Raw genomic sequence first — 57,671 nt, forward strand, 5'->3', positions numbered from 1 at the left:
GGTTGGTTACGTAGGCTTGATGATGACGGTCATGATGAATTTCCATGGTCAATGCATCAATATGCGGTTCGAGAGCGTCGTTAGCGTAGGGTAAAGGATCGAGTGTAAAAGCCATTTTGTTTGTGGTTTTATGCGTTCTAAAAATAGTTTTAGTTGTTTTTCTAACAGAGGAATACGATTTTATGTTCTTAGTCGCTTAAAAAAAATCTTCAAAAGCGATTCTGATTCCTCGGCCAGTACACCCGCTGAAAGTCGGGTCTTTGGGTGTAAGATCGCGGGAGAAATCTGAGAAAAACCTCGTTTGGTATCCCGGGCTGCAAAAACAACGCGTCCTATCTGTGCCCAAAAAAGCGCGCCAGCACACATGACACAGGGTTCGAGCGTCACGTACAGCGTACAATTGTTGAGGTATTTGGCTCCCAGATAGTTGGATGCCGCTGTAAGTGCCAGAATTTCGGCATGAGCTGTCACATCCTGACCACGTTCAGTCTGATTGTATCCTTTTCCAATAATTTTATCCTGACAAACCACCACCGCACCTACGGGTATTTCGCCTTCTTCCATAGCTTGTTGAGCCAGTTGCAGGGCTTTTTGCATAAAATACACATCTGTATTCGGGCTCATGAGTAGGGGTTTTGTAGCAAAAAGCGGGAGAGCCTGAGGCCTCCCGCTTTGGAAGTAGTCGATAATTGATAGTGTTTAATCCTGTTTCAAAATTCTTTTTACGGCACGTTTCCCACCATTTTCCACACTCAGGAAATAAACTCCGGCGGGTTGATCCGTAAAATCAACTTCGGTACGGGTTGCCCGTACTATTTTTGAAAGGATCGAACGGCCATTCATGTCGGTTACCTGAATCGTGGACTCATCGCCTGTTCTTGTGGAATTTATTTCTACTACACAAATTGTCTGCACCGGACTTGGATACGCGTTTAGCCAGGTAGCAGTATAGATAGGCTCATTGCTCAAAATTGGATCCACCTGAATACGCGCCAACCCGCTTACCTTTCCGTCTCCGCATTGATTGGTTACCGAAGTCAGCGAATAGGTCGTTGTTACTGCGGGTTTCACAGGTATAACAAAGGGTGTTACGCTGGTAGTAATAAGTGAATCACGGCCTGAATCATTGAACCGGAACGTCCAGGGACTATCGCCGGTAAAGGCTACATTTACGGTGGTCGACTCGCCGATCAGGATCGTGTTGTTTCCGCTAAGCGTTGCGGTTGGCAAAGGCCGAACGGTTACGTTGACAGGGCTGATACTTCCCGGAATCAAAAACTGTGCACTTTGACCAACTACCCGCACAAAGTAATTTCCACCCAGTGTCGTATCGGGTACCGTTGCTACAACTTCATTGCCCGTTCTGACGCTGGGGATAGTTTTAAATCCAGAAGTTTCTTCGGTTAACGAAATTTGTACATTAAATCTATTGTCAGCTACAAAATCGCCTGACGCCTGGAACGGAATGGTAAACGATTTGCCTGCGCACAGGCTGGCAATTGTTGGGTTTCCGGTACTGATTGTAGGAATCCGTACGGTTACGATAGCGCTACCATTGGGAATACCTTTGCCGCAAACATTCTCCACCTCAGTTACCACGTAAGTTGTCGTTACCGAAGGACTTACCGTAATCCGAAGTGGATTTTGGGTTTCGCCTTTTCCGGTCAAGCCATTGGAAAGCACATAGTCCCAAGGGCCATCGCCGGTAAAGGTAACGGTAATCTGTGCGGATTGCCCAAGGCTAATTGAGTTGTCGCCGGTAATGGTTGCAGAAGGTAATGGTTTAATACGTACATCAATTTTCTCTTTTGGACTTTCGCAGCCATTGCCACCCGTTTGGGTAACGTAGAAAGCAAAATTCCCTACATTCGCAGTAAAGGGTGTAAATGGATTTGTTTGAAATTCAGAAGCAGCAGCTTCACGATACCACTTCAAACTGGCTCCCTGTGCCGAAAGCGGAGTTGCGGTGGTATTCTGGCAATATTCTACAGGAGTGACCACCGCCGGTTTGGGAGTAGTATTGATTCGAATCAGGATTTGGGTCCGATCGCCTTCGCAACCTTCCAGGCTTTGACTTACAAAAAAGGCCGTTTCGCCACCATCTGCCGTACTTGGCGTTGGAGCATTGCCTGAGGGAGAACCTCCTGAGGCATTGGTTCCGTACCAGTTCAGAATACCATTGGTTTCGGGAGTGGCCGTAAGTTGCCGGGATTGATCAAACTGGCAATACTCAATCAGTGAGCTCACGACCGGCAAAACGGGCAGACGCTTGACCCGCACTTTCATTTCAGCGCGACTTCCTTCACAGCTTTTGTCGGTTACCTGACTTACATAAAATGTGGTTTCTTTTGCTTCTTTCAGGTTTATGGAAGGAGCTGAGTTTTCGCCTGCGCCACCGGTAGAGGCAGTATACCATTTCAGATTAGTACCATTTGCTGAAAACGTAAAACTCTTGTCCTGTCTTTCCTGACAAAACTCCTGAAACGAAATCACTGAGGGTAAACCAGGAAGCGGATTGATGGTCACATTAATTCTCGCACGGGGTCCTTCACAAGCCAGGCTGCCAGTACCTACGGGATATGTAGTTGTTTGACTCACATAGTAGGCAGTTGTTGTGACAGACACAGTTGAAGGAGTTGGCGCGGTAGTAGTCACTCCGGTTGTACCTGTGGGGGTTGTATACCATTTCAGGGCAGTTCCTGTGGCTGATAGGGGACTTGCCGTTGCTTTTTCGCAGTATTCTACCAATGCAGTAACAGTGGGAGCCGTAGGATTAGCTTTTGTTTCAAAAGCAATGGAAGCTCTTGGACTTTCACAATTATTGACCGTTTGACTTACATAAAATGTTGCTGTACCAGCGGTGGCTGTGGAAGGTATCGGTGCGGTAGCATTGCTTGTTCCGCCCGTTGCTGCTGTATACCACTTTAAGGTGCCCGTTACCCCGCTTACCTGCCCAAGCAGGGATGTTGAAGTACCAAGCTGACAAATAGGCGCAGGGGCAGTTGTGACAGGAACTGCCGGGATGGCCTTTACCAAAACATCTACCCGGGCCCGGTCACTTTCACAGCCATTGAGTGTTTGTGTTACAAAGTAGGGAGTTGATCCAACGGCGGTGGTTGGAGGTATGGGAGCAGTTGCCGCCCCTACTCCACCCGCAGAGCTTGTATACCATTTTAGCGATGTGCCATTGGCCAACAAAGCTACGGCTGACTCGCCAAGGCAATACTCAACCAGAGCATTTACGGTCGGAGAATTGGTTCTGTAAACAGTAACGACAATAGACGCCTTTGGGCTTTCACAAGAGTTAGCTGTCTGACTTACCTGAAAAGTTGTAGAGCCTGCCGCAGCCGTGCTGGGGGTTGGTGCAGCGCCTAATGCTCCACCAGCTGCCGTATACCATTTTAAACCTGTCCCGGTAGCCGTAAGTGCCGTAGCGACTTCTCCAAAGCAATAAGTTACGGGAGAAGTAACAGCTGGTGCATTGGGTGTATCTCGGATGGTTACAGATAGCTGAGTTCGGGGACTTTCGCATCCGTTTACGGTTTGAGAAACATAGAAGAAACTAGTACCTACCGTGGCTGTACTGGGTGTGGGTGCGGTGCCTGAACCTGAACCACCGGAAGCGGCCGCATACCAGGTTAGATTGGCGCCTGTAGCTGTAAGCGGGCCGGTCGAGCTGCCTTCGCAAACACTTACCGGGCTAACGGTAGGTGCAGCTGGAATGGCTTTTACCGTAACCACTATTTGGGCTCTACCACTTTCGCAACCATCTATGGTTTGGCTTACGTAAAAATTAAATGTTCCTGGGGAGCCAGTTGAGGGGGTAGGTGCACCTGCCAAGGGAGATCCACCAGAGTTGCTGCTATACCACTTCAATGCCGTGCCGGTGGCGGTCAACGTTGGGGCTGACTCGCCAACGCAATACGAAAGCGCTGAGTTGACAGTTGGCAAAGGTGTTTGTGTTATTGTCACTGTAATTGTGGCTTTATCGCTTTCACAACCGCCTACGGTTTGTGTTACTTTATAGCTGGAATTAGCCGTATTTCCGGGAACAGGTGCAGAGCCAAGGGGTGTATCATTGGAAGTATACCACTTCAATGCACTTCCTGTAGCGGTGAGCGTTGAAATTGTTGCCCCAAAACAAGCGGTAACATTTGCCACAGCGGGGGGAGCTGGCTTAGCTTTTACCGTAACCGTAATTGTGCTCTTCGGGCTTTCACAGCCATTAATTGTTTGAGAAACGCTGTAACTGGAAGAAGTAGTATTACTGGGAGTAGGTGCACCTCCCAATAGTGTATTGGAAGAATCGTACCACTTCAAACTATTTCCCGTAGCGGTTAAAGCTGATACTCCACTACCGGCACAAATTTCGAGCGGAGTACTTACAATAGGTGCGGCCGGAATGGCAAAAACCTCAATGGAGATCGGAACGCGTGCACTTTCACATCCGCCGGTGGTTATTTGTGAAACGCTGAAATTCTGAGTACCAGTACTAGCGGTAGATATCGTGGGCGGGCCGGCAATTGCTCCTCCACCCGCATTGTACCATTGCAGCGTATTACCTCCCGAAGCCGTGGCGGTAAGAGGTGTAGCAGGAGCATCTTTACAGTAGGAAAAACTTGTAACAGGCACCACCGGAGCCGCGGGTGTTTGTTGAATAGAAAGTACCGTGCCACTCGTGGAACCAATCACCTGAGGGCTGCTTGATACTACGCGCACCCGGTAGGCATTACCATTCGCTACATCACTGGGAATTGTTACTATAATTGGACTTGCTGCACCCGAAGGTGCAAGCGTGCGCGGGGAGGCAAAACTCCCGGCTGCATTGGAAAGTTGAACGCTAAATGTATTGCCCGCTCCAAAGACCCCGGTAGTAGAAAAAGGGACAGAAAGGGAAGTTCCGCCGCAAATTTCGGAAACGGCTAAGGCGCTTGTGGTTATTGTTTGAGCCTTTGACTCACTTACCCATCCCAACACGATCAATCCAACTACCAGCCAGTGAGTAAAATATCTACGTTGCATACAGTCTATTTTATGGAGTTACAATTCTGAACTAAGCTTTTAATTTGGGGTTAAAGTTAGCTATAATTTTCAAAACTGAGACATCCATCCGTATTCCTTCCCTTAGGAATGAAGCAGCGACTGATAGATAATATCGTGTAATTTTCGTCGGGTACGATGAGTTGTAATTCCTTTATTCTCCGGGTCCGGATGCACGCGATTCGACAGGAAAACAAAAACCAGATCTTCGTCAGGATCAGCCCAGACAATTGCTCCCGTAAATCCGGTATGCCCAAAAGAATTGGCAGAGGCTTTATCAGAAACATAGGAACTAGTACCAGAAGTCAGTACTTTTTCCCATCCTAAGCCCCGGTGATGCGCTTCATCGTACAGGCGGGAAAATGTAGGTACAGTCGATGGCTGAAAGAATGTTTTTCCACCATATTTTCCTTTCCACAAATTCATTTGCATCAGCATAGCCAGATCGGTGGCGGTACCAAACAAACCTGCATGTCCCGATACCCCTCCCATTACAGCGGCCATTTGGTCATGAACCGTACCTTGAAGCAACTGTCCCCGAAACCGATAATCCTGTTCTGTGGGTGCAATTCGGCTGGAAGGAAAACGTCGCAGTGGATTATACCCCAGAGACGAAAGGCCCATAGGTTCATAAAATGTTTTCCACACAAAAATGTCCAACGGCTGGGCTGTCAGTCTTTCCACGATTTTCTGAAGCGTCAAAAAGCCTAAATCGCTATACACAAAGGTATTTTGCCCCGAACGATCACGACGGTTTGTGAGGGGCGATTCTACAATCCATTTCCAGACCGAATCGCGTAGCATTGGCCTGGCAAACAGCTTAGGGGCTACCTGCAGGTAGTAACTACTGTCAGCTTGTGAACTATAATATTCTGGTAAAAGCCCGCCACCTCCGGTCATCGTGCGTGACCATAGTTTAGGATAAAACGAAACCATTCCTGACCGATGCTGAAGCAACTCTCTGACTGTAATATGCTGTTTGTTAGTCCCTTTCAGTTCGGGCAAATAGAATGATGCTTTTTGTTCAAGATCAAGTTTCTTTTTATCATAAAGCCACATAACTGCCTGTAAAGTGGCCGAAACTTTCGTTACAGACGCCACGTCGTACAGGGTTTCGGTTGTAACCCGCTCGGTAGTTCGGTAGGTAAGGTTTCCGAAGCCCTTGGAATAAACTACTTTCCCTTTTCGGGCTACAACTACCTGACAGCCCGGAAAAACATGCTGATCAATAGCTTCTGCTACCACATGATCAATGTTTCGGAGCATGTTGGCATTCATCCCCACGCTTTCGGGTGTACCGTAGCTCATACGATCCACTACCGACGTTTCGACAAACGTTCCGGGATGATAGCCCGCTACCGACACGGGCAACATTCCTCGGGCCGGAAGCGCACCAAACATAATCTGAGACGCCACTTGCTGCGTAGTTTCATTATCTTCATTCGCACAAATCAGGGCATCCGTAGGAGGGAAAAACCGGATGCTGTATGGCGTACCAAACAGGCACAGCACCACTTTTTTCCCTTCCGCTTTGAGCCTCGCCACAAACGCAGCAGTTCCGTTGGAAATGCCATGCCGCCGCTTCGGCGAATTGCTAATGCCATGTACTCCAACCACAACCGTTTCGTACGGGGCCAGATGTTGCATCATTTCGGAAATTTCCTGCTCGCCATTTGGTTTATCCTCAAACACAAATTGCTTGACCGGCGCATAGCGGTTCATCATTTTCTGGAAAGGTGTTCCTACTCCCGCCCCAACCGTAACCGATGCAACATGTACTCCTTCCAGGCTCGCAAATGGCAACAGCGACTTTTCGTTTTTAATTACCGTTACCGAAGCTTCACTCAATTCACGACTCAATTCACGGCTTTCTTCACCATTAAGATCCTGATATAAGTTTGGTAAAACAATTGGCTGATAGGCGTTTAGGCCAGCCCAGTATTTGCCTCTCAATATTTTATGTACTTTTTTATCAATAAACTCTTCGGTAATAACCCCCTGTTCAACAGCCTCTTTAATCCGTTGAATTGTTTCGGCAATGCTTTCGGGATATAGCAAAATGTCGTTTCCGGCCAGTAAAGCTTTCAGGTTTACTTCCGAAGCCTTGCCGGTTTTTAACACACCCCGCATATTCATGGCATCAGTGAAAATGAGTCCTTTAAAGCCCATTTGATTTTGTAACAGTTGGGTCACCACTTTTTCAGAAAGTGAGGTTGCCAATTGAGGTGTATTGTCAAGAACAGGTACGTACAAATGCCCCGTCAAAACCCCCATGAGGCTATCGGCGATGAGTCTTTTGTAGGGATACAGGTCAATTTCCCGAAGTTGATCGGAAGAGTGGCTCACTACCGGTAAGGTATAATGCGAGTCTGCGTCGGTATCGCCATGTCCGGGAAAGTGTTTGGCGGTGGCAATCACCCGGTTGCGTTGCAGGCCTTTCATATAGGCCACCGCTTTTTGGGTTACATTGTCGCGATCTTCCCCAAAAGAACGGAACCCAATCACAGGATTATCCGGATTGCTGTTAATATCTGATACAGGCGCAAAGTTGATGTGAATGCCCATCCGCCGACAATGCTGCCCAATCAAATCGCCCATACGATAGACCAGCGTTTCATCACGAATAGCACCAAGCACCATTTGTTTTGGAAAAGAAATAGTGCTGTCGAGCCGCATGCCCAGTCCCCACTCACCATCTATTCCAATGAACAGCGGCACTTTGGCCAGTGCCTGATAGCGATTGGTAAGCACGGCCTGCCGATAAGGCCCGCCCTGAAAGAAGATTAGTCCACCTAGTTTGTAGTCGGTCACAAGGCGATCTACAATACGGTAATAAGACTCATCGCGATTGGAAAATGTGGCTACCATAAAAAATTGGCCAATCTTTTCGTCCAGCGTGAGCGTACGTAACGTACTGTCTGCCCAATCACTTTCGGGCAGTACTTCCAGCGGCAATTGCTTAACAACTGCCTTTGGGCGTTTTTTTACAACCTTTACGGGTTCCTCCGGTTGTTTGGTTGGGTAGTAAAACGGCAATGCCTCTTTACCCTTCCAGCCAATAGCAACCACAGATGTGACCACAATGAGGAGTACTATTCCAACTAAAACACGAACTATATATAAACGAGGGCCAAGATCAAACCAATTTTTCATACCTTCTGTTTGCGACTTAAAGAGTGGGCAATCACATTATAGGGGGGGCATCCCGGGAAAGTTTTTAATATACTAGTATAACGCAATATGATAAAGAAGTTAGCAATATTTACTTATTTTTTCTTGCAATTATCCTGTTTTTTGACGTCCGCACAGATAAAAAGTAACTCGTACCGCACGTTGCTCAAAACTTTATATAAAGACGACGTACCGTTAATCAGCTGTGCAGATGCTCATAAAACCCGGGCTGCCCTATTCTTAGACACCCGGGCAAAGGAAGAGTTTAATGTAAGCCATATTCCAAATGCCCGATGGGTTGGTTATGAGGACTTTACGCTGGATCGAGTAAAGGACATGGATAAAAATATGCCAGTGATTGTCTATTGTTCCGTTGGCGTCAGGAGCGAAAAAGTAGGCAGGCAATTAATGCAGGCCGGTTTTACGAATGTGCAAAATTTGTACGGAAGTCTCTTTGAATGGGTCAATCAGGACTATCCGATTGTCGATAGCACCGGGAAGCCAACGAAAAAGGTACATGCCTACTCCCGAAGTTGGGGTGTTTGGCTGCAAAAAGGAGATAAAGTGTATGAATAAACGCGGGAAAGTAAGAAAGACTTTCCCGCATGTTTCTAGAGTAATTCTGAAAAGTTATTGATAAACTCTTGGCTTATTAAATTCCAGCGAAGTTATTTTCCTTTACAAACTCCCCGTTTTTCCACCATCCACTGGCAGATTGATTCCGCTAATGCTTGCTGCGGCAGGGCTGCACAAAAAGGCAACCGCCGCCGCCACTTCACGGGCCTCGACAAACCGGCCGGTTGGCATTTCGGATTCCATTTCAGTCGAAAGCTGGTCAACTGTCTTCCCCTGAGCTTCGGCCCGCATAGTAAGCACGGCATCCAAACGGCCCGTGCGGGTGTAGCCCGGCAGCACGTTGTTTACGGTAATACTCTCTTTGCCCAATTCAAGCGAAAGTGTTTTGGCCCAATTGGCCACTGCCGCCCGAATGGTGTTAGACACGCCCAGGCCCACGATGGGTTGTTTCACAGACGTGCTGATAATGTTGACGATTCGCCCAAAACCCGCTTTTTTCATCGACGGCACCACTGCCTGAACCAGGGTTTGGTTGTTGATGAGGTGCATTTGAAACGTCTTCAAAAATTGTTCAGCAGCGGCATCTATTAGTGGCCCGCCCGCTGGCCCACCCGTATTGTTGACCAAAATGTGAATATCCGGCACAAGGCGAAGATAATCTTCCAGTGCTTTTTTGACTCCTTCTACTTCCTCAAAATCAGCTACAATGTATCGATGGATTTGCCCCAATGAAGTATCCAATGTATCCATTACATCTTTTAAAGAGTCTTCATTTCGGGCCATAAGCGTTACGTTTGCCCCTAAAAGCGCCAGCTCCTCTGCCGAAGCCCGGCCTATCCCCTGCGTACTGCCGCATACAAGGGCTGTTTTTCCGGTTAAATCAAGATTCATCTGATGATACGTTTGAATTAATTTTAGTTGAAACAAAAACACCGTTGCAGACCGGATGGTGCAACGGTGGTGATTTTTTATTGATAAAAAGAAAACTTACCAACCCGTTCGATAGTCCCGTTTCACAAACTGATTGGCGGGTTCAAAGTTGGTAATCTTCATTGCTTCTCCATTCCAAAGCAATTTTTGCCTTCCAGGAAATGAAAAACCCCCGGTAGACTTTGGCTCCCGATACAGGAAAGAACGTACGGCGAGATTCCCCATCAACACGGTTTCGGTGAGCGGGCCGGACTCCGCAAAAGCAGAACTAGTGTAGGTTCCTACGCCCTTTTTACAGGCTTTTACCCACTGCTGCTGATGTCCCTCTTCGCCACCTTCTACGAGTGGGCGGGCGGGCGGTGGCAGCTTCACATCCTTAAAGGACGATTCAGGCCACAGCCTGGGATTTGCCCCAAAAAGCTCAGCACTCAACATTCCTTTGGTTCCGATAAATAGCATGCCGCCATCTTCATTTCCAAAGACTGTTTCGTACGCACAGCCTTCGGGTAGCCGGGGCCGGATGCCGCCATCGTACCACGAAAGGCTCAACTCTTTTCCATTCGAATCTTTTGCAGGAAATTTGAGGTGAATGGCCGATGAAGGCGGGCACACATCATCAAAAAATGCTTCCTGAAAAAAATCTGCATAAACTGATCCAACACTACATTCCACCGAATTGGGATAGCCAAGGTTCAGGGCCCGAAAGGGAACGTCCATAAAATGGCAACCCATATCGCCCAATGCTCCCGTGCCAAAATCCCAGTAGCCCCGCCAGCGAAAAGGCATATAAGCTTCGTGATACGGGCGTTTGGGCGCAGTTCCCAGCCACAAGTCCCAGTCTACTCCGGCCGGAACGGGCTGCGACTCGCCCCGATCTTTAGGCGATTTGACACCCTGTGGCCATACCGGGCGGTTGGTCCAAACTTCTACCGTATGAACCTCACCGATCATCCCCGACCGCACCATCGCTTCGGTTTGGCGGGTGCCGTCTCCACTACTACCCTGATTGCCCATTTGGGTCACAACGCGATATTTTTCTGCAGCCTGTGTAAGCTGTCGTGCTTCCCAAATATCTTTGGTCAATGGTTTTTCGACGTACACATGTTTGCCCAATTCCATGGCCGCTATCGCAATTTTATAGTGCATATGATCGGGCGTAGTTATCAGGACAGCATCGATGTTTCGTGCTTCTTTTTCGAGCATCTGCCGATAGTCGCGGTAGTAAGGCGCTTTGGGAAACATGCCCCGGTACTTGACCGCCTGCCGGTCGTCCACATCACATAGAGCTGCTATGTTGTCTGTGCCGCCATTATACGCTTGCTGAATATTAAAATCTGCTTTACCTCCACATCCCACTGCCGCAATGTTTAGCTTATCGCTTGGCGGTACATAGCCTTTGCCAAGAACGTGCCTGGGCACAATAAATATACCTGCCGCCGCCGCTGCACCCGTTTTCAAAAACTGACGGCGATTGTCTGAATCCGTTAGTTCATTTTTTGTTGGCATACGATTTTTGAAAATTTAAAATGGTAAACATTGCAAGCATAGACAGCTGATTAACTACCAAATACCTGAGCAATTTTCATCGCAATGCCCATATCTCCTTTGATTTTTAGTTTCCCCGTCATGTAGGCCATCATTGGATTTATATCACCGTCCAGCATTTTTAACGCATTTTCGGAAGATATTTCCAGGGTACACTGCGCTTCTTGGTCTTCATTCGTTACTACATTCGGAACCTGGGTGGTATCTATAAAAATGACACCTTCGTCGGTTGCGAATTTCACCTTTGCCACCATGGAATTTTCGGTACCTACTACGGTGCGGATGCGGTCTGTCAGAATTTCTAAACTCATGAAAATTGGATTTTAGTTGTAATAAAGTTGTACGATTCGCAAGTATAAGAAATGCATTTCAATTTGCAGGAGAAAAATGCAGCCAAAGCATTATTCAGGAGAAAGGGACTAGCTGGTTTTTAAAGCAAAACCAGCTCCTGACTCTTTATGAAGGTATTTGCAAAACAACCGGAGGTCAATTTCAGTAATAAAATTAAATGCTTTTGGTGTTTTCATCTAAAACCGCAACTTTTGCCCGCTTTTACAAACTATCACTTATAATTATCCCATGTCAGATTCTTCAACCCCCGTGGAGCGCCCCAGATTTCTGTCATTTTTATGCATGCTCACGTTCATCAGTTGTGTGTCAGGTCTTTGGACACAGTCCGATCGTTTATGGAACCCGGGCGTAGTGGCGGATCAAACGCGCGAAATTTTTGAGCAGCTTCAGGAAAGCATGGAAGCACAGGCAACCCCTGAAAATGCCGAATTCATGGAAAATCTTTTTGATTCCATTCGGGAAGAGGCAACGTCCGATACCATTCGTCTGAGTGCCATCCTGATGTTAATCTACGAATCGCTTACACTTTTTGGTGCCTATATGATGTGGAATTTACAAAAACGGGGCTTTTATCTGTATTTGGCAGGAATCGCCGTGATTATCCTGGGACCTTTGCTGCTGATAGGCGGGTGGATGGGCACGATGACGATGCTGGGCGGCGCATTTTTTAGCGTCATTTTCAGCTTTATGTACCGGGCCAACCTCCGACATATGCACTAATAGTTCATTTCTTAAAAATAAGAATCTGCTAAAAAGAACTGCCGGACGGGCGTTTTGGCACTTCTTTTGATTTGAAGAAAGAACTACACTTGGATAGTATCCAGAAAAGATTTTATTTTGCGGGTCAAATTTGAAACTAGAAATGGCATTAATTAACAAAATCAGAGAAAAATCAGGGATTGCTGTTACGGTTATTGCCGTAAGCTTAATCTTCTTTATAGTAGGAGGCGACCTGCTGGGACCCAACTCCATGTTTGGAGGGGGAAACAATCAAACCCTCGGTGAGATTGCCGGTAAGGAAATTGACATTCAGAGCTTCCAGAATCGGCTCGACGTCATGCGGCAAAATTATGAAGCCCAAACCGGACGGGCTGCCGGAGAACAGGAAATCGTAGCCTTGCGGGAGCAAGCCTGGAATCAGCTGATCGTTGATATTGCTTACAAAGAACAATATGAAAAGCTTGGCCTGACCGTAACGGATGAAGAAATGGTGGATATGGTGCAGGGCAACCACATCAGTCCTTCTATTCAGCAGGCTTTTGCCAACCCTACTACCGGTGCATTTGATAAAAGCGCCGTAGTAAACTACCTGAAAAACCTGAAAACACTTCCGCTTCCTCAGCAACAGTCGTGGGCAGAGTTTGAGCAAAACCTGCGTTCGGATCGTCTGCGTCAGAAATACGAAAACCTGGTACGCACGTCTACCTACGTAACCAAAGCAGAAGCCGAAAAAGAATACATGGCCCAAAATACCCGGGCATCTTTGCGGTATTTGTATGTACCTTTTTACTCGGTACCTGACACTACCATTAAAGTTACCGACTCGCAGTTGGAATCATACCTAAGCGCGCATCGCGATGAGTACAAAGGCGTAAGCACCCGCACGGTGCAGTATGTTACGTTTCCCGTTTTGCCTGCTAAGGACGACAGCGCAGCGCTATATACTGAAATCAAAACGCTTGCCCGTGGTTTGGCCTCAGCAGAAAATGATTCTGCCTATGCTCGTATGAACTCTGACATTGCGATGCCAACTGATATGTCGTATGCAAGCATGTCAGATCAGCTCAAAGAAGCCGTGACTACCTTTGTTCCCGGTGGCGTGTATGGTCCTTATCGTGAAGGAAACACTTATTTTATCTACAAATACAACGGAACTAAAAAAGACTCTCTGTCGACAGTTAAAGCAAGCCACATTTTGATTCGTCCTGAAAACCCATCGGATTCAGCCAAAGAAGTGGCGCGTCAGCGGGCCGAAGGAATTTTGGGTCAGATTCGGGGTGGAGCAAGTTTTGAAGCAATGGCCGCTACCAACAGTGCAGATCCGGGTTCGGCTCAGCGTGGTGGTGATTTGGGCTATTTTCAAAACAACGGCTCCATGGTAAAGCCGTTTGAAGATGCTGTTTTCTCGATGAGTGGCACCGGGCTCATTGGCCGTTTGGTTGAAAGTCAGTTTGGTTTTCACATCATCAAAGTAACCGACGCAAAATCAAATACACTCTACCGGTTGGCTGGTATTGCCAAAACAATCGCTCCAAGTCAGGCTACCCGCGACGAGGCCTACCGCAAGGCTGATCAGTTTGCAGGTTCTGTAAAAACAAAGTCGCAATTTGACGAAGCTGTTAAGGCAGATAAATCACTTGTGGTAGCTACCGCTAACCGCCTTCCCGAGTCGTCTTCTAATGTAAACGCCATCCAAAATGCCCGTGAAATTGTCCGTTGGGCGTTCAATGATAAAACCGACATCAACGACGTTTCACAGGTATTCGAAACCGACGATCAGTACGTAGTAGCCGTGCTTACCGGAAAAACGGATGAAGACGAAGTGAAAATAGATGATTTTAGAGACGAATTGACGGCCAAGGTTCGTAACCAATTAAAAGCCGAACAGATTACCTCTAAGTTGGGTGCAGTGGGAGATCTGGAAGCAATGGCAAAAAAATACGGTGCAGGGGCACTGCTCGAAACCGCAAACGATATTTCTCTCGCCACCGGCCTGTTGAGCTCTGCCGGATTTGATCCGATTGCTCTTGGAAAAGGTTTTGGCTTGCAGAAAGGAAAAAAATCACCCGTATTTACCGGTGAAAATGGAGTATTTGTAATGGAACTTGTAGACCGTACCGAAGCTCCGCAAATCGCTGACTATACACCTTACAAAACTCAGCTACAACAAGGTATCGAAAGCCGCGCTAGTTTTCTGTTGAATGAAGCCGTACGCGATAACGCAAAAATTGTGGATCGTCGTGCTAAATTTTTCTAGTAGAAAATAGTTAAAGTATAGCTTTTCAGGAAAGGTCAGGTTCACAGCCTGACCTTTTTTTTATAAAAGAAACAGTAGAATAAAATAAAATTGTCATTTTTACACTTATTAATTAATTCAAGCAATTACCTTCAACTTTACAGAAAAAAAACATGAGCATTTTACTTGGTGATCGGGAATATTTTAAAGGCGTCGGAAAGATTGCCTATGAGGGGCCTGAATCAGATAACCCCTTGGCTTTTCGCTGGTATGACGAAAATCAGATCGTAGCGGGCAAGTCCATGAAAGAGCATTTGCGCTTTGCTGTTGCCTATTGGCATACGCTCTGCGGCACCGGACTTGACCCCTTTGGCGGCCCCACGCTTTTTTATCCCTGGAACGAAAAAAGTGATGCCGTAGCACGAGCCAAAGATAAAGCTGATGCGGCGTTTGAGTTCATTACAAAAATCGGTGCCCCGTACTACTGTTTCCATGATGTAGACGTAGTTGACTATGACGACGATGTGCGTACCAATGAAAAGCGGATGCAGGCCCTGACTGACTATCTGGCTCAAAAACAAAAAGACAGCAGCGTGAAGCTCCTGTGGGGTACGGCCAATTTGTTCAGTCATCATCGCTACATGAATGGCGCTTCGACCAATCCTGACTTTCAGGTATTGACCCACGCAGGTGCCCAAATCAAAATGGCGCTTGATGCAACAATTGCCCTTGGTGGCGAAAACTATGTATTTTGGGGAGGCCGCGAAGGCTACATGACGCTGCTCAATACAGACATGAAGCGCGAGCAGGAGCACTTTGCTCAAATGCTGAAATTGGCCGTTTCGTACGCTCGTAAAAATGGTTTTACGGGTAAGTTCTTTATTGAACCAAAGCCCTGCGAGCCAACCAAGCATCAGTACGACTATGACGCCGCCACGGTCGTTGGGTTCCTGCGTCAATTTGATTTGCAGGACGATTTTTCGCTGAATCTCGAAGTGAACCATGCTACATTGGCCGGACATACGTTTCAGCATGAGTTGCAGGTAGCGGCAGATGCCGGAATGCTCGGCTCTATCGACGCCAACCGGGGCGACTACCAAAACGGCTGGGATACCGATCAGTTCCCCAACGATTTGATGGAATGGACGCAGGCTATGCTGGTGATTTTAGACGCAGGCGGACTTGCCGGCGGCGGAATTAACTTTGATGCCAAGCGTCGTCGCAATTCTACTGACGTGGAGGATCTATTCTACGCGCACATTGGCGGCATGGACACCGTGGCCCGCGCCCTGCTTATTGCCGACAAAATCACTCAAAAAGGCGAATATCACAAAATCCGCAGCGACCGCTACGCAAGCTTCGACAGTGGCAAAGGAGCTTCCTTTGAAAAAGGAGAGCTTAGCCTGGAAGACCTGTTTAGCCTGGCAGCCGAAGCTGGCGAACCTGCCATGATTTCCGGCAAACAGGAATATCTGGAAAATCTGATTAACCGGTATATCTAAATACAACTTCCGGATACGATCTTCTGAATTATACACAAAGCTGCTTTCTCACGAAGGCAGCTTTGTGTATATTGAACCGTTCTTATCCTGAACAGGGAAATAAATTTTCGATCAACGGTGAATGCTTCGGCTGGATTTTACGATTTTACAACTCATTCTCTTTACCTTTCATACGCTTACAGGCAAGGAATTGAGGTCGTTTCCGGCGATTCGCTGCTGCGCAGAATTGTGCCGGATTTGCATCAGCCAACAACCTACATTGAGCTTTCTCCCGCTACCCAAAAGTTCGTTCTTCAACGCGATCTGTTTGGAATCGTGCCGCTGTACTACCTATATATTCCGAACAAGATTTTTGCTTTTTCTACCAATATCCCTTTGCTACGGCAATTTCCTGAGGTACATAAATACCTTCGCCCCAATCCACGCCGGATAGCAGAGTTTTTGACCTGGATGAGCGACAGCGCACCCTACACAAGCGCAACTTTCCTGGAACCGCTGTTGAGCGTACTACCCGGCCATCAGTTGCAATGTTTTGAGGGGAAATGTACTCAAAAAACCTGGGTAACTTTTGATTGCGAATCCTGGCGAAAGCTCCATACCACAGAGGATTTTGGTCAGGCTTTTCGGCGGCAGTTTCGGTCTTCTGTTCAACAGGCAGTTGGTTCGGCATCGGCACCGATTGCTCATCTGAGTGGTGGTTTGGATTCGTCATCCGTCGTTTGCATGGTGCGGGACGTACAGCCACAAACACCGCTGCATACGCTGTATGCCACTACCGAAACAGCCTTAACCGACGAAGCGCCCTATGCCCAAACCGTAGCTCAGCAGGTAGGCAGCACGCATCATGAAGTGTCGCCGTCAGAAAATGATCTGGAAGCTCTTGAAGAAATAACCCGGTTGCTTGGACAACCCGAAAACATGATTGTTTCTCCGGCTTTTCATCTGACCCTGAGCCGCTACGCACAAAACCTCGGAGGCGACGTGCTTCTATCTGGACATGACGGAGACAGCATCATCGGACACGGACTGGAATATCTGGAACAGCTAATGAAGGCGGAAAAATGGCAGGAATTGAAAACTCTCCTGAAACAGCGGGCGGCACTAACTTCACTTACATATCTCCATCCTGACTGGGATTCTTTTTCAATAACCAGAAAAGAAAAGTACTATCAACAATACTTTTGGATGTGGTACCTGCCTGGACTTTACAAGTCAAAATCACTGCCCGAGTTTGTTCGCTACTGCCTTCAACTAGTCCGGCATTTTGATATTTCCTCAGGATTTTTACTAAAAAGAGGATTTCAAAAACTCCGGAGAAAAGTTGATAGCTCTCAAAAAACACTTCTTCCGGTACTGCGTAAAGAATGGCAGTATACCCCCAAAACGCAAGGTACTCCTACCCTGTCCGAAACCCTGCGGGGCTCCTTGCCCGCTACCCTTCAATATGCCTTCGACGACGTGTTTTACCGGGAAGCAATCGTGATAAATGAAGAATACTATGCGCTCGGCACTCATGTTGGATGTAGCTATGCATTTCCTTTTTATGATCAAAAATTATTCGAAATTTGCCTGTCAGCACCTGTTGAACTGAAATACTATCATGGGCTCGGACGTGGAGTATTGCGGGAAGGAATGCGTGGCCTGCTACCTGATTCGGTGCGTGAACGAGTGGGGAAAGCTAATTTTGGCACGTATGGCCGCCTCGCCGCCCTGCGGCTTTACGAGCAGGCAGGTGACTACCTCAGCCCAAACAGCGGTGTATGGACGTATGTAGATCAGGCTCATTTTGAAAAAGCGGTGCATATCATCAGGCATCCGGAAAAGACCCCCGAACTGACCAATCGGGCGCAATTTTATGTGTACAAAACTATTTATCTTGCAGTATGGCTTCATCAACTTTCCGAATCCTGACAAAAAGCGGGATTTTCACTTTGCTGCTTTTAGCAGCCTGTACTACACCGGAAACCGTCGAAACCGTGCAGGAATCAGCGTACTTTCCAATGGAAGCAGGACGTTTTCGTCTATATGATGTGATTGAAGAACGATTTACACCCAACGAAACTCCGGTGCGGAGCCTATACCAGGAAAAAGAGCAGATCATACGCCTGGAACAATTAGCGGACGGCAGTATGCAGGCCGTGCTTTCACGGTCGAGACGACAAAACAGCAGCGAATCGTGGATAGATCAGGAAACAATAGTGCTGGAAAAATGGCCGGATCGGCTGGTGCTTACGGAGAAAAATCAGAAATTTATTCCCCTCGTTTTCCCAATTGATGCCTCAACTATCTGGAACGCCAACCGTTTGAATAGCAGGCAGGAAACTAAAAATCGCTATACTGACATTGGAATTTCCAATACTATAAATGGTCTGTTTTTTGAAAAAACCATTCGCGTTGTACAGCAGGATGACTCAACGGCTATTGACCGTACCCTGCGTGCAGCACGCTACGCCCTGAATGTTGGTTTGGTAGAAGAAGAACAAACCGTACTACAATATTGCCAACGCACCACAGATTGCATTGGGCAGGGAATTATCGAATCGGGAAGCCGCCGCATCCGCCGTTTGGTGGCAAGTGGACAAGACTAATCAGCGGGCAATCAGCAACTTGCCGGTTTTTACTTCTTCTCCTCCGTCCTGCCAATGACTAATCACTTTGTAAAAATAGTGCCCGGCTGAAATCCCCTTTCCCGGTGTCCAAAACCATTCATTAATTCCCGGCCGGGTTACAGGCAGCCGGTGTTGTTCGAGCAATGCTCCGGTGGCACTGTAAATCTGCCATTCCAGGCTTTGAATCCTTGATTTTTTTAGCGCCATTGCCTCAAATCGTACATAGTCCGAAGCCGGATTGGGACTTACAACTACCGTAAATGGTGCATCAGCTTCGCTCACAACAAACGAAATTTGGTACGACTCACTTTCATTTCCCCGCATATCCCGGCCAGAAACCCGGAGTTCGTAGGTATTTTCGGCTAAAAAACCCGGCTTGAACTGGTAAAAAATCTTTCGATTTTCGGATCTTTCAAGACTCAAAAAAGAACTGCTAAACGCAATTCGCTCAAAGGCGCAAGTCGGGCATCTTTTTATTAATACATCTACCAGACTTGTATCTGTTGCCGATAGCATATTTTCATCCTGAAGCATGATTTCAATTATCGGTTCATTAGACACCCGCTCACCTTGCCGAATCGTACGCCCATCAAACCGAACGTTGAGCCAGGGAGCGAGCTGATCATTCACGAAGCCGGTGGGGAAACTATTTTCCTGCGCAGCTTCGGGCCAGGCAATGCGCAATTCGGCTGTATTATTTTCTTCCGAAAGTTCATCCAGTTCATGCTTTGGATCGAGCACCACCTGTATGGATTCAAGCGCTTGTCCTCCCCCGATTTTAATCAGCAGCGTATCTCGTAGCGGAAATGTGGGAAACGCCTGTTCATAGGTACGCTCCTGTCCATTTTCGCTTCGTAATGTCGCCTGCACGGTCAGGCGCTGTCCGACTACGAAACGTCCTTTATTGGAAACAATTGCACCCACCAACAGGCTGTCCGATTCGCCGATGGTTTGGTTTAAATGTTGGGAGCGAATAAAAATACTTTGGGTAGAATTAAGGCTAAAATCAGGTTTAGAGAGATTAAATAGCCGCAGGGCGGGATCTCCCTGCAAAACCATCTGATGAAGATTGGCAATATCGTAGGCACCATGCGCACGAGACGTAATACGCTGAGAAAGCACCTGTTGGATTTGACCGATGGATAAATTACTTGTTTGCGGGTCTGAAAAAAGAGCCGTGTACAATTCTGTCAGATACGTACTTGTCGGTTGAAAATAGCTCCAAAACGAATGGGCAATCACCGCTACGGCGCCTTTGTCGGCGGCAAGAGCCCAGTCGGACGAGAGCGTTTCGAAACGGCTGAAAATGTTCCCCACTCCACATCCATTAAAAAACATAAACGGATAACGACCGCTGTTGCGAAACCCATTTTCGGCTGCGGACGCAAAGCCCATATCCAGGTCGGTAACCGTTGGAGAGGCATGCCCAAAGAAGGTAATCATACCTACACCTTCGTTGACCTGTGGGGCGATATTTACTTTTTCAATTTCAACTACATTTTGCTTGGAAAAAGGGATGACCTCTGCGCCAAGAAACCCATTTTCTGCAATAGGACTCAGGCTGGAAAGCATTTCCCGAATGGCGCGTATCTCAAAAGCTGACTGCCCGCCGCTCAGATGCAGGATCCGTTTGGAGGAAGATTGAGTAGGTGCGTTTTGTTCAAAATCCCGGACTTTTTGAAGGTAGTTACGCAGTTGTTGCGGGCTAGTCGCATTGATTCGCCCCACGGGCATTGCAGGGCTATTTTCCTTCTGTCCGGCCAGGCCATCAACCAACAGAATATCCGAACCCGGATATCCAAAGGTGGGTACTTCGCCCGGCATATTCTTTTGCAGACGTTCGGGAAAAGTAGCCGAACGGCCAATCAATAGCAGATATTTGGTCGAATCCCCCTGCGAAAGCATAAAATCCGCAAAGCGCCGGATCGCCAGGGGGCTTACTTCCCCGTAGTTAAACTGTTCGTACAACTCAGGCATTTTCACTACAAGTGGTCGAAAACTCCCCCCCGGTTCGGAAGCCCGATAATCGGCGTATTCCTGAGCCGCCGAAAAAAGCGATTCATTTGTAACAATCAGATAATCAAAATCCTGTGGTGCAAAACTCTGAAACGAAACAGGCTGTAAGGAGAGATTGGCAGATGGCTCAGCTGTACAATATAGGCGGCGGGCAGCGGGGCCATTTCTGGAAATCATGCCCTCCAATCGTCCATTCTGAACTTTGGCAGCTACTGAAATCGGATGCTCAGGATCGGTCAAATCGTATAGCCGGGCGGTGGCCGGCACGTTCTCTATCTGAATTCGCACCAACGCCTGCGAGCCTGCGGGCAAGGTAAATATCGCTTCCTTTTTACCTTGCATATCCCAGCGTTGCGGATACGTAACCCGATAAAAAGTTACGGAATAGCGCTCAGCAGGCTGTTTTAAAGGGGATTGTACCGCAAGTTGCGTAGAACCGTTTACCCCCATATCGGCACGGCTGAGCGTATCAGAAATCAGGCGGTGATCAAAGCCATAAAAAGCGAGGGAGGCAATTTTTCGCTCGTTTCCGACGGAAACCTGTATCTGATGGGAAAAATTGGCTCGCCCGTTAATCAGAACATCGAGTCGTGGCGCGGGCGCATTTTCCTGAATCCAATTGGTTAGCAATATCGGAAACCTGACCAACGAATCGGCCAGGATGGTTTTTCCAGTCCAGCTTTCTCCACGCTCGTAAAAACTCTGCATCAGATTGGGTGTCAAACCGAGCGCAGTATTAAATGAATACTCGTCCCGAAACGATTTCACCTCCGTTTGCAAATGGTAGGGTTCCGGCATCAGCGCTTCATTCACAGGCATTTCTGTGTACTTGACTGATAGTGGAGCGGCTGTTCCAATCGTGAAATAGTAGGCAGTTTCATCCGAAAAAATACTTTGGTAGGGCGAAGGCCGGGCACTAAACGGACGATACAGCAACGAATCCTGCGCACCGTCGTTTCCTGTGGCATAAAATACAATTTCTTCGCTTGTGCGGCTAAGCGCAGAAATTTCCTGACCCCGATGAAAAATCTGAACCTGCGCTAATGAACCAACAGGTAAACCGGCTACCTGCATGGCAGAGCCTGAAATTCGGTAAATCCCTGCTTTGGAAACCGTTGCTTTGACGTAGGTCTGCCCAGGCACAATCCATTCATTCCCAAACTGTTGCGCTGTTACAAATCCTGCATAAAAATACAACAGCAGTGCAAGACCCACCCAACGGAAGAAAGTAAAACTCTTCATGATTTTACACTAGTTCATAACGTCAATTTTCGGCCCCGCTTACCTCATTCCCGGCTTAGGCAAAACGGGCAAGCCCTCGTTGCCATCTTCACTCACGGCCTGAACCGCAAAAAAGTAATTATCCTTTGAATAAGGCAGTTCCATGCCTAATTTATCCGTAAAAAATTTCTTTTGCCAGAACGGCCAATGTGTTTCCCGCATCAAAATATAGTACCCTTTCACCTTTCCCGAAGCAGGAGCCTGCCAGTAAATCTTGGTAGTATTAGTCAGGCTACGCACATCCATCGTCACGTTTTGTGGTTGCGCCGGCGACTTGGCCAAATTAGCCAGGTTGGCCAGATTCATAGCGGTGTTTTTGCGCAAGTACTCAAAATCCATGTCTTCCGGTTTGTCACCATATACTACTCCATTTTCAGTGCGCAGGTCCTGATGCTGATGTTCAAAATTCTCGTTCATTTCGGTAATACGTACCGCCGCAAAATCCCGATTGACAAAAGGTGTGTGGTCGCCGCCACGCAGGTAGCGGTCGTTGCGGTAGATCATCCGCACTTCCAGATGATCTACATAGCGCTCGCCTATTTCTTTGACGTACCGAGCCAGATTTCGGGCTTTTCCATCATTTTCAAGTCCATATTGCCGCACAGAAGCCGCTCGTTTATCCGTTTCAAAACCGGAGAGTCCTTCACTAAATATCCGCACGATTGTGTTATTGATCAGCCGGGTATCGTGGCTATTATTTGAACCCATGATGTCATTATTGAGCAACGCTTCCAGATTCCATTTTTCGTCTTCGGCACGCTGAGCCAGGTGATTAGCGCCCAGCAAACCCTGCTCCTCTCCACAAAAAGCCACAAAAATGATGGTAGCCGGAAAACTCTGCTTAGCCATAACCCGCGCCAGCTCGATAACTGCCGCCGTACCTGAGCCGTCGTCGTTGGCGCCGGGAGCATCCTCGGTTCGGTTTGCAATATTACTCACGCGACTATCCATGTGGCCACTCACCAGAAAAATCCGGTTATCAGCCGGATCAGTTCCTTTCAGGGTAGCCATTACGTTCCCCATATTCGCAACCACATCTACCCGGCGGCCGTCAGGCTGCATCGTCCAGGTGTCGAGCGTCGCGGTCATGCGGCCACCCGATTGCTTGGCAAATTCCTGAAATTTACCCAAAATCCAGTCGCGGGCGGGCTCAATGCCACGGGTGCCCTGCTTCCCCGACAACGTATGCCGAGTACCAAAACTTACGAGTTTCTGTACGTGTGAACGCAGGCTGTCGGAAGAAACCTCGGTTACGAGTTGTGAAATGACCGGGTCGCGCTGAATGATGGTTTGCGCATGCGTGAAGAGATACAATGAAAGACAGACGAAGGAGAGTAGTAACGTTTTCTTCATGAAATGTTTGTTGAATATTTAATTAAAAACCTAAGATAGACCAAAAACAGGTTTGGCAGAAGTCCTGACGGTAAAATTGAGACTTATGGTAAAAAATGTACGAACTTGTACTTATGTCTACTTGAACTCCTTCTTTAAAAAACTATGGATAAATTGATCAAAAAATCCCTCCTGAATCATGGAAAAAGTACGATTCAAATCAAACTTCTCAGGCATACCTCAGGTAAAATGTATGTTCAAATACAACAAACCATAGAAGGGCCGCCAGAAACTAGTTCAGAAATTAACCTTAACCCAGCCCTGTTGCCGGAGATTTTGACAGTTTTACAACTGTATCAGAACGAAATTGTTACCGCAAGTTTACCAAAAAAGCCAGTCTTCTCACAAAAAGATCAGCAACGTATGGTACATTGGTATTTGAAAGGTGTTTCGGCTAAGGATATTGGCTTGTTATTCAATACCAAAGAAGAAATTATTCATGACATTTTGTTGAAAAATGAAATTGAACTGGCTGAGAATAAGGTGCCAACTCCCAAAAAGAAACGCTTTCGGTTCAGAAGAAAACATTAAATATCAATTCCAAAAAAGAGAAAATTACATTTTTCCCGGATCATTCATTTCTTGTTACACATACAGTTCTATGACAGACAGTATCACGCAGGCGTTTCCAGCTGCCTACAAAATTTTGGAAGATTTGACCTGCGCGGCAGGTTTTACGATGGCCTCCGATCCAAAAGCAGGTTCGTTTCTCAGAACCATGGCCGCAACCAAACCCGGCGGTAATTTTCTTGAATTAGGTACCGGAACGGGCCTTTCTACTTCCTGGATTCTGGACGGAATGGATGCTCACTCGCAGCTAATTTCGATAGACAATGATCCACAACTAGTGGCCATTGCCCAGAAGCAATTGGGCCACGATGAACGTCTTACGCTGGAAATTGCCGACGGTGGCGATTGGCTGACGAGCGCACAGGAACAGCGCTTTGACTATATATTTGCCGATACGTGGCACGGAAAATACCTGATGCTTGACGAGACTCTACAATTGCTCAACAAGGGCGGGCTTTACATCATTGATGACATGCTGCCTCAGCCCAATTGGCCCGAAGGGCACGCCGAAAAGGCCGTGAAACTCGTGGCAACGCTGGAAAGCCGAAGCGATATTTTTATTACAAAACTTCACTGGTCTACGGGGATTATTGTAGCCACAAAAAAATAGTTTTGGATTAAAAAAAGTCAGCATCAACGAAATTTTTTCTGAGACAGAATCCATTAAAAAAAGCGTCATTTCCGAGTGGAAATGACGCTTTTTGATTATTTCAAAGGTTGTAAACGCTTTATTTAACCACCTTCATTTTTCCCTGCATCAGCGTATGGTGCCCCGGAAAGGTGCAGACATACTGATAATCTCCGGTTTTGGCGGGTGCCACAAAGTACAGGGCTTCGCTGCTTTCGGGTTGCATGAGACCTGTGTGAAACAGTACTTCGTTTCGGTCGGGAATGTAATTCAATTCAGCGCCTTTGAGACCCATATTGAGAGCGGCTTCTCCTACGGTATTGGCGGCACCAGGAAGCGTAATGACGCAATTATGGAGCATATCATCGTTATTATTAAAAATGAATTTCACCTTGCTGCCCGCTTTCACGCGCACTTCGGCAAGATCAAATTTCAGTCCCGGCTTGGTTCCAATCGTGATTACCTGATCGGGACCGTTGGTCCAGGTCGCCGGTTGGGTAGTTACACGCTTGGCCGAAGCCGCCATAGGCATTGCTTCCGTAGCCGTATGCTGACTATGATCCATACCCGACATCCCCGCCCGGCTGCTTGCCGTAAACCGGGCCGCATCGGCTTTACTACCAGACGCAATTTCGTTCAGAGTATAGTAGCCAGTCGTATGGAGTAGTGGCAAACCATTGGCCGACTTAATTCCTTCGGCCTTTATTTCATGAATATAACCTTTGCGTAATTTGGTTTCATCCAAAACCAACCGAGCGCTTAATCCATCAGCTGCCACGATAATACCCTTAATGGTCATTGGTTCGGCGTTGATGATGGGACTTCCGTAGGTATGATGGTATTTGTAGGTAAAGCTATTTACGGCATACGAGGCCGGGTCTCCGGCGGTAGCAGCATCAACGGGCAGCGTGAAAGTTACGTCAAAACCATCGGGCTGCGAACGAATCGTTTTTATTTCAAAAGGGGTTTGTCCGGTCCATACCAGTCGCTGAATGCCAAATGGGCTTTTGCCGGTTGCTGACCAGCCACGTGACGTTTGGCCCACAAACATAGAACCATCCAGTCCCCAAACCATCCGAATCAGCCCGGATTGAAAGCCTTCACGAAACGGAAAACAGGCTCCCTGCCACACGCCGTTCACTATTTCCATGTCTACACGCATGATTTTGCTGTGTCCCTGATCGCCCACAAACATTTGTCCGGCAAAAGGTCCGAAAGCGCCTGCGGTAGTATCTTCCTTAAAATCAGACGTTGAAATACCCATGAGTGTATGTGGAAACCAAACGGCGGGGGGTTTGATGCCGGGCGTACGTTGGGCTACATCATACAGTGGCTCTCCGGTATCGGGCACGTCTTCGGGCCGCAGCTTCACGGGCGAGCCTTCTTCGCCACTCCACCGCAAGCCGGCAGGATTTCCGGCAAAATCGCCCTTGGCCAGGTGCGTCATGCGCCCCGACCCGACCCAGTCACCCTGATTTTCAGTATAAAAAATATCTCCTTTAAAAACGCCAAAACCCGCAGGTGAGCGGAGCCCCGTGGCCCAGGGTGTGAGCTTCCCCTGACTATCAAGTTTGAGCATCCAGCCCCGCCACTTAGACTGACTGGCACCTCGACCAATCCAGTCAAGATTCAGGGTTACGATCATTTCGCCGTCTGGCAAAGGCACAGGGCCGTAGGAATATTGGTGGTAGTTGCCCGATAATGGCCAGCGTGCAAAAGAATCGTAGACATCGGCTACGCCATCCTGATCGGTGTCAACGAGCTTGGTGACTTCGCCGCGCTGAGTAATCAGGAAATGATCGCCCCGATAGAGAAGCCCGAGCGGCTCGTGCAGCCCATGCGCAAAGCGTTTGAACGTAGGTCGACCGTTTCCTTTCATGTAGGGATTACCAATCATCCAAACCTCGCCCCGGCGCGTGGAAGCAGCCAGGCGGCCATCCGGCAGCACCGAAAGTCCACCTATTTCCATTTCGATGTTTTCCGGAATCGGCATGGTAATGATCCGGTAATAATCATCTTCGGTCATGGGCCGATTTTGCGCCGGGCTGATATGCGCAGCCATCAGGAGCCCAAATGCTACAAGTCTGGGTTTTATATAGGTACCTATTGTATTCATGGTTTAAAAGTACTTTCAGGTTATTTTATTTTTTCAGGATTGCTCTTTTTACCAAAACATGCTGTACTCTACCTTGCCGTTGACGGGAATAAGAAGCTCCTGACGTCCGGCAGATGTTCGCTGTGTCACTGAAAGTTTTTTATCTACCCGAACATAGTACCGATCGTCGATGCGGTATAAGCCCTTTTCTACCTGCACAATACTGCTGCCGACTCCGGCAAGTACAAACAGATTTGCGGGCGCATTGCCTTCCAGTGAAACCGTGCGGTTCAGGCCTTTGGTGTCGGCACTCAGCAGATCGGTAAGCGTGGCCGCACCCAACGCATAGCGCATAGCGGGTACACCGGCAGGTGTCAGGCGGTAGCCTAAATAGTTGATGGCTGCCGAGTCGGGCCATGCCGTTGATTTGTCAGACAAAACGGCATAGCTGCTCTGACCACTTACCGGCACCGTGAGCCCGGCTGTACTCAGAAGCTGCGGTTCGCCGCGCTCGTACCACATCTCGGTGACGTCGGCAAATTGCCCTCGCCAGGTTTGTAGTAGTGCGCCCCGATTCAGGTCGAGTGTATAGTGCCAGCCTGCGGGACTGCCCACAGATAGAACGTGCGTACGTTTCGCTTTTTCTTGTCCATAAAAAACGAACGAACGAATCATTTCGGGGCGATCTTCGGGCGTGACCCCGAGGTACGGCTTGGGCTCCGGCACGGGTAATGACGACAACGCGCTAAGGTCATACGAACGAATGCCCGAGGCGGTCACGCTAAGACCAAGAGCAGGTCTGCGCCAGGGAAAGCGTGAGTAGCGTAGTATAAATCGGTGAGTTCCTTTTTCAAGAACCGCCCGACCGGTATGTAAATCTTGGGAAGTACTTTCGCCAACCGTCACCACAGGCTTTCCGTCAATACTAAGCTGTGCCCGCGGGCCCGACTGCGCAATGGTAAAAGTATAGTCGCCCGATTCTTCGATGTTCATCGTACCTTCAAAAAACAAGTGAAACTCGCGGAGACCATTGGCTACCTCCTGCGTAATGGCGGTTGTCTTTTCTTCCCGATCCAGTTTTACAGGAGTGGCCGTATCCCAGGCATCCGTATAGAGTCTATATGATAAATCCGAAATTTTTAGCGGCTGCCGATTGGCAAGCGATTGAAAGCCAATGTTTCGAAAAGCTGCCGTGCCGTTGGTTACTTCCAGGGCAATTGGCTGCGCACCCGAAAGTCCGGGCCTACGAGGCAAATACACATTCTGCTGAACTACCACCCCATTCAGAACCAACGAGTTGAGTCGGCTCATCGTTGGCTGTGTAGGAAGTTGGGCATCATAAGCTAGCTCTACCACCTGCCAAAGTCCGGCAGCTTTGGCTGCATTTTGGATGGGAAACTGCCCTACGTAACCGCTCGTGGAAGCCGTAGGTTCGCTCGCGGAAGTACCTTCGGCCAACAATATGCGTGGCCCGCCGGGCAAAATAATGTAAGCCTGAGCACCGGGCGACAACATACATTCCAATCGAAGACGCATATCCTGCATCGTGGTGCGGGTACGAATAGGCTGCCCTTTTGAACCTACCAAAATTCCGGAACCGGCCTTAGTTGACATTCCCGTAGGATTTAGCGGGTTCATGGCAATTTCTCCCTGTACTTTCCAGGCAGACGCAGCTGATTCAAAACCCGACAGGTCATTCAAAGAGATAGGCGTGTAGTTGTCCGGCGCCTGGGCCCTGAGCATTACAGAACTGGAAAGCAGGCAACTCAACAGAGAAAGGCAAAAGAAATGACGCATAGTCAACTATTTTTTCAAGGATAAATTTTGTAATTACTTAATAGCCGAAAAATCAGTAGCCTTCATATAGACAAACTCTACTTTCTCGACAATCTTGCCATTGCGTTCTGAGTTGTCACGTGCCTTAATCCAGTCAGGATCTACCCGAAAAGCGTCAAATGAACTTTTTGCAGCATCAGCGTTTTTGTGCGCAAGCATGTATATCAGCAAATTATCTTTTTCAACAGGCAGCCAATAGTTCAGGTTGGTCATGCCTTGTTTGGCAAAAAGAGCCGTTGTATGATTGCGAAAACGAGCCAGCAAATCAGGCAGTTTGCCAGGTACTGTGTGATACGTTCGCATCTCAAAAATCCGATTGTCAGCCGGGCCGCTTACGGTCATGGGAAACGAAAAGTCGGTTTCTTTCATAAAAACGCTTTCAACTTTGGCCACAATTTTACCATCCTTTTCAGAGTCAGACTGCGCTTTTTTCCAGACAGGATCATTGATAAACTCCTTCCAGGCCTTATCGCGATAGGCTTTGTCGCCCGGATACGAAAGTACGTACACGAGTTTGTTGTCAGTGTTTTCCACCGGAACCCAATAGCCCACGTTCGTCATGCCGTGTTTTTCAAAAAGCTTCGTAGTGTGGTCTCTAAACCGCGCCAAAAGCGCATCAAGCCGGCCGGGCTCGCAGTAGTAAATACGCATTTCGTACAACTTTGCGTCGTCGTTTTTTTTCTGAGCCGAAACATTCATAATACTTAGGACTCCCGCCAACAGCAGGAATAAAAAACGTTGTTTTGTAGAATTCATGGGATTATTATAGAAAAGTTTATTCGCAGAAAAAATAAATTCTAAGGTAAAACGTATTTAGAGATAAGAAACAAAAACCAGTAAATCAGTAAACAGAGACGACATTTTTTTCTACTCATTATTACTGGTCGTTTCCAGAAAACGTGGGCTTTCCTTCTTTATCAAAGCCTGCTTTCCCGGATTAAGGACCCAATGTCAATTAACTATCAGGTACCTAGGAAAAATACCAAACACGATTTAGTTACTCTTTGAAACTTATTTAATAAATACCCTGGCCTTATTCCCGGTGCTGTGCTTCAAGATCCGTAGGTTGTTTTACTCCGAAAATCCGACACCTATAAAGATTCATTACACAGCTTTTTTTTACTTTTGATCAGCACCAAGCTTCGTTTAGGGGTTTATTCAAGCAAAATAATTTTCCGGAGAAACCACTTCATTTGTCATTCATACCCGGTTTTTTCGGTTTCACACGCAAATACCTTCGGTTCATCCCATTTCAGTAGGTAGTATTGTAATAAACTCATTTCCTTTGAGGAAACCATTGGATGAATAAAGGCAACAGAAAAAATCTAATGGCTTGAAAAATAATGAGTTGAAAAATATTTTTCAAAAATGGAACAATTTGTACTTTTAAATGGTACTATCATTAAATTTTTATCGTTTTAAAATCAAATCCCTGTCAGTTTTCGTATTTACCAGAAATTTATCTATACCCATGAAACAGCGCATTATCTCTATTCTAAATAACTTTGGCGTAGAATCAACAGCCATCACTGACGACGCCCACTTCATCAAAGACCTTGGTTTTGACAGCCTGGATCTTGTGGACATGATGATGCAATTAGAGCAGGAATTCTCCATTGCAATTCCGGACGAAGACTACACACGCATTACCTCTATCAATAGTTTGATGAATTATTTGCAGGAGCAACAATCCGTAGTTGTCTAAAAAAAATACTACTTTATATTTGAAAAATAAAGCAGGGAATTCGTTCTCTGCTTTATTTTTTGCGCTTCCTGACCGATACCGCCGCTACCACCGCAATCTCAATACCTGCCCCCGCTGGTAAATCCGAAACTCCCACCGTAGTTCGGGCCGGATAATCACTTGTAAAATAGGTTGCATAGAGCTCATTTACCCGACCAAACTGCCGAAGATCTTTCATAAAAACTGTCACATTGACGACATCTTTCAGGGTTAGTCCGTGAGCGGCTAAAATTGCCGTGACATTTTTCATGAGTTGAGGAAATTCTTTTTCTACGCCTCCTTCTACTAATTTTTGTGTACCCGGATCAATTCCCAGCTGTCCGGCTACGTAAAGCACTCCGTTAACAACCACTCCCTGACTATACGGCCCCACCGGCACAGGTGCCTTGTCGGTGCGGATGATTTGCTTTTGTGCCACCACCCCTTCGTGTACAAATAGAAGGAATGCAAGAAAATAAAAGACTTTTTTCATGTGTAAGTTTAGATGATTTAGAGCGGAAAAAGGTAGGGATTTTTTAGCTGAACCAATTCATTTTTCAGCCTATTTTATGTACTACTTTTTATCTACGCCTCCCCTAAGTTGTACACAAGCCCGGGTATACACGCAAAACTATCAGGAAATCGCACGGCTTTGGTCGGCTTTTCCTACTTTTGCACCTTCATTAAACAGATATGCAGCGAATGAAAACGATTCCCTTACATGAGATCCACGTAAAGTTGGGTGCCAAAATTGTCCCTTTTGCAGGTTTTCAAATGCCCGTGCGCTATTCTTCCGATCTGGAAGAGCATCATACGGTACGGCAGGGCGTGGGAGTTTTTGATGTTTCGCACATGGGAGAGTTTGTCGTGAAAGGCCCCGGTGCCCTGGCGCTGATCCAGAAAATATCGGCCAACGACGCGTCGATGCTTTTCGACGGCAAGGTGCAATACAGCTATATGCCCAACGCAACGGGAGGCGTAGTAGACGATTTGCTGGTGTATCGTTATAATGAAGAAGAATACTATCTCGTGGTGAATGCATCCAATATTGAAAAAGACTGGGATTGGATCATGAGCCACAATACCGAAGGTGTAGAAATGGAAAATATTTCCGACCGACTTTGTCTGTTGGCCGTGCAGGGACCGAAAGCAACCGCTACGCTGCAAAAATTAACGGATGTAGTGCTGGCCGATATGGACTATTATACCTTCACAAAAGGCCGCATGGCAGGTATTGATGACGTGCTGATTTCGGCTACGGGATATACCGGTGCCGGTGGATTTGAAATCTATGTATGGGCCGACGACGCAGCTGCGATGTGGGAAGCGATTTTTGAGGCTGGCGCTGAGTTTGGCATCAAACCCGTAGGTCTTGGTGCGCGCGATACGCTGCGTCTTGAAAAAGGGTACTGCCTGTATGGCAACGACATCAACGACATGACCTCTCCGCTCGAAGCCGGCCTCGGATGGGTCACCAAGTTTACCAAAGACTTTGTAAACTCTGACGCACTAAAAGCCCAAAAAGAAGCCGGACTTATGCGCAAACTCGTTGGTTTTGAGCTACTTCAAAAGGGGATTCCGCGTGGACACTATGCAATTTGTAATGAAGGAGGAGAGATAATCGGAGAGGTAACCTCCGGCACGCTTTCGCCTACGTTGCAAAAGGGCGTAGGCATGGGCTACGTTCCCATTGATTTCGCAAAACCGGGTACTGAAATTTTTGTACAGGTTCGGGAGAAACTCCTGAAAGCGCAGGTAGTAAAAATGCCATTTTGTTAAAATTTTTCTTGGTACAGTTTCAGAAATAATATATTCAAAAACCATCGTAAACAAATCGTCAAAACTCAGGATGACACCTACTTTTCCTGACCAAAAGCGCTCCATTTAACTACCTCTCATGAAACAACTTGACGTCTGCCTTACACCTGATCTGCTGCATTTACATTCTCTTGACAATTCAATTGTCGTCGTAGCAGACATTTTCAGGGCTACTTCCTGCATGGTTACGGGTTTGGCTTATGGCATTGAGAGCATTACGCCCGTGGCCACCATAGAAGAATGCAAGGCCTTGCAACTCAAAGGCTATCTCGCTGCTGCTGAACGCAATGCATTGAAGGTAGAAGGTTTTGATCTGGACAATTCGCCGTTTAGCTACATGTCCGAAAGCCTGATTGGCTCCCAAGTAGCTATGACCACTACCAACGGTACGCTATCTATTTCCAAAGCCAAAGCCGGGGCGGTGAAAGTAATGGTGGGGGCATTTCTGAATTTAGGAGCCCTGGCCAATCAGTTACGTGCCGAGCAGTACGACATTTTGGTTTTGTGTGCAGGATGGAAAGGTCGCCCCAATCTGGAAGACACGCTCTTTGCCGGTGCGTTGGCCGAAGCCCTCAAAGATGAGTTTATGCTCATGGAAGACAGCGTGCTGATGGCGCAGCGGCTTTATAATCAAGGCAAAAACAATTTACCTGCTTTTGTAGCCAATTCGTCGCATGTACGCAGGTTACAGCGGTTAGGCATTCAAAAGGACATTACCTATTCTTTACAGACCGACTTGTACGACGTGGTGCCGGTTTTGCGGGGAAGCAAGCTTGTGGCCCATCATTGAAATGGCCGGTAATTGCTTAGGTTATATTGAAATTTAAAAATACATACCAACGGACTGTTTCATCCGTTTTTTCGTTTCAAGAATCAGGATCACATCATGTTGCTATGGTTAAAACTTATTACACTGCCTTCATTCTCTTAATTTGTTCAGGTTTTTTTCTGCCTGTTTATGCACAGATTATTCCCACTGTGCCACAAACGGACACGACACTTGTCAATCCGCAGGAAGGACGCAATGTGGTTACTCCACTAAATACGAATGATTTACCAACCATTGAGCCTGATACCAATTCCGGGCAATATGGTGTTCCGGTCATAGATACCTCGCAGGTTTCTTCGGTTGTTATCGGCAACCTTTCTTATTGGTCGGTTTGTCCGGGCAGCCGGGTTTCGGTTCCATTTACGGCTTTGGGGCCCTTCAATCCCGACAATACGTTTGCGGTTCAGTTGGCCGATGCCAGCGGAAATTTTATTACGATTTCCCAGAATGTGAAAAGTGGCCCAATTCAGGCCATTATTCCGGCTGATAAAAAGGGTGGGCATTTATACAAAATACGGGTATTGTCTACGAGTCCAGTCATTACAAGCGCAGAAATGCCTATCCGATTGCTTCCTTTGGCTTCGGCGCGGCTGGAAACAGCCGATGGCTCAACGTCTTCACGGATTATGCCAGGACAGGAAGCACAACTGCGCGTGAGTTTTACGGGCGCAGCACCCTGGTCATTTCAGCTTTCCGATAGTAGCACCGTCAGTCAAACTTTAACCAATCCATACTATTTTTCTGTAAAGCCGGAAAAAATCCAGACGTATACGCTTCTCGGAGTAGCCAATGCCTGTGGAAGCGGCCAAACCGAAGGTAGTGTAATCGTAAACGTAGATGCAAACCCGGAACCGCGCCTTGCGCTGAAAGATGCCGAAAAAGGGTATCGGGTTTGTACCAACACTCCGTTTCAGGTAGCATTTAATGCCACAGGAAGCTATAAAGCAGGAAATTCGTTTGTGGTGCAGCTCACCGATCGTAACGGAGAATTCCAGACTATTTCGGTGGCAGATTCGCTGGGTCCCATTATGGCAAAAGTACCGGCCGGGACACCTACGGGGGAGTACCTCCTTCGGGTTATTTCCTCATCGCCTACGTTAGTGAGCGATTCTACCAAAGTCGTGGTAGCAGCCCCAACCATTGCCTTCCTGCAAAACGACACCATTCGACTTAAAGAAGGTGGCGCTGCCGAACTTACCGTTCGTTTTCAGGGAGGCGGGCCATGGTTTGTACTACTTTCAGATGGGACGTACGAAAATAATATTACTACCAGTCCATACACCTTAAAAGTAACCCCCTATAACACAACCTCTTACCGCTTTACGTCCGCAGGAGGTTTGTGTGGTGTTGGTACGTTTACGGGCCAAGCCTACGTTTCGGTCGATGTACCACCTTCAACCATTGCGATGGAGAAGCCTTCGCAGACGCTGATCTGTTCGGGTGGGGAAATCAGCGTACCCTTTACCACCACCGGGCGATTTTATGCCGCCAATAAATTCATCGTTCAGATCGCCGATAGCACAGGGCGCTACGTTGATTTACCTACAACCGGCAAAGAAAGTCCGCTGAAAGTAAAAGTAACCCCGCCTTATCAGGGCGATACCATCAGCGTACAGCGCATTCGCCTTGTAGCTACCGCACCGGCCGTAGCCAGTGAGCCGCTCGAATTAAAAGTAGTGGCACCGGATGCCGCCGTTGGCGAAGTATTTGGGAAAAGTATTATTCCGGGGGGAGGCTCTACCCGCATCCGGCTTCGGTTCAAAAACGGCCTTCCACCCTGGTCTTTTACGCTTTCAGATGGCTCTACGGTACAGGGAACCTTTTTAAACCCTTATTTTATAACTGTATCGCCAACCACCACAACAGAATTCACGATTAGCTCGTTAAAAAATGCGTGCGGAACCGGAACCAGTCGTGGCCTTGCGGTAGTTACTGTTGAAAATAAACCTTAACTTTAATTCATGTATTCATTTTTTGTTTTCCCTCTCCACACACCCTACTTGCCGCTCATGTGAGTTTTGAAAAACTATGAAACTATTAAAAGAATTTCTGAGTCGATACATTACCTTGTCTGACCCTCAGTTTGAGAACTTAGGAAATTCACTTCGGGAAATGCACCTGCAGGAAGGTGACTATTTGTTGCGGGAAGGAAACATTTGCCGTACGATCGGCTTTGTCACTCAGGGCACTCTGCGTGTGCTTCATTTTGACCAGGACGGTGAAGTAACACGCTATTTTATTCCCAAAGGGGCAATTGCCGTGCTGCCCGATAGTTTTCGCTATCAGGCTCCTGCCAATGAAAACATTCAGGCCGTAACCGACTGCCGTCTTTGGATATTGCGCTATGAAGATTTGATTAAAATGTATGATCAAATTCCGATGTGGACGCGGCTCGTACAAAAACTTTTAGAAGAAGTTCAGCATCAGCGTGCGTTGGGCCGCAGGCTCAACATGCAGGATGTCCGCACCCGCCTCCAACTGTTCAATGAAGAATATCCCGGTTTGGCGCAGGAAATTCCAATAAAAACGTTGGCTTCTTTTCTACGAATAAGCCCGCTGGAACTGACCAAAATCAGAAGCGAAATGGCCCAATAAGTCCATCAAATGCTGGTATTTCAACATGAATTCATACTAGCCGCCCGGCCTCGGGGTTTTCATCTGATTACCGATCAGATTGTCCGCGAATTTCCCGACCTGCGCCGGATCAAAGCCGGACTTCTGCATGTGTTTATTCAGCACACATCAGCCAGTCTGACGATCAATGAAAACGCAGATCCAACGGTTAGGCGTGATTTTGAAAGCCATTTTAATACGCTCGTCCCCGAAAACGCTCCTTATTACATTCATACCTACGAAGGCAGCGATGACATGCCCGCCCATATAAAATCTGCTATTCTGGGAAGTTCGGTACAAATACCTATCACCAATGGTCGTCTCAACCTCGGAATCTGGCAGGGCATTTACCTGTGCGAGCACCGCAACCACGCCTCCGGGCGGTCGTTGGTTTTGACAGCCTATGGCGTATGAAAAAGCTATTTTTGTGTTTCTTAGGGGTAATCATTTCCTGCATCGGAGTTTTTGCGCAGCAGGAGGTACCACTCAACGGCTGGAAAACTCATTTTAATTATCTATCGGCTCAACGGCTCATTCAGATTCAAAATCGCCTGTACTGCAGCTCGTACAACAGTTTTTTTAGCTTTGAGCCAACGACACAAAACATCACTCTTTTTTCCAAACTTGATGGTTTACACGATACCGGCATCAGTAGCCTGGCCTGGAATCCCGCTCAGCAACTGCTTTTGATTGGCTATCGAAGTGGTTTGCTGGATCTTGTTTCCGTCGAAGAAAATGGCACTTTGGGAGAGATTCGCGAATGGACATTTCTGCGGGATGCTGCTAATTTGCCTGCCAATCGCCAAATCAGAGATATAGTATTTCGTGAGGATTTGGCCTACCTCGCTACCTCATTCGGCGTTGTCGTGGTTGATCCCGCCCGCAGGCAGGTCATGGAATCCTACCGCGCCATTGGCCCCAATGGTACCATAGTGGCCGTAAACCAAATCGCTTTTATGGCAGATAGCCTGTTTGTGTTGACGCCCACCGGCATTCTGGGTACTTCTATGAACGAAACCCTCAACCGTCAATTTTATGAAAACTGGCGGGCAGTTCCTTTCCAGCATTCACCTACATCGCTGGCGGTTTTTCAGGAAGCCCTTTATGCGGGTGTAGCTGGTTCTGGCATTTACCGACGTTCCAATAGAGACTGGCAACTGATTTACCCGAATTCCGGCAGGCGTTTTTCTCTCCGTACCCATAATGATCGGCTGATGGCAACGCTTGACGACCGTGTGTTGATACTAAATCCGCAGGATCAGGTCACGGCTTTTCGTCATGCGTTGCTTACTTCCCCACAGGACGCCCTGCTCGACGCCGCCAATAATCTTTGGGTGGCTGATGCAAAAGCAGGATTGGTAGGCAATTTTGGGGGAAATTTTCAGTCATATAGTCCGCTTACGGCTGATACTACCCTGCCTGCCCGCACCGACTCTATCATTCTGGATCGGAATGGATTGAGCTGGACGCGCCTGCCTTTGCGCCTGGGTGGCGGGATTCTGGTACAAAATCCGGTTTCAGGAGCGCAGCGCTACTTGTCGGTTTCACCGGCCAATGGTGCCCTCCCTTCTTCTCAGATCAATAGTTTGTCCCAGGATCGGGATGGTCGAATCTGGTTTGCGGCTGATCGCGGCGTGGGCTATTTTGTTCCCGAAGGCGTTTTGTCAGGCGGGAATGTTCAGGCAACTTATCCTATTTTTGGACAGCGCAGGTTACTAAGCACCCAAACGAGCCGCGCCATCGTGACCGAACCCGGCAACCGAAAATGGATAGGTACCAACGAAGGTTTGTACTTATTTAACCCCGACGGCACTCGCCTCCTTCGTCATTTCACTGCTGTCAACAGCCCTTTACCATCTCAGGAAGTTCGAGGACTTTTTCTGGACGAGGCAGAAGGACAGTTATTTATTGAGACTCCCTCGGGCATGGTGTCCTACCGAACGGATGCTACGAGCCCGTCAACTTCGGTAGAATCTGTTTTAATTTTCCCCAATCCGGTTCGGCCTGACTACCAGGGATTGGTGGGATTTAAAAATGTACCGGATCAAACGGTTGTAAAAGTGACGGATTTGAGCGGGCGCCTGGTGTTTGAAACCCGGTCGCAGGGCGGAACGGCTTCCTGGGATTTGCGCGATTATACCGGCCGCCGGGCCCGCGGCGGGATTTACCTGGTATTGCTAACCGCCGCCGATGGTTCCGAATCAAAAGCAGGTAAACTGGCGATTGTGGAATAACCGGACCCAAATCTGAAAGAACATACGCCCGGTTCTTCGCTCGCTTTGTAATTTTTCGGATATTCGTGCCCAATTTCGGAAAGAAAGCTTTTTCCGCTGACACCCAAGAAATCAGATCTCATGACTCATCAAAATACCAAGCCCTTCATTGTGGGTATTACGGGCGGAAGCGCTTCCGGCAAAACGTTTTTTATGAAAAGTCTGCTGGCATCCTTTACAAGTGAGGAAATATGCCGGATTTCGCAGGATAATTATTACCGCCCGATTCACGAAATCCCGAGAGATCAGAATGGTGTGGAAAACTTTGACCTCCCCGAAACGATTGATCACCGGCTGTTTGCAGAGCATATTGCCGAGCTGAGAAAAGGAAATATTGTTCATCAAAAAGAATATACCTTTAATAATCCGCTGCTCGAACCCAAAATGCTCACGTTTACCCCTACACCCATCATTATTGTGGAAGGTATTTTTGTGTTTTATTTCCCCGAAATTGCAGAACTGATTGATCTTAAAGTTTTTGTAGATGCCAAAGAGCATATCAAAATAAAACGCCGGATTATCCGTGATAACAATGAGCGAGGCTACGACCTCGACGATGTACTCTACCGCTGGGAACATCACGTAGCACCTACCTACGATAAATTCATCAAGCCACTCCGTTCAGAAGCAGATTTGATTATCAATAATCATCAACGGTTTGACCGCGGCCTGGAAGTACTTGTAGCTTATTTGAAAAATAAGATTTCCTGAGTGAAAACCGAAAAACGCTGTGGGCCAATCCTGCCCGCTTCAAGGCACGTAACTTTTAAAAGGACGTGGGCAGCTTGTCTACTTTTCCATTCATGATGTTTATTAAAAAACCCATATTCCATACTCTGATTGGTTTGTTGCTCTTATTTGCGGCTCCCCTGTGCCGGGCGCAGCTTATTATGGACAACCTGACCGACACTACGCAGTACAACAAAGGGCTTTTTTCATTATACGAGAAATTTAATCGTTTGCGGTTCAGCGGGTATATTCAGCCCCAATACCAAGTAATTGAGTCAAAAGGCGCCCCAAGTTTTAACGGAGGCAACTTCCCTGAGGCCGTAAACAACCGGTTTATGTTGCGGCGTGGACGCTTACGCCTCGACTACACCCACGTGAACGAAGAAGGTCTGCCAACGGTCTTTTTTGTATATCAGTTTGACGGTACGGAGCGTGGCTTTTTCACGCGCGATTTCTTCGGACGAATATTTGAAAACAAATGGAGTGTTATTAACCTCACGGCCGGAATCTTTCCGCGCCCCTTTGGCTACGAAATTAATTTAGGGTCAAGCGACCGCGAATCTCCCGAGCGGGGACGCATGTCGCAACTCCTGATGCGTACGGAACGGGATTTGGGCGCTATGATTTCCTTTAACCCTCAACGCTCAGAACATTCGCTTTCTTTTCTAAAAATTGATCTCGGTTTTTTCAATGGACAAGGACTGAGCGGCACTACTGATTTTGATAGTTATAAAGACTTAATCAGCCGGGTGTCGGTCAAGCAGCTACCCATTTCCTCCAATTTGATTCTGTCGGCAGGAGCTTCTGTTTTATATGGCGGTATGCAGCAGTTTACCAATGAGATTTACCGTATGAAGGGTGATAGATTTGAACTCGATGACTCCGCCGAAAATGTTGGGAACATTGCCCCCCGACACTATGTAGGTGCTGATATGCAGCTTCTTATCAAAAATAAGCTTGGCTCCACCGAGCTACGGGCCGAGTACATTGCCGGCACACAAACATCTACGCGAACTACCACTGAAACTCCGGGCACAATTCCGCTCCGAAACGGCCTGCCGGGACCGCTTTACATTCGTCCGTTTAATGGCGCTTATTTTTACTTTCTGCATTCCTTAAAAAACCCAAAACATCAGTTTCTGGTAAAATATGACTGGTACGACCCCAATAGTGCCGTAGCTGGTAAGCAGCTCGATCAGACTTTTACCGGAGCCGATGTAAACTTTCATACGCTTGGTTTTGGATATAATTACTACGTAAGTGCAAACCTACGGTTGCTTTTATGGGTTGATCGGGTAAAAAATGAAGAAACCTTGCTCGAAGGCTTTCAGAAAGACCTGACCGATAATCAGTTTACCTGTCGACTGCAATTTAGATTCTGATTTCGGACCGCTGAATTTTGGATACACAGAAACCGCTTTTATGTGAATAATTATGTATTTTTCACATCTGTTTATCTCAACCAAAATTTACTTTTATTTATGAAAAATGCCTGGGGATTGCTCGCCGCTCTGCTGATGATCGGTGGATTTTTTGCCTTTAAATCTGCACCCAAAGTAGTTGCCTACGACTACACCCAAATCACCACGATCGAGTCGGTTGTGCCCGGTGGGCTTGGTCGTTCGCGAATGCTTGTAAATGAAAAAGGGGGCATGAAAGAAGAGCTGGACATGAAGAATTTTTTCAGCATTGCGGGTATTAACTTCCAGAATATCAACACAAATGAGCAGTTGATTTTGGAGAAAGTTTCGCAAATGAATGCCAATGGCTGGGAGCTGTTTACCGTAACGCCGGGTGTAGTTAGTCCCGGGAATGGCGGGTCTACCGGGCTTTTTATTACGAGATATTTATTTAGAAAAGAGAAGTAAAAAACCTTGGTTATCAGGTCAAAGCCGGGTAAAAACTACCGCAGAATCAGCCACCAATGGCGATCATGCTGCGGTTTTGTTCATACTCGGCTTTGGCTCCTTTTTCCTGAAAATTACTATGACCTCCGTGTGCAAAATGCTTGGCCTGAAAATGAGCCAAAATGAGCGGACGGATGTCTTCTCCCCGACGCAGTGCCCCGAGTAAATCGACTTCTTTGGTATCAAAAAGGCAGTTTTTCAACTTCCCATCGGCAGTAAGGCGAATGCGATTACAGCCTGCACAAAAATGATTGGTGATGGTGCTGATAATCCCGAACGTTCCCTGCCCGCCTGCAATGCGAAAAGTTCGGGCCGTGTCGTGAGCTTCGCCGGACAGCGGGTCAAAAGTAACCTGCGCCCCGATCATATCAAGTAACTCCTGATAGGGCACCATACGGGAGAAGTCCCATTGATTACCATTGAAAGGCATAAACTCAATAAACCGAACGTGCAGGTTTGGTTCATGAAGGGTAAGGTTCACAAAATCAATGACTTCATCGACATTTAAATCCCGCATGACTACCATGTTCAACTTTACACTAAATCCTTCGCCAAGCAGCCGGTAAATATTATCAAGCGTTTTTTTGAAATGACTTCTCCGGGTAATGGTCTGAAACCGCTCCTCCTGCAAGGTATCCAAACTAATATTGAGAGAATTTACTCCGGCTTTTTTGAGCGTTTCGAGGTATTGATCAATAAAAACCGCATTGGTGGTCAACGTCAAACTTGTGGGCAGTTGCCCCAAAGATTCGATGATGGTTCCTACATCTTTTCGTACCAACGGCTCTCCGCCGGTCAGGCGGATTTTTTGGACGCCCATCTCAACAAAAATACCCGCCATACTACTTATTTCCTCCGCCGACATCAGCCATGCCGAAGGCATAAACTGCATATCTTCGTGAGGCATGCAGTAATTGCAGCGAAGGTTACACTTATCGGTCAGCGAAATACGCAGGTACGTATGTTGACGGCCAAAGGTATCCAAAATTGGTTGAGACATGGTGAATGGTTTATTTCTACTTAAATAATCAACTCTGAAAAATACTTGAACAAAAACCCTTATTGGTAAAATCGAGAAAAACTCATCTAACCTCAGTCATGTTTTTTTCCTTCCATAACGCCAAAAACATGCAATACGTGCGGAAACAATGCATCCATGTATTCGGTCACACCGCCTGTACTGCCGGGCATGGTCAAAATCAGGGTATCATCAATAAGCCCCGCCACCGACCTCGACAGCAAGGCCGTAGGTACACGTTGTTGTCCGTATTGGCGGGCTGCCTCCGCAATGCCGGGAATGGGTCGATGCAGCAGTTCTGAAACCGCTTCCGGCGTGACGTCGCGCGGAGAAAGTCCCGTGCCACCCGTAAAAATAATCAGCTTATAATCAGCCGATAAAAGACTCTTTATTTTGTCCTGAATCCCTGATTTTTCATCCGGGATGACGCTGTAATCACTTACTTCGATAGCAAAAGGTTGCAGCTTTTCCATGATTTTTCTTCCCGATTTATCTTCGGCTACGCCTTTGGAAATACTATCTGAACAAACCACCACGGCGGTTTTCAGGGTGGGCAAATGCACCTGACGGTCGCTCTTGCCGCCTTTTTTTTCGAGCAGCCGAATCGTCTGAATCTCCACGCCTTTGTCAATCGGCTTCAACATGTCGTACATCGTCAGCGCCACCACCGAAGCGCCGTGCATGGCTTCAACTTCTACACCGGTTTTGTAGATCGTCTTGACGGTCATTTCAATCACAATTCGCAGACTTTCCTCTTCTATTTGATAAGCCACAGCGGTATACTCAATCGGAATCGGGTGACAATCGGGCAGTAAATCGGGGGTTTTTTTGACGGCAAGCAGACCGGCCGCTTTGGCCATTTCGAATACATCTCCTTTGGGCACACGACGCTGAACAATAGCCTCGATGGTTTCGGACCTGCTTACCTGAACCACGGCCTGAGCCGTGGCAATTCGCAGCGTAAAGGATTTGTGGGTAATATCAACCATGAAAAAATGAAGGCTATGTAAAATGAGAGAAGTTGACGATTTCTGCTAATGCAGCATTTCTTAGCTATTTTCTTTCCAGGCAAAAGCACCGGAATCGCCCAGGAGTTCTTTTCCAAAAATGGGTACTTTGGCTTTGATTTCCTCCACAATATATTCCAGCGCCTCAAACGTGGGGCGGCGGTGCGGGGAAGACACAAACACAAAAAGGCTGATTTCGCCCACAGGAACCAACCCGAGGCTGTGGTAAATATGCATACAACTAAGCTCAAATTTTTCAAAAGCTGCTTCCCGAATCTGATGAAAAACACCTTCCGCCATTTCGGGGTAAGCTGAGTAGTCAATGCCAGTGACCACGCCTTCTTCTTTTTGGTCGGCCCGGATTTGTCCCAAAAAAATGGCATGAGCGCCAATGTTCGTTTTGGACTGATGTTTGGCGATGGAATCCGAAATAAATGCCGGACTGATGGGACCTTCTACAAAGACTTTTTTGGGAGTTTTACTGCTCATGCGTAGCTATAAGTTTTTAGCAATCAACTTGCCTGATTATTTGAGAATTTATTGGCGATCCGATCCATACATACAAAAATTAATGGATCAGCACTAGCCACCCGCAAAAGGTGGAAGTAGGGCAATTTCGGCCTGCGGCGGAATCGGCAACGCCTCATCGGCTAGTTGATGGTTCACGGCCAGTTGAAATTTGCGATCCCGAAGCACCGGATACTTTTCCAGCAATTGGGCTTTCAGTTGCCCAGCCGTAAGTGGCTCGGGCATCTGCCAGGTTTCAAACGATTGGCCTACGCCCTCGGCAATCATTCCAAAATATAAAATAGATAACGTCACGTTCGGAAAAAGTTAAGACCGTATTTTAAATACAGTCAAATTTGCATGAATCTCATTAACAAAAAAATGGCAACAAATGTGCCTCAACCAACTCACCTTTGGCCACCGTATGCCGGCTGGATGGCAAATAAATCAGTGCATTAGCCAACGCAAACGAGCGCAGCACAAAAGACTCCTGCCCTTCCAGGGCGGTCACGGCTTCGGTGGTAGCTATGGCTTTCAGAAACTCGTCCCGCTCTCCACTAAACGAGTAGTCATTCGTTATAGGAAGCCGAAGCGCAGGCAAAAAGCAATCCGTCCGGCCATACATCAGCCGAATCGCCGGAAGCACATATTCATAAAAGCAAACCAACGTCGCCGCCGGATTGCCCGGCAGAGCCACGATTCGGGCGGTATCTTTGCGGCCCAGGTACAGCGGTTTGCCCGGCCTTTGTTTTACTTTATAAAATATTGAATCTACGCCAATCTTTTCAAGCGCTGTCCCTACAAAATCGTAGGTACCTACCGACACACCTCCGGTGGTCAACACGAGATCGTACTTTGTTGTCATTCCGCGCAGGGCTTCGGTGGTTGCTGCTTCCTCATCGGCCACATATTGGATGGTAATTGATTCAACTCCTTCGGCTTTTAGAACCGCTTCCAGCATGGCCGAACTGGATTCGTAAACCTGCCCAAACCGTAGCGGCATACCAGGTTGCACAAGCTCGTCGCCCGTCACCAAAATGCCAACCAAAGGCTTGCGAAAAACCCAAACTTCCTCAACATTAAGTGCCGCCAAAAAACCCACCGAGCCGGGTGTCAGGTAAGTATTGGCCGGCATGGCAACTTCGTGGGGTCGAATCTGCTGCCCTATGGCCCGCACATTGAGCCCTTCCGGCACCTGAGCCGTGTTGAAAACTATGCCCGACTCTCGCTGCTCGGTTTTCTCCTTCATCACCACGGCTGTGGCTCCTTCGGGCACGGGTGCACCTGTGAGCACTCGAATCGTGGTACCTCGTGCAAGCAGAAGCGGGGTATCGGTGCCAGCCCGCGACTCGCCCACTAGCGGTAGTTCTGTATCAGGAGTAGTCAAATCTTCATGAAAAACTGCATATCCATCCATGGACGACTGCCGAAACGGCGGTAAAGCCAAAGTGGAGCCTACATCTTCTGCCAGCACGTAGCCAACAGCATCTGCTAGCGTTCTTTTTTCTTTGGATAAAACCTGCGTACTTGTCTGTATTAATTGTTTTGCTTCCTGAACCGAAATCATAGCTGATTTAATTTTAATCTTCGGAGTTTTTGATCGGGAGTTTTTTAGAAAATGCCTCCCTCCAAACTTCCAACCTTTTTTAACTGTTACTGAAAGTACCGTCTACACGTGTAGAATCCAAAGATATTCAGAAAGGAAAGAATTGTCCTGAACTATCTCACTAAACGATCCTATCAACTTATGATCTCATCTGACGAACGAAACTACTATTCCCGGCATCTTTCTTTACCGGAAGTGGGAGCGACCGGCCAACAAAAGTTAAAACACGCTCGTGTACTGGTCATCGGTGCTGGCGGGCTGGGCTGCCCGATGCTGACGTACCTTGCAGCTGCGGGTGTAGGCACGCTCGGAATTGTTGATTTTGATCAAGTGGAAGTTAGCAATTTGCACCGGCAGGTGTTGTTTGGAATGGCAGACGTGGGGCGTTACAAAGCCGAAGCCGCCCGCGAGCGGTTGCAGGCGCTCAATCCGCACATTGCCGTAGAGGCGCACGTGTACGCATTGAATCCTGACAACGCTCTTTCGCTCATTTCTCAGTATGATCTGGTCGTTGATGGGTCCGATAATTTTCCGACGCGCTACCTCGTCAATGATGCCTGTGTATTGACAAACAAACCGCTGATTTTTGGTTCTATTTATAAATTTGAAGGGCAAATCAGCGTCTTTAATTTTCAGGGAGGTCCCACCTACCGTTGCCTGTATCCCACGCCGCCGCAAGACGGAGAAATACCCAACTGTGCCGAAATCGGAGTATTGGGTGTGTTGCCCGGCGTGGTAGGTTCACTAATGGCAACCGAGGCTATAAAACTCATTTTGGGGCTAGGGAAAGTGCTTTCAGGAAAGTTGCTGGTGTACGATGCGCTGGAAGCTGGTTTTCGTACGTATACGTTTACCGCCAAATCGGCTTCACGCGCGTTTGATACGTTGCAAAGTGACTACGGCCCGGTATGTGCGCTGCCGTCGGAAAGTACACTGGAAGAACTGGATTGGGAAGAGCTTCAGGCGCTTTTGGACAGCCCTACTCCTCCGTTACTCATTGATGTGCGCGAGCCTGCCGAATACCAACGCTTCAATATTGGCGGTGTCAATTGGCCTTTACGCACCCTGACGCAGCATTTGCCCGACATCCTGCCACATCGTCAGGTGGTTCTTTGCTGTCAGTCCGGGCAGCGCAGCCGCAAAGCCTGGCAGATATTGTCTGATGTTTTTCCCGAATATAACTTCGCGCATGTCAAAGGCGGACTTTCTGCCATTGGAGTTTGGAGTTGAGTAAAACGCCAGCGTTCGTATACGATTTTTATCATTTTAATTTGGAATAAAACCCGTTTAATTTGTAGCTCACCCAGTTAAATCTACCCTCATGAAAGAGATAAAAGCCATTCTGAAAGCCTACGACCACATGGATCATACCACCACCCGCGCAGCATTGGCTACGGTAGTCCGGGTAGAAGGCTCCTCGTACCGACGGACCGGAGCGCGCATGCTCGTGATGGACAACGGAACCTGGGTAGGCGGCATCAGTGGCGGATGTCTCGAAGGCGACGCACTCAAACGTGCCCGATTGGCAATTGCCAAAACAACTCCGAGCCTGATTACCTACGACACCACGGAGGACGATGCGCATCAAATTGGCGTTGGTCTTGGCTGCAACGGCATCATCGATGTATTACTGGCGCCAATTTTTCCCGACGAAAAAAATAATCCCATGGCCATTCTGCGTCGGGTGATAACCGACCACCGACAGGCAAATGTACTTTTGACCATTACACAACTCGAAGGTGAAGTCAACGGCCTGCGTGCCGGGCACATGATCCGGTCCTCAGAAATGGACGAAACGCTATCGGCCGATTTTCCTGAACTTGTGCCCGCGCTGCCCGATGCTGTGGAAGATGTCCTGCAAAACTCCCGCTCTGCCACGCTTTCATTTTTGCTCAGCGATGGCCGTGAAATCCGTTTTTTTGCCGAATTCTTACCCCCCGAATTGCACGTCGTTTTGATGGGGCATCAATACGATGTCTATCCGTTAGTCAGAGTGCTGCACGAGGCCGGCTGGCGTATTACCTTGGTTGCCAATCCCCAAAAAATACATCGGGAAGTTGCACAACTTGCGCAGGAAATCATCGCACCGGAAATCTTCGATCCCTCAATCCTGGATTCGTACACGGCGGTTATTCTGATGTCGCACGATTACAAGACTGATAAGCGTCATTTCCCGTTGGTTTTAGCTTCTCAAACTCGTTATTTAGGCATGCTTGGCCCGAGGGTTCGGGCAGAAAAAATATTCAGAGAAGTAACCGAGGAAGGGACTCTTATAAAAGAGCAGGATATGGAGCGCATTTTTGCTCCCGTTGGCCTGGATATTGGTGCCGTTACTCCTGAGGAAATTGCGCTGTCAATTGCTGCCGAAATTCGGGCGGTTTTTTCAGCAAGGCAGGGCCGTTTTTTACGCCAAAGGCCATCCACAATTCATGAACGATAGGATTTTGATACCGTTAACTAACAAATGTCTACATTTTTAGTACTATTAATAATATATATAGTACAAAACAAATATCTTTACTCACTCCTATTGACCTTGCTCTTAGGTTTTTTCCGGTTACTCTACCCAGCTGTCAAAGCAGGTTCAAAATAATAAAACAGGTTCGTTTCATACAATAGTTGTTTTATGGACCGTTGTTGTACTTGCTACTGTTACTTTCTGGTTATTTGAACGTATACCAATTATAATTTTGAAATTTCCTAAAATTAAAGAATTATATTTAATTGGACTTTTCCCACAACACGTCATTTTGACCATCTGAATTTAATCTTATTCCGGTTACTACTAACTACTGTAAATCAGTTTTTTAGCAAACGGGGAAATTTTTTAAATTCAATTGCGTTATCTTTGTTCAATATTAAATTATGTAGAACCAACCCGAACATGCATGATCCGATTCCTATTTATCGTAGTATCAATAATGTCGTTGGGGGTATTTACTTTTGATCACAAGGCCGTTCCGACGTCCAACTCCGAAGTCCCTTCGGAAGTGGTTGCAGAAGCCGAATTTGACACCAACATTCTCCATGTGCAGTTTTGCGGTGACACCTTGCCCCTACATCTATCGCAGGTAGCGAAGCGCTACCAAACCGCGATAAAATTCTATGATCATCCCTCATTTCAGCGCACCCGCAGTCGTGCCCGGAGGGAGATGAAACTCATCGAGCCAATCCTCAAAAAACATGGCATTCCGGCTGATTTCAAGTACATTCCGTACATCGAAAGCGCCATGAACCCCGAGGCAGTTTCGCCGCGCGGAGCCGCAGGATACTGGCAGTTTATGCCCGCCACGGCCCAGGGCCTCGGGCTTGTTGTAAACGATGAAGTTGACGAACGTAAAGATTTAATTAAATCTACCAAAGCCGCCGCCAAATACCTCAAATGGCTGTATAGCCAACTAGGTGACTGGACGCTCGTAGCAGCGGCCTACAATGCCGGTCCAAACAAGATTATCCGGCAGATGGATTTACAGGACGATGACGATTATTTTGACCTGAAACTAAGCCGTGAAACATCCAAATACGTATTTCGGTTAGTAGCGGTTAAGGAGTGGACCAATCGGCCTGAGTACTGCCATGAGTGGACAAAAACAGAAACTTTGCCCCGAATTGCACGCTTTATGAAACAGCAAAAAGAGCTTGCGGATGGTCCGGCTCTGGCAATGGCCGATTCCTTGTAGGTTTCAAAAACCACGATTAAAAATGTGTGGGCTGCCCGAAAGAGCAGCCCACTTTTTATTTAGCGACAGTCGTTCTATTTTTCGATTGCGTGCAGGTACTTGTCAGGATCGGGTGGCAATCATGCCCTAAATTAGACGTTTGATTGTAAAACCTGTCCTGTTCCTAGTACCTTTGTGAACTAATTACATTACCTAAGAAAAGTTAGCGAACTATGACAAAGGCAGAAATGGTCACCGAAAAGGGGACAATGCAAATTGAGTTTTATGATGATGATGCACCCATTGCAGTAAAAAACTTTGTGGATTTATCAAAAAAAGGCTTCTATAATGGCCTGACGTTCCACCGGGTAATCCCAAACTTCATGATTCAGGGAGGCTGCCCCGAAGGAACCGGACGTGGCGGGCCGGGCTACAAAATCGACTGTGAGCTGACCGGCGAAAAGCAGTACCACGACCGCGGCGTACTTTCGATGGCTCACGCAGGCCGTAACACCGGCGGATCGCAGTTTTTTATCTGCCATAGCCGTCAGAATACCGCCCACCTCGATCGCAATCATACCTGCTTTGGCAAGGTGGTAGAAGGCGTAGAAGTGGTTGACGCTATTCGTCAGGGCGATAAAATCCTGAGCATTACGATTCAGGAAGAGGAAGTAGCGTAAAAAACGCTTGCTGTAAATGAATGAGAAATGCCGGACGGGAAAATTTTCCCGTCCGGCATTTCTCATTCTCAACCCAACATTCTGATTTTATACAGCATAAAGTAAAATGTTATATTTACATTATTGAAAAACAAGTTATCCCGCTTTGACCTATGGAATTCCTCGAAAAAGCCCTTTTACTAAAAAAGGAACTTGACACATTAAGACCATTGAGCAAAGAGCAAGAATTGCGGATCATGCTGGGTCCTACCAACTATTTTATCTTACTAGCTCAAAATAATGATGCGGTACTTGAAAAACGATACGACGTACAATTGACCGAACAGGAAATAAACGAGTTAGTCGGTGCTGAAATGAAAAGACATACAGAAGTGGTTAAAAATAAAATTACAAATAACAAAAAAACGGGCTGATTTGCATCAGCCCGTTTTTACGGAGTAAAACTCTATCTTGTTCTACCAGAAATACGCATACAGGAACGTAATAAGTGCAATGATAACGGCCGCCCCGATCGTAAATGTCCGGTGCGTTTTGAACATGGAGACATCAATGGTAAGTCCTTTGTTTTGACCCGGAGCCACATACCCCAATACGATCATTACGGCTACACAAATCACAAATACCCACCCCATACGATCAAGGAAAGGTACGGTTTCCCAGCCGCTGAATGGAGGGAAGCCATTGTGCATCGCCAACGCAATCAGGAAACCGCCCACGATTGCAAATAGAGCGCCGGCAGAGTTGGTGCGCTTCCAGAAAAAGCCCATGATGAAGGAGGCAAATATCCCGGGAGAGAGCAACCCGGTCATTTCCTGAATAAACTGAAAACCTCCTTTTTTGTCAATGCCCATAAATGGAGCAACAACGATAGCCAAAACCATGGAAACCACTACTACATACCGTCCGATGCGTACAAGCTGTGCTTCGGAGTAGTCTTTTCCAATATAATTTTTAAAAATATCAAGTGTAAAAATCGTAGAAATGCTGTTGGCTTTTCCGGCAAGTGAAGCCACCACGGCGGCTGTCAAAGCAGCGAAGGATAGACCTTTCAGACCCACGGGCAGCAGATTCAATAGTACTGGATACGCTTTGTCAGGATTGATCAGTCCGTCAGGGCCCATCATTTCGGCCTGAAACATGCCCCGGCTATACAGAGAGTACGCCGCAATACCAGGCAATACGACGATAATCGGCATGAGCAATTTCAGAAAAGCTGCAAAGAGAATACCGTTTCGGGCGGTTTTCAAATCAGCTCCAAGGGCACGCTGCGTAATGTACTGATTACACCCCCAATAGTTCAGGTTCACGATCCACATCCCGCCAATGAGCACGGTGAGACCAGGAAGCTGAGAGTAAAATGGAGTTCCTTTCTCAAAAATCATGTGAAAATGGTCGTCGTGGTTTTGCGTCATAGCTTTGAAGCCGGCGATCATTCCCTGCCGTCCGGCATCGTCGGCCACCAAATTTAACGCCAAATACGTAGTTGCCAAACCACCGATGACCAGGAAGAATACCTGAATTACGTCGGTATACCCAATTACCTTCATCCCGCCCAGGGTAATGATGATAGCAAAAATGGCGAGTGCCCACATACAGAGATTAAAATCCAGCCCCGAAATACCGGAAACGGCCAACGCTCCCAAATACAAAATGGACGTTAAATTAACCAGAATATACAGCGCCAGCCAGAAAATCGCCATAATCAGACTTACGCTACGGTTGTAGCGCTGATTGAGGAACTGCGGCATGGTGTAAATCCGGTTTTTGAGGTAAATCGGCATAAAAAAAACCGCCACGATAATCAGCGTTGCGGCAGCCATCCACTCGTAGGTTGAGATCGCCAATCCCATCGAAAACCCATTTCCTGACATGCCAATAAACTGCTCAGCCGAGATGTTGGAAGCAATAAGCGAAGCACCGATTGCCCACCATGTTAGCGAGCCTTCCGCCAGGAAAAAGTCCGTTGTAGACGCTGCTTTTGATTTCTTCTGCTGATACACCCAATATCCATACCCGGCTACCACTATAAAATAGAAGAGAAAAACAATGTAATCCAGCGATTGTAATTGTTGCATACATAGAAAGGGTTAAAATGAAAGGAATTTGACGGTTTTTAGCCGAACGGGGCGAAAATACGCTTTTTGTTAAAATAATGCATGAATTTAGAATTATCCTGCAAAAAATCCTTTACCAGCGTTGTATTGAAAGCTAATGTAATGGGTAGAACGAAGGCGGCAGGCGCCGACGCGCTTCCCCGGCTTTTTTCATGCCCTGATAGCTTTCATCAAACGACCTCCCGTCCTGAATACCCTCCATCAAAACGCCAACGCCCTGCGAGCCTGTGAGCATAAGCCAGTAGGAAACCTCCATACCGGCCGTCATGTAGGCCAGCATTACGTGCCGCTGATTTCCCCCAAAGAACCCTTTCATAGAAGCTAACTGCTCCAATTCCAGCACTTCCTGTGCTCCGTGGGTGAGGTACATCCACTCGTCGTGATAGCTTTGGTACCGTTGCAGACTGTCGGTTTCGACCACAAAGCGGCGGTCCAGCATGAGTGCCAGGCCCTCGTTGAACCACTGCGGAATCTGCCGGGTGGTTTTCCACCAGCCCAGGCGTGTAAAGAGTTCGTCGTGGCACATTTCGTGACTAATAACATCTTCGTTGAGGCCAAACGGATTCAGTATAATGTACGAATCGCCCCAGGGAGTACCAAGGCTGCAGCCTGCGCCTTCGCTGCTGTGGCAGTATTTTTGATATTCCTCCGGACTACTACATAAAATAATAGTAGCTTCGCCCGTGGCTGTTCCCCAAAAAGCAGCCACCCGCTGCCGCGCCCGGAGGATGGTTGCGTACATTTGCTCCCGGTGCCCTGGCGCAATGCCCGGGCTTACGTATAGTTTTTTGTTTACTTTTTCAAAAGTTGAAAAACCAATGGTCTGGCAATAAAATATGTGAGAATAGAGCACGTAATAGCTTATAAATGAAAGCAGTAGCCCGACCATGAGGTACTTGGTGATGCTCAAAACCAAGGGAAATGAAAAACGTAGACGCTTCAACAAAATCAGGTATTTATTGTTGTCAGTAAAAGTAGTAGATAATCGCTTTAAATTTTAATCATACCCCCTTTGCTATGCCCTCTTGTATTATTATAGGCGCCGGAATGGCGGGCCTTACCGCTGCCCATGAACTTCAAAAACACGGCTGGGATGCTACTGTGCTCGACAAAGGCCGGGGCGTTGGCGGCCGCATGGCTACCCGCCGCCTGCTGACTTCCCGCGCCGACCACGGAGCGCAGTACTTTTCGGTACGTACTCCCGACTTCCGGGCGCACGTACAGCAATTATTGGCCGTAGGTGTGGTAAAAGAGTGGAATTTGCAGGAAGCCGACTTTGAACATCCCCGCTATATTGGCTCGGAAGGCATGAGTACCGTACCCAAATACATGGCCGAAGGTCTTTCCATAAAAACCGGCGAACGGGTAGTGCGCCTCGAAGAAAAAGAAGGCGGTGTGCAGGTACGTACCGATACTGGCCACCTGTTTAGCGCCGATGCAGTGATTCTGACTATTCCAGCCCCGCAAGCCTACACGCTCCTTCGCGACAGCGCCATCGAGCTGGCTGCTACCGAACTGTCGGCTTTCAGCACGATTTCCTATCAGCCGTGTTTGGCCGTGATGGTGGTACTCAAACAACCCACCCTGATTCCGGCACCCGGCGTTCTGAATTTTAAGGAAGGAAATATTGCCTGGATCGCCGACAACTACCAAAAGGGTATTGCGAACGATCCGCCTACCGTAACCATACACGCCTCGCCCACGTTTAGCCGGGAAAACCTGGAAGGAGACCTGATGGAGTTGGGACAACATCTATTAGGTCAACTCACCGAATGGATTCCAGCAGAAAGTATTGCTGATTATCAGGTGCATCGATGGCGGTATAGCCTGGCCGATAAGCGTTTCCCTCAGGCATTTGTCGTTTGTAACACGCCCTACCCTATGCTCATGGGCGGCGATGGTTTTGGTATGGGAAATGTGGAAGGAGCCTTTCAGTCAGGCTTGCAAATGGCCCGGCAGTTGGCTGGGACTAAATAGTGGCGAGTTTGTGTAAATAGTTGAAATAGTTTTTTATTTTATTCAGTTTCTAACTCTGCATGTTTTCTTCATTCTAAAAAAATTTTACACCCAATACTAATAAAGGTTGAGCAGGGGAAATGTAATCCTTGCTTAACCTTTATTTTTTAAAAATCTTTCTCGCAAAACTTATCCTTTCAGCACCTTCCTCATCCTTCCAAGCTCCAAAGCCATTTTAGGAATAACTAAGCGGCAGGGAATTTTGAACGATTGATTGATAACATTTAAAAAACAAAGTGAAAAATGTTTATTATCTTAGAGAGATTTTTCACCAGAAGCTATGTCGATGAATCAAATACAGCCGAATAAAGACCTCAGCACAACGCCATATTTTGGAGTAGTGAGTCAGGCCCGGCAAGGGGTGTCAAGAACGCTGGCTGACGAGGTGGCAGCGCTTGTAGGGCTTACCGATAAGGAAATGGCTTATATTTTGAGCATGACTCCCCGCAACCTGCACTATATAAAAGAAGATCAGCGCTTTGGCACAACGGCTTCGGAGCGGCTACTGCTTCTGAAGAATGTACTTTTGCACGCGTTGGATACCTTTAACCAAAAGCCAGCCGTGGTACTTCAATGGCTCAGAAATCCTATCCGGGAATTAAATGATCAATCGCCCATTCAACTCATGGATACGGTTACGGGGTTTGGCCTGGTAGATGATGTTCTCGGTCGCCTCGATCATGGTATCCCTGCTTAGTACTGCGTTATGATTGTGTATCGCATTATTCGGGAAAAATTCAGGCATGAGGCTCTTTCGTCCGTGGGCAGTCGCCTGTATGGTGGCAGATGGAATCCCAAAGGGACGGCAGTGCTTTACACAACCTCAACCCCTGAATTGGGTCTTGTCGAAACCCTTGCGCACGCTCCTGATGTACGCTACGAAGATTTGCCCCGCTACTGGCTTTCTCAAATTGAAATTCCGGACAACCTGCGTTCATATACGGTGGAAGATATGCCGGAATACTGGCAGGACAAAACCTACGACCGAACCCAGCAGTGGCTGCATGACTGGCTGGAAAACCCAGACGTACTGGCCGTTGGCGTACCTTCTGTTATAGTACCTTTCTCCCAAAATATCATGATTCATCCCGCGCATCCCAGGTTTGCTGAGGTACGACTTCTCAGTCAACAACCTCTCCTGATTGATGAAAGGCTTTGGCGAAATTAGCTCTTTGAATAAGTCATTTTATATAACTGATAGAAGTTATCTTTTGGCGGGTATTTTATGTAAATATTTGATTAATAGCAAGTTGAAAATATTACACCCAATACTAATAAAGGTTGAGCAGGGGAAATGTAATCCTTGCTCAACCTTTATTTAAAATTTTCTCTAAAATCTCACTCTTCAAGTACTTTCTGCATCACCACAAATTCCAGTTCCTGCCGGGGTTTTCCAAAGTTTATATCCTCTTTCGGAAAAGGACGACGCTCTTCCGTGAGCACATATCCCCGCCGTTCATACCATGCGATGAGCTCGGTACGGAGTGAAATTACGGTCATTTCCACCACCCGGCAACCCGCCTGTCGGGCATACGTTTCGGCATCTGCGAGCAATACTTTCCCTACGCCCTGCCCCTGCGCATCCGGTGAAACCGTGAGCATACCCAAATACATGAGATCGCTTTTTTTATGAAGATACACCGAGCCCATCAAGGCTTGGGTCACTTCGTGACGATGTAGTAAAATAGCCGTACCGGGCTGCGCCACCATCTGAGCGAGCAGCTCCTCAGTCGTACGAATTCCGTCAAACAAATCGGCTTCGTTAGTCCAGCCTTTGCGAGCGCTATCTCCCCGATAAGCGCTGTTTACCAGAAGGTTGATTTCAGGCAAATCTTTTTCAGTTGCTATTTCTTTTAGAAATTGATTGGGAAGAAACATGACTATTTATAAATTAAAAGAGACCTCATTTATTCAGCTCCCCCTGCACTACCTGCCGCCATTTCTCCATCAGGTCAGGCACATCTGCCTGCGTGAGCCCAACGGTCGGAATTGGCGCATGCACCACGGCCCGAATAACGCCGGGCCGCAGCCGCAAAGGACTCCGGTCGGGCAAAAGTACGTGATTGGTTTGCAGGCTGACGGGCAAAAGCGGTACCTGCTGCTGAATGGCCATCACGAATGCGCCTTTTTGGAGAGGCAGATGAATCTGAGGAGCATTTTTAGTAATAATACCTCCCTCCGGAAAAATCATCACACTTCGACCTGAGGCCAACGTTCGGATCGACTTGCTGAGCGAGTAAGCCCGGCTGTTACCCTTTTCGCGGTCGACCTGAATGTGTAATTTCCTGAACATATAGCCAAACAACGGTACTTTTTTAACGGCATGTTTGCCCACAAAAGCAAAGTAATTGTCCACCACAACACCCATTGTGGCAATATCGAGATACGAAAAATGATTGGCACATATTACGAACGTTTCCCGGCGAGCGGGTTTGAAACGATATTCTACCCGAACGGGCATGCCGATTAACGGAAAAAATAGCCTGCCCCACACCCGATTGATTTGGTGTGCGAAGGGTTTCCAACGGTCTTTTTGTAAAAAAAGCCAGGTAAAAGGAAACAGAATTAGAAAAAGTAAAATGAACCAGAAAGCGCACCAAAGTGTGTAGAGCAAAAGAAAGATACGCATGTGATTTTTGAGGAAAGGTAGGTAAACTGAGTTAGCGCTGCATGGGCTTCAAAAATAAGAATCTCCTCCCAATTCAGGAGGAGATTCCAGGAAAATGATAAAAAAGCAAGGCAATGCCTTACTTTCTGTTAATGTTTAAAATGGCGAATTCCGGTAGTTACCATAGCCACGCCGTTGGCGTTGCAATAGTCGATAGACTCTTTGTCGCGGATAGAGCCGCCGGGCTGTACCACAGCCGTAACACCCGCTTCTTTGGCGATTTCGACGCAGTCGGCGAATGGGAAAAAGGCGTCGGATGCCATAACGGCTCCGTTGAGGTCAAAGCCAAAAGCTGCCGCTTTGTCAATTGCCTGCCGAAGCGCATCCACGCGTGAGGTTTGTCCGGTTCCGCTGGCAAGCAGTTGATTTTCACGCGCCAGCACAATCGTATTTGACTTGGTATGCTTGCACACTTTCAGGGCAAATTCCAGCGATTTCAACTCGGCTTCGGTTGGCGCTTGGGTGGTAACGGTTGTCATTTGGGCCGCCGATTCGGTTTTCAGATCTTTGTCCTGCACCAAAACTCCGTTCAGAATAGTTTTGAACATTTCGTCAGGCAAAGTCAATGGCTTCCGGCGCAGCAGAATGCGATTTTTTTTGGATTGCAGAATTTTAATTGCTTCCTCTTCGTAGGCAGGTGCAATCAGAATTTCCATAAATAACTTATTCAATTCTTCTGCCGTAGCTACATCAACCGTTGTGTTAGTTATAACTACACCCCCAAAAGCCGAAACCGGATCGCAAGACAGTGCGTTCAGATACGCTTCCTGAGCCGTGGCAGCCGTAGCAATCCCGCAGGCGTTGGTATGCTTGATGATGGCAAAAGTTGGGCCGGATTCGGTAAATTCATCAATCAGACTTACGCAGGCATCTACGTCCACGAGATTGTTGTAGGAAAGTTCTTTGCCGTGTAATTTATCAAAAATGGCGTCAAGGTCGCCAAAAAACGTAGCCTGCTGATGTGGGTTTTCGCCGTAGCGCAATGACTGAGCGGGCAATGATTCGAACTGACGAACGCCTGATGAGTCGGACGCCGCTCCTGAAACAAACCACTGATTGATGGCCGTGTCGTAGTGCGACGAAACACCAAAGGCTTCTGCTGCGTAGCGACGGCGGTCTTCCAGGTCGGTTGCGCCATCTTTTTCGGTGAGTAAAGTCAGCGTTTGGGCATATTGCGTGCGGGAAGAAACGATAAGCGTATCTTTAAAATTTTTGGCCGCTGCCCGAATAAGAGAAATGCCTCCGATGTCAATTTTCTCAATAATATCTTCGGCGTCAGCACCGGAAGCCACCGTTTCCTCAAATGGATACAGGTCCACAATCACCATATCGAGGGCAGGAATCTTGAATTCTTCGGCTTGTGCCACATCGCCTTCGTGGTCGCGGCGGTAGAGAATCCCCCCAAAAACGGCGGGATGAAGGGTTTTAACCCGTCCTCCAAAGATAGAAGGATAGCCCGTCAGGTCTTCCACAGCCGTTACCGGAATTCCCAAATCTTCAATAAAAGATTGCGTTCCGCCGGTCGAATACAGCTTTACACCCTGCGCATGCAGTGCCCGCACGAGCGGTTCAAGGCCGTCCTTATAGTATACAGAAATGAGGGCGGATTGAATTTTTTTTGACATCAGAATCTATTTGAGCGTTAGTAAATATATTGTGAAAAATATCTTTTTTGACGTCCTGAGCAGTTTCTTAAAATCAGGCTGTTGGTTAAAATAGAAACTGCATTTTTAAAATAAACCGCAAAGATAAGGTAAACTCAATGATTTTTCTCCGGCTATGAATATCTCCCCCCGCATTTCGGAACCTCCCCACCACAAAGGTTTGCCTATCCTCGGCAGCACGTTAGGGTTTGTTCGTGATCCCCTGCGTTTTTTACTTTCGTTGCAGGAAAAGTACCCTCGTTTGGCTACTGTCAATCTTTTGGGTCGTAAGATAACCGTACTTCTGACTGCCGAAGATGCCCGTCATGTGTTGCAGGAAAATAATCGCAATTACCACAAAAG

Annotated in this window: 50 protein-coding genes (2 of these 50 only partly in view); 27 read left to right on the plus strand and 23 right to left on the minus strand. The window is 47.4% G+C overall.

The window, feature by feature from the left end:
* The 4 genes from EZE20_RS09715 to EZE20_RS09730 form a co-directional block, all read right to left on the minus strand.
* On the minus strand, positions 1-115 hold the start of the coding sequence (locus EZE20_RS09715) for a superoxide dismutase (RefSeq protein ID WP_132116988.1). Its footprint begins 494 nt before the window's first position; 115 of the gene's 609 nt are visible here — the first part of the coding sequence; its start codon is at positions 113-115; its stop codon lies beyond the left edge, outside the window.
* Positions 116-180: 65 nt separating this feature from the next.
* The gene (locus EZE20_RS09720; RefSeq protein WP_132116990.1) at positions 181-624 is read right to left on the minus strand and encodes a nucleoside deaminase; all 444 of its coding nucleotides are present in this window, start codon (positions 622-624) and stop codon (positions 181-183) included.
* A 75-nt stretch (positions 625-699) separates the two neighbouring features.
* Positions 700-5,022: a T9SS type A sorting domain-containing protein gene (locus EZE20_RS09725; RefSeq protein WP_132116992.1), complete on the minus strand. Its 4,323-nt coding sequence runs from the start codon at positions 5,020-5,022 to the stop codon at positions 700-702.
* A gap of 102 nt (positions 5,023-5,124) precedes the next feature.
* Positions 5,125-8,193 (minus strand): glycoside hydrolase family 3 N-terminal domain-containing protein, encoded by a 3,069-nt coding sequence (locus EZE20_RS09730; protein WP_132116994.1) that lies wholly within the window; start codon positions 8,191-8,193, stop codon positions 5,125-5,127.
* A gap of 87 nt (positions 8,194-8,280) precedes the next feature.
* Here EZE20_RS09730 and EZE20_RS09735 point away from each other — a divergent pair, with 87 nt between their 5' ends.
* Positions 8,281-8,787: a rhodanese-like domain-containing protein gene (locus EZE20_RS09735; protein ID WP_132116996.1), complete on the plus strand. Its 507-nt coding sequence runs from the start codon at positions 8,281-8,283 to the stop codon at positions 8,785-8,787.
* A 102-nt stretch (positions 8,788-8,889) separates the two neighbouring features.
* Here EZE20_RS09735 and EZE20_RS09740 read toward each other — a convergent pair whose 3' ends face one another.
* From EZE20_RS09740 to EZE20_RS09750, 3 genes are all read right to left on the minus strand, one after another.
* Positions 8,890-9,678 carry an SDR family oxidoreductase gene (locus EZE20_RS09740; protein ID WP_132116998.1) on the minus strand — a complete coding sequence of 263 codons (789 nt, stop codon included), beginning with the start codon at positions 9,676-9,678 and terminating at the stop codon, positions 8,890-8,892.
* Positions 9,679-9,774: 96 nt separating this feature from the next.
* Complete coding sequence (locus EZE20_RS09745) at positions 9,775-11,223, minus strand: Gfo/Idh/MocA family protein (RefSeq protein WP_132117000.1); 1,449 nt, start codon at positions 11,221-11,223, stop codon at positions 9,775-9,777.
* Positions 11,224-11,273: 50 nt separating this feature from the next.
* Entirely contained in the window at positions 11,274-11,573 is a 300-nt protein-coding gene (locus EZE20_RS09750) for an SCP2 sterol-binding domain-containing protein (RefSeq protein WP_132117002.1), read from the minus strand.
* 268 nt (positions 11,574-11,841) lie between these two features.
* On the opposite strand from EZE20_RS09750, the gene EZE20_RS09755 reads away from it, so the two are divergent.
* From EZE20_RS09755 to EZE20_RS09775, 5 genes are all read left to right on the plus strand, one after another.
* On the plus strand, positions 11,842-12,333 hold the full coding sequence (locus EZE20_RS09755) for a hypothetical protein (protein WP_228713662.1): 492 nt from the start codon (positions 11,842-11,844) through the stop codon (positions 12,331-12,333).
* A gap of 142 nt (positions 12,334-12,475) precedes the next feature.
* Positions 12,476-14,590 carry a peptidylprolyl isomerase gene (locus EZE20_RS09760; protein ID WP_132117004.1) on the plus strand — a complete coding sequence of 705 codons (2,115 nt, stop codon included), beginning with the start codon at positions 12,476-12,478 and terminating at the stop codon, positions 14,588-14,590.
* Positions 14,591-14,742: 152 nt separating this feature from the next.
* Positions 14,743-16,071 (plus strand): xylose isomerase, encoded by a 1,329-nt coding sequence (gene xylA / locus EZE20_RS09765; protein WP_132117006.1) that lies wholly within the window; start codon positions 14,743-14,745, stop codon positions 16,069-16,071.
* A 117-nt stretch (positions 16,072-16,188) separates the two neighbouring features.
* On the plus strand, positions 16,189-17,982 hold the full coding sequence (locus EZE20_RS09770; protein WP_132117008.1) for an asparagine synthase-related protein: 1,794 nt from the start codon (positions 16,189-16,191) through the stop codon (positions 17,980-17,982).
* The gene (locus EZE20_RS09775; protein ID WP_132117010.1) at positions 17,955-18,659 is read left to right on the plus strand and encodes a hypothetical protein; all 705 of its coding nucleotides are present in this window, start codon (positions 17,955-17,957) and stop codon (positions 18,657-18,659) included. The genes EZE20_RS09770 and EZE20_RS09775 overlap by 28 nt, the downstream gene beginning before the upstream one ends.
* On the opposite strand, the gene porU2 is transcribed toward EZE20_RS09775, so the two are convergent.
* Positions 18,660-21,938 (minus strand): putative type IX secretion system sortase PorU2, encoded by a 3,279-nt coding sequence (gene porU2 / locus EZE20_RS09780; RefSeq protein WP_132117012.1) that lies wholly within the window; start codon positions 21,936-21,938, stop codon positions 18,660-18,662.
* A 39-nt stretch (positions 21,939-21,977) separates the two neighbouring features.
* Entirely contained in the window at positions 21,978-23,330 is a 1,353-nt protein-coding gene (locus EZE20_RS09785; protein WP_132117014.1) for a M20/M25/M40 family metallo-hydrolase, read from the minus strand.
* Between the two features lie 144 nt (positions 23,331-23,474).
* Here EZE20_RS09785 and EZE20_RS09790 point away from each other — a divergent pair, with 144 nt between their 5' ends.
* Both EZE20_RS09790 and EZE20_RS09795 read left to right on the plus strand, forming a co-directional pair.
* A complete protein-coding gene (locus EZE20_RS09790; protein ID WP_132117016.1) occupies positions 23,475-23,900 on the plus strand; it encodes a hypothetical protein in 426 nt (141 codons plus the stop codon).
* Between the two features lie 70 nt (positions 23,901-23,970).
* Positions 23,971-24,549, plus strand: coding sequence for an O-methyltransferase (locus EZE20_RS09795; protein ID WP_132117018.1), 579 nt, complete (start codon positions 23,971-23,973; stop codon positions 24,547-24,549).
* 118 nt (positions 24,550-24,667) lie between these two features.
* Here EZE20_RS09795 and EZE20_RS09800 read toward each other — a convergent pair whose 3' ends face one another.
* From EZE20_RS09800 to EZE20_RS09810, 3 genes are all read right to left on the minus strand, one after another.
* Complete coding sequence (locus EZE20_RS09800; protein WP_228713670.1) at positions 24,668-26,629, minus strand: plastocyanin/azurin family copper-binding protein; 1,962 nt, start codon at positions 26,627-26,629, stop codon at positions 24,668-24,670.
* A gap of 102 nt (positions 26,630-26,731) precedes the next feature.
* On the minus strand, positions 26,732-28,459 hold the full coding sequence (locus EZE20_RS09805) for a family 16 glycoside hydrolase (protein ID WP_132117020.1): 1,728 nt from the start codon (positions 28,457-28,459) through the stop codon (positions 26,732-26,734).
* A 33-nt stretch (positions 28,460-28,492) separates the two neighbouring features.
* The gene (locus tag EZE20_RS09810) at positions 28,493-29,254 is read right to left on the minus strand and encodes an NIPSNAP family protein (protein WP_132117022.1); all 762 of its coding nucleotides are present in this window, start codon (positions 29,252-29,254) and stop codon (positions 28,493-28,495) included.
* 715 nt (positions 29,255-29,969) lie between these two features.
* Here EZE20_RS09810 and acpP point away from each other — a divergent pair.
* Positions 29,970-30,203: an acyl carrier protein gene (acpP, locus tag EZE20_RS09815; RefSeq protein WP_132117024.1), complete on the plus strand. Its 234-nt coding sequence runs from the start codon at positions 29,970-29,972 to the stop codon at positions 30,201-30,203.
* Positions 30,204-30,255: 52 nt separating this feature from the next.
* On the opposite strand, the gene EZE20_RS09820 is transcribed toward acpP, so the two are convergent.
* Positions 30,256-30,714 carry a Rid family detoxifying hydrolase gene (locus tag EZE20_RS09820; protein ID WP_132117026.1) on the minus strand — a complete coding sequence of 153 codons (459 nt, stop codon included), beginning with the start codon at positions 30,712-30,714 and terminating at the stop codon, positions 30,256-30,258.
* A gap of 209 nt (positions 30,715-30,923) precedes the next feature.
* Between EZE20_RS09820 and gcvT the strand changes: the two genes are divergently transcribed.
* The 9 genes from gcvT (at position 30,924) to EZE20_RS09865 (ending at position 40,351) form a co-directional block, all read left to right on the plus strand.
* On the plus strand, positions 30,924-32,000 hold the full coding sequence (gene gcvT / locus EZE20_RS09825) for a glycine cleavage system aminomethyltransferase GcvT (RefSeq protein WP_132117028.1): 1,077 nt from the start codon (positions 30,924-30,926) through the stop codon (positions 31,998-32,000).
* A gap of 118 nt (positions 32,001-32,118) precedes the next feature.
* A complete protein-coding gene (locus EZE20_RS09830; protein ID WP_132117030.1) occupies positions 32,119-32,829 on the plus strand; it encodes a 2-phosphosulfolactate phosphatase in 711 nt (236 codons plus the stop codon).
* A 188-nt stretch (positions 32,830-33,017) separates the two neighbouring features.
* Positions 33,018-34,820, plus strand: a complete 1,803-nt coding sequence (locus EZE20_RS09835; RefSeq protein ID WP_132117032.1) for a hypothetical protein — start codon at positions 33,018-33,020, stop codon at positions 34,818-34,820.
* A 76-nt stretch (positions 34,821-34,896) separates the two neighbouring features.
* Positions 34,897-35,463, plus strand: a complete 567-nt coding sequence (locus EZE20_RS09840; protein WP_132117034.1) for a Crp/Fnr family transcriptional regulator — start codon at positions 34,897-34,899, stop codon at positions 35,461-35,463.
* A 9-nt stretch (positions 35,464-35,472) separates the two neighbouring features.
* Positions 35,473-35,895: a secondary thiamine-phosphate synthase enzyme YjbQ gene (locus EZE20_RS09845; protein ID WP_132117036.1), complete on the plus strand. Its 423-nt coding sequence runs from the start codon at positions 35,473-35,475 to the stop codon at positions 35,893-35,895.
* Positions 35,892-37,715 carry a PorZ beta-propeller-like domain-containing protein gene (locus EZE20_RS09850; protein WP_132117038.1) on the plus strand — a complete coding sequence of 608 codons (1,824 nt, stop codon included), beginning with the start codon at positions 35,892-35,894 and terminating at the stop codon, positions 37,713-37,715. The genes EZE20_RS09845 and EZE20_RS09850 overlap by 4 nt, the downstream gene beginning before the upstream one ends.
* A gap of 120 nt (positions 37,716-37,835) precedes the next feature.
* The gene (udk, locus tag EZE20_RS09855) at positions 37,836-38,465 is read left to right on the plus strand and encodes a uridine kinase (RefSeq protein WP_132117040.1); all 630 of its coding nucleotides are present in this window, start codon (positions 37,836-37,838) and stop codon (positions 38,463-38,465) included.
* A 92-nt stretch (positions 38,466-38,557) separates the two neighbouring features.
* Positions 38,558-39,865 carry a porin gene (locus tag EZE20_RS09860; protein WP_228713664.1) on the plus strand — a complete coding sequence of 436 codons (1,308 nt, stop codon included), beginning with the start codon at positions 38,558-38,560 and terminating at the stop codon, positions 39,863-39,865.
* 99 nt (positions 39,866-39,964) lie between these two features.
* Positions 39,965-40,351: a hypothetical protein gene (locus EZE20_RS09865; protein ID WP_199879883.1), complete on the plus strand. Its 387-nt coding sequence runs from the start codon at positions 39,965-39,967 to the stop codon at positions 40,349-40,351.
* A 46-nt stretch (positions 40,352-40,397) separates the two neighbouring features.
* Here EZE20_RS09865 and moaA read toward each other — a convergent pair whose 3' ends face one another.
* The 5 genes from moaA to EZE20_RS09890 form a co-directional block, all read right to left on the minus strand.
* Positions 40,398-41,390 (minus strand): GTP 3',8-cyclase MoaA, encoded by a 993-nt coding sequence (gene moaA, locus EZE20_RS09870; RefSeq protein WP_132117042.1) that lies wholly within the window; start codon positions 41,388-41,390, stop codon positions 40,398-40,400.
* 92 nt (positions 41,391-41,482) lie between these two features.
* Positions 41,483-42,397, minus strand: coding sequence for a bifunctional molybdenum cofactor biosynthesis protein MoaC/MoaB (gene moaCB, locus EZE20_RS09875; protein WP_132117044.1), 915 nt, complete (start codon positions 42,395-42,397; stop codon positions 41,483-41,485).
* Between the two features lie 60 nt (positions 42,398-42,457).
* Positions 42,458-42,904, minus strand: a complete 447-nt coding sequence (locus EZE20_RS09880; RefSeq protein WP_132117046.1) for a molybdenum cofactor biosynthesis protein MoaE — start codon at positions 42,902-42,904, stop codon at positions 42,458-42,460.
* Between the two features lie 93 nt (positions 42,905-42,997).
* The gene (locus EZE20_RS09885) at positions 42,998-43,237 is read right to left on the minus strand and encodes a MoaD/ThiS family protein (protein WP_132117048.1); all 240 of its coding nucleotides are present in this window, start codon (positions 43,235-43,237) and stop codon (positions 42,998-43,000) included.
* A 55-nt stretch (positions 43,238-43,292) separates the two neighbouring features.
* Positions 43,293-44,489, minus strand: a complete 1,197-nt coding sequence (locus EZE20_RS09890; protein WP_132117050.1) for a molybdopterin molybdotransferase MoeA — start codon at positions 44,487-44,489, stop codon at positions 43,293-43,295.
* 180 nt (positions 44,490-44,669) lie between these two features.
* Here EZE20_RS09890 and moeB point away from each other — a divergent pair, with 180 nt between their 5' ends.
* The 5 genes from moeB (at position 44,670) to EZE20_RS09915 (ending at position 49,280) form a co-directional block, all read left to right on the plus strand.
* Positions 44,670-45,758 carry a molybdopterin-synthase adenylyltransferase MoeB gene (gene moeB / locus EZE20_RS09895; protein ID WP_228713666.1) on the plus strand — a complete coding sequence of 363 codons (1,089 nt, stop codon included), beginning with the start codon at positions 44,670-44,672 and terminating at the stop codon, positions 45,756-45,758.
* A 91-nt stretch (positions 45,759-45,849) separates the two neighbouring features.
* Positions 45,850-46,968: an XdhC family protein gene (locus EZE20_RS09900; protein WP_132117052.1), complete on the plus strand. Its 1,119-nt coding sequence runs from the start codon at positions 45,850-45,852 to the stop codon at positions 46,966-46,968.
* A 448-nt stretch (positions 46,969-47,416) separates the two neighbouring features.
* The gene (locus tag EZE20_RS09905) at positions 47,417-48,208 is read left to right on the plus strand and encodes a lytic transglycosylase domain-containing protein (RefSeq protein WP_132117054.1); all 792 of its coding nucleotides are present in this window, start codon (positions 47,417-47,419) and stop codon (positions 48,206-48,208) included.
* 212 nt (positions 48,209-48,420) lie between these two features.
* The gene (locus tag EZE20_RS09910; RefSeq protein WP_132117056.1) at positions 48,421-48,867 is read left to right on the plus strand and encodes a peptidylprolyl isomerase; all 447 of its coding nucleotides are present in this window, start codon (positions 48,421-48,423) and stop codon (positions 48,865-48,867) included.
* 152 nt (positions 48,868-49,019) lie between these two features.
* Entirely contained in the window at positions 49,020-49,280 is a 261-nt protein-coding gene (locus tag EZE20_RS09915) for a hypothetical protein (protein ID WP_132117058.1), read from the plus strand.
* A 42-nt stretch (positions 49,281-49,322) separates the two neighbouring features.
* Here the strand turns inward: EZE20_RS09915 and EZE20_RS09920 are convergent, their stop codons facing one another.
* Positions 49,323-50,942, minus strand: coding sequence for a sodium/sugar symporter (locus EZE20_RS09920; RefSeq protein WP_132117060.1), 1,620 nt, complete (start codon positions 50,940-50,942; stop codon positions 49,323-49,325).
* 133 nt (positions 50,943-51,075) lie between these two features.
* The gene (locus tag EZE20_RS09925; protein ID WP_199879884.1) at positions 51,076-51,927 is read right to left on the minus strand and encodes a hypothetical protein; all 852 of its coding nucleotides are present in this window, start codon (positions 51,925-51,927) and stop codon (positions 51,076-51,078) included.
* 71 nt (positions 51,928-51,998) lie between these two features.
* Here EZE20_RS09925 and EZE20_RS09930 point away from each other — a divergent pair, with 71 nt between their 5' ends.
* The 3 genes from EZE20_RS09930 to EZE20_RS09940 all read left to right on the plus strand — a co-directional run bounded on the left by EZE20_RS09930 (position 51,999) and on the right by EZE20_RS09940 (position 54,165).
* Positions 51,999-52,958, plus strand: a complete 960-nt coding sequence (locus tag EZE20_RS09930) for an NAD(P)/FAD-dependent oxidoreductase (RefSeq protein ID WP_132117062.1) — start codon at positions 51,999-52,001, stop codon at positions 52,956-52,958.
* 325 nt (positions 52,959-53,283) lie between these two features.
* Positions 53,284-53,694, plus strand: coding sequence for an antitoxin Xre/MbcA/ParS toxin-binding domain-containing protein (locus EZE20_RS09935; RefSeq protein WP_132117064.1), 411 nt, complete (start codon positions 53,284-53,286; stop codon positions 53,692-53,694).
* A gap of 9 nt (positions 53,695-53,703) precedes the next feature.
* Positions 53,704-54,165, plus strand: coding sequence for an RES family NAD+ phosphorylase (locus tag EZE20_RS09940; protein ID WP_132117066.1), 462 nt, complete (start codon positions 53,704-53,706; stop codon positions 54,163-54,165).
* Positions 54,166-54,335: 170 nt separating this feature from the next.
* Here EZE20_RS09940 and EZE20_RS09945 read toward each other — a convergent pair whose 3' ends face one another.
* From EZE20_RS09945 to purH, 3 genes are all read right to left on the minus strand, one after another.
* Positions 54,336-54,875: a GNAT family N-acetyltransferase gene (locus EZE20_RS09945; protein ID WP_132117068.1), complete on the minus strand. Its 540-nt coding sequence runs from the start codon at positions 54,873-54,875 to the stop codon at positions 54,336-54,338.
* A gap of 25 nt (positions 54,876-54,900) precedes the next feature.
* Positions 54,901-55,626 (minus strand): lysophospholipid acyltransferase family protein, encoded by a 726-nt coding sequence (locus tag EZE20_RS09950; RefSeq protein ID WP_132117070.1) that lies wholly within the window; start codon positions 55,624-55,626, stop codon positions 54,901-54,903.
* A 128-nt stretch (positions 55,627-55,754) separates the two neighbouring features.
* On the minus strand, positions 55,755-57,290 hold the full coding sequence (gene purH / locus EZE20_RS09955; protein WP_132117072.1) for a bifunctional phosphoribosylaminoimidazolecarboxamide formyltransferase/IMP cyclohydrolase: 1,536 nt from the start codon (positions 57,288-57,290) through the stop codon (positions 55,755-55,757).
* 154 nt (positions 57,291-57,444) lie between these two features.
* Between purH and EZE20_RS09960 the strand changes: the two genes are divergently transcribed.
* On the plus strand, positions 57,445-57,671 hold the beginning of the coding sequence (locus EZE20_RS09960) for a cytochrome P450 (protein WP_132117075.1). Its footprint extends 1,153 nt past the window's final position; only the first 227 of its 1,380 coding nucleotides appear in the window; it begins with the start codon at positions 57,445-57,447; the stop codon falls past the right edge of the window.

Source organism: Arundinibacter roseus, assembly GCF_004348825.1.
In the GTDB taxonomy this organism is placed as follows: domain Bacteria; phylum Bacteroidota; class Bacteroidia; order Cytophagales; family Spirosomataceae; genus Arundinibacter; species Arundinibacter roseus.

What these genes read in the sequence shown, in the direction of transcription:
- EZE20_RS09860 (WP_228713664.1), top strand. Translation starts at nt 38,558, where the DNA reads ATGATGTTTATTAAAAAACCCATATTCCATACTCTGATTGGTTTGTTG.
- udk (WP_132117040.1), top strand. Translation starts at nt 37,836, where the DNA reads ATGACTCATCAAAATACCAAGCCCTTCATTGTGGGTATTACGGGCGGA.
- moeB (WP_228713666.1), top strand. Translation starts at nt 44,670, where the DNA reads ATGATCTCATCTGACGAACGAAACTACTATTCCCGGCATCTTTCTTTA.
- EZE20_RS09910 (WP_132117056.1), top strand. Translation starts at nt 48,421, where the DNA reads ATGACAAAGGCAGAAATGGTCACCGAAAAGGGGACAATGCAAATTGAG.
- EZE20_RS09890 (WP_132117050.1), bottom strand. Translation starts at nt 44,489, where the DNA reads ATGATTTCGGTTCAGGAAGCAAAACAATTAATACAGACAAGTACGCAG.
- EZE20_RS09725 (WP_132116992.1), bottom strand. Translation starts at nt 5,022, where the DNA reads ATGCAACGTAGATATTTTACTCACTGGCTGGTAGTTGGATTGATCGTG.
- EZE20_RS09805 (WP_132117020.1), bottom strand. Translation starts at nt 28,459, where the DNA reads ATGCGTCATTTCTTTTGCCTTTCTCTGTTGAGTTGCCTGCTTTCCAGT.
- xylA (WP_132117006.1), top strand. Translation starts at nt 14,743, where the DNA reads ATGAGCATTTTACTTGGTGATCGGGAATATTTTAAAGGCGTCGGAAAG.
- EZE20_RS09915 (WP_132117058.1), top strand. Translation starts at nt 49,020, where the DNA reads ATGGAATTCCTCGAAAAAGCCCTTTTACTAAAAAAGGAACTTGACACA.
- EZE20_RS09850 (WP_132117038.1), top strand. Translation starts at nt 35,892, where the DNA reads ATGAAAAAGCTATTTTTGTGTTTCTTAGGGGTAATCATTTCCTGCATC.
- EZE20_RS09760 (WP_132117004.1), top strand. Translation starts at nt 12,476, where the DNA reads ATGGCATTAATTAACAAAATCAGAGAAAAATCAGGGATTGCTGTTACG.
- EZE20_RS09735 (WP_132116996.1), top strand. Translation starts at nt 8,281, where the DNA reads ATGATAAAGAAGTTAGCAATATTTACTTATTTTTTCTTGCAATTATCC.
- EZE20_RS09720 (WP_132116990.1), bottom strand. Translation starts at nt 624, where the DNA reads ATGAGCCCGAATACAGATGTGTATTTTATGCAAAAAGCCCTGCAACTG.
- EZE20_RS09830 (WP_132117030.1), top strand. Translation starts at nt 32,119, where the DNA reads ATGAAACAACTTGACGTCTGCCTTACACCTGATCTGCTGCATTTACAT.
- moaCB (WP_132117044.1), bottom strand. Translation starts at nt 42,397, where the DNA reads ATGGTTGATATTACCCACAAATCCTTTACGCTGCGAATTGCCACGGCT.
- purH (WP_132117072.1), bottom strand. Translation starts at nt 57,290, where the DNA reads ATGTCAAAAAAAATTCAATCCGCCCTCATTTCTGTATACTATAAGGAC.
- gcvT (WP_132117028.1), top strand. Translation starts at nt 30,924, where the DNA reads ATGAAAACGATTCCCTTACATGAGATCCACGTAAAGTTGGGTGCCAAA.
- EZE20_RS09810 (WP_132117022.1), bottom strand. Translation starts at nt 29,254, where the DNA reads ATGAATTCTACAAAACAACGTTTTTTATTCCTGCTGTTGGCGGGAGTC.
- EZE20_RS09940 (WP_132117066.1), top strand. Translation starts at nt 53,704, where the DNA reads ATGATTGTGTATCGCATTATTCGGGAAAAATTCAGGCATGAGGCTCTT.
- EZE20_RS09740 (WP_132116998.1), bottom strand. Translation starts at nt 9,678, where the DNA reads ATGAATCTTGATTTAACCGGAAAAACAGCCCTTGTATGCGGCAGTACG.
- EZE20_RS09900 (WP_132117052.1), top strand. Translation starts at nt 45,850, where the DNA reads ATGAAAGAGATAAAAGCCATTCTGAAAGCCTACGACCACATGGATCAT.
- EZE20_RS09755 (WP_228713662.1), top strand. Translation starts at nt 11,842, where the DNA reads ATGTCAGATTCTTCAACCCCCGTGGAGCGCCCCAGATTTCTGTCATTT.
- moaA (WP_132117042.1), bottom strand. Translation starts at nt 41,390, where the DNA reads ATGTCTCAACCAATTTTGGATACCTTTGGCCGTCAACATACGTACCTG.
- EZE20_RS09775 (WP_132117010.1), top strand. Translation starts at nt 17,955, where the DNA reads ATGGCTTCATCAACTTTCCGAATCCTGACAAAAAGCGGGATTTTCACT.
- EZE20_RS09820 (WP_132117026.1), bottom strand. Translation starts at nt 30,714, where the DNA reads ATGAAAAAAGTCTTTTATTTTCTTGCATTCCTTCTATTTGTACACGAA.
- EZE20_RS09880 (WP_132117046.1), bottom strand. Translation starts at nt 42,904, where the DNA reads ATGAGCAGTAAAACTCCCAAAAAAGTCTTTGTAGAAGGTCCCATCAGT.
- EZE20_RS09905 (WP_132117054.1), top strand. Translation starts at nt 47,417, where the DNA reads ATGATCCGATTCCTATTTATCGTAGTATCAATAATGTCGTTGGGGGTA.
- EZE20_RS09840 (WP_132117034.1), top strand. Translation starts at nt 34,897, where the DNA reads ATGAAACTATTAAAAGAATTTCTGAGTCGATACATTACCTTGTCTGAC.
- EZE20_RS09790 (WP_132117016.1), top strand. Translation starts at nt 23,475, where the DNA reads ATGGATAAATTGATCAAAAAATCCCTCCTGAATCATGGAAAAAGTACG.
- EZE20_RS09845 (WP_132117036.1), top strand. Translation starts at nt 35,473, where the DNA reads ATGCTGGTATTTCAACATGAATTCATACTAGCCGCCCGGCCTCGGGGT.
- EZE20_RS09795 (WP_132117018.1), top strand. Translation starts at nt 23,971, where the DNA reads ATGACAGACAGTATCACGCAGGCGTTTCCAGCTGCCTACAAAATTTTG.
- EZE20_RS09745 (WP_132117000.1), bottom strand. Translation starts at nt 11,223, where the DNA reads ATGCCAACAAAAAATGAACTAACGGATTCAGACAATCGCCGTCAGTTT.
- porU2 (WP_132117012.1), bottom strand. Translation starts at nt 21,938, where the DNA reads ATGAAGAGTTTTACTTTCTTCCGTTGGGTGGGTCTTGCACTGCTGTTG.
- EZE20_RS09935 (WP_132117064.1), top strand. Translation starts at nt 53,284, where the DNA reads ATGAATCAAATACAGCCGAATAAAGACCTCAGCACAACGCCATATTTT.
- EZE20_RS09865 (WP_199879883.1), top strand. Translation starts at nt 39,965, where the DNA reads ATGAAAAATGCCTGGGGATTGCTCGCCGCTCTGCTGATGATCGGTGGA.
- EZE20_RS09930 (WP_132117062.1), top strand. Translation starts at nt 51,999, where the DNA reads ATGCCCTCTTGTATTATTATAGGCGCCGGAATGGCGGGCCTTACCGCT.
- EZE20_RS09800 (WP_228713670.1), bottom strand. Translation starts at nt 26,629, where the DNA reads ATGGCTGCGCATATCAGCCCGGCGCAAAATCGGCCCATGACCGAAGAT.
- EZE20_RS09950 (WP_132117070.1), bottom strand. Translation starts at nt 55,626, where the DNA reads ATGCGTATCTTTCTTTTGCTCTACACACTTTGGTGCGCTTTCTGGTTC.
- acpP (WP_132117024.1), top strand. Translation starts at nt 29,970, where the DNA reads ATGAAACAGCGCATTATCTCTATTCTAAATAACTTTGGCGTAGAATCA.
- EZE20_RS09785 (WP_132117014.1), bottom strand. Translation starts at nt 23,330, where the DNA reads ATGAAGAAAACGTTACTACTCTCCTTCGTCTGTCTTTCATTGTATCTC.
- EZE20_RS09920 (WP_132117060.1), bottom strand. Translation starts at nt 50,942, where the DNA reads ATGCAACAATTACAATCGCTGGATTACATTGTTTTTCTCTTCTATTTT.
- EZE20_RS09730 (WP_132116994.1), bottom strand. Translation starts at nt 8,193, where the DNA reads ATGAAAAATTGGTTTGATCTTGGCCCTCGTTTATATATAGTTCGTGTT.
- EZE20_RS09945 (WP_132117068.1), bottom strand. Translation starts at nt 54,875, where the DNA reads ATGTTTCTTCCCAATCAATTTCTAAAAGAAATAGCAACTGAAAAAGAT.
- EZE20_RS09750 (WP_132117002.1), bottom strand. Translation starts at nt 11,573, where the DNA reads ATGAGTTTAGAAATTCTGACAGACCGCATCCGCACCGTAGTAGGTACC.